Consider the following 57,671-nt stretch of genomic DNA (forward strand, 5'->3'; position numbering starts at 1 on the left):
TGCGTGGCAACGTCCTATCCTTGCAGGGGGCGATCCCCCAACTACTTTTGGCGCTCAAAAGCTTAACTTCTGTGTTCGACATGGGAACAGGTGTATCCTTCTGGCCATCATCACCACACTATTTATCTGTGAGAACTTCGTTCTCTCAAAACTAGATAATATTTTATTCTTCCATGAGAACAACCTTACTTGGTTAAGTCCTCGACCAATTAGTACTGGTCCGCTCCATGCATCACTGCACTTCCACTTCCAGCCTATCTACCTGATCATCTTTCAGGGGTCTTACTTCCATAAAGGAATGGGAAATCTCATCTCGAGGTGGGTTTCACACTTAGATGCTTTCAGCGTTTATCTCATCCATACATAGCTACCCAGCGATGCGCCTGGCGGCACAACTGGTACACCAGCGGTATGTCCACTCCGGTCCTCTCGTACTAAGAGCAGCTCCTCTCAAATTTCCTACGCCCGCGACGGATAGGGACCGAACTGTCTCACGACGTTCTGAACCCAGCTCGCGTACCGCTTTAATGGGCGAACAGCCCAACCCTTGGGACCAACTACAGCCCCAGGATGCGATGAGCCGACATCGAGGTGCCAAACCTCCCCGTCGATGTGAACTCTTGGGGGAGATAAGCCTGTTATCCCCAGGGTAGCTTTTATCCGTTGAGCGATGGCCCTTCCATACGGTACCACCGGATCACTAAGCCCGACTTTCGTCCCTGCTCGACCTGTATGTCTCGCAGTCAAGCTCCCTTCTGCCTTTACACTCGTCGAATGATTTCCAACCATTCTGAGGGAACCTTTGGGCGCCTCCGTTACTGTTTAGGAGGCGACCGCCCCAGTCAAACTGCCAACCAGACACTGTCTCCCACCACGATCAGTGGTGCGGGTTAGAGTGTTCATACAGCGAGGGTAGTATCCCACCAATGCCTCCATCGAGACTAGCGTCCCGACTTCTATGGCTCCTACCTATCCTGTACAAGCTATACAAACACCCAATTAGTTACAGTAAAGCTCCATGGGGTCTTTCCGTCCTGTCGCGGGTAACCTGCTTCTTCACAGGTATCTCAATTTCACCGAGTCTCTCGTTGAGACAGTGCTCAGATCGTTACGCCTTTCGTGCGGGTCGGAACTTACCCGACAAGGAATTTCGCTACCTTAGGACCGTTATAGTTACGGCCGCCGTTTACTGGGGCTTCGTTTCTGGGCTTCGCCGAAGCTAACTCATCCACTTAACCTTCCAGCACCGGGCAGGCGTCAGCCCCTATACTTCATCTTACGATTTTGCAGAAACCTGTGTTTTTGATAAACAGTCGCCTGAGCTTTTTCACTGCGGCTGCACATAGTGCAGCACCCCTTCTCCCGAAGTTACGGGGTCATTTTGCCGAGTTCCTTAACGAGAGTTCACTCGCTCACCTTAGGATTCTCTCCTCGACTACCTGTGTCGGTTTGCGGTACGGGTAGTTAACTACTAACTAGAAACTTTTCTCGGTAGTGTGACATCAACGACTTCCCTACTAAATTTCGGTCCTCATCACACCTTGTCAACACGGTATTAAGCATTTGACTCAACACCTGACTTAGTGCTTGAACATCCATATCCAACAGGATGCTACGTTTAGCCTCCTACGTCCTTCCATCGGTCAAACATAGTTAACTAGTACAGGAATCTCAACCTGTTATCCATCGCCTACGCCTCTCGGCCTCGGCTTAGGTCCCGACTAACCCTGGGAGGACGAGCCTTCCCCAGGAAACCTTAGTCATTCGGTGGATCAGATTCTCACTGATCTTTCGCTACTCATACCGGCATTCTCACTTCTAAGCGCTCCACCAGTCCTTACGGTCTGGCTTCATTGCCCTTAGAACGCTCTCCTATCACGCAACATAAGTTGCGTCCACAATCTCGGTAATATGCTTAGCCCCGGTAAATTTTCGGCGCAGGATCACTCGACTAGTGAGCTATTACGCACTCTTTAAATGGTGGCTGCTTCTGAGCCAACATCCTAGTTGTCTATGCAACTCCACATCCTTTTCCACTCAGCATATATTTAGGGACCTTAATTGGTGGTCTGGGCTGTTCCCCTTTCGACGGTGGATCTTATCACTCATCGTCTGACTCCTGGATATAAATCAATGGCATTCGGAGTTTATCTGAATTTAGTAACCCAAGACGGGCCCCTCACCCAAACAGTGCTCTACCTCCATGATTCTCGACTCCAAGGCTAACCCTAAAGCTATTTCGGAGAGAACCAGCTATCTCCAAGTTCGTTTGGAATTTCACCGCTACCCACACCTCATCCCAGCACTTTTCAACGTACACGGGTTCGGCCCTCCGGTGTGTTTTACCACACTTTCAGCCTGGACATGGGTAGATCACCTGGTTTCGGGTCTATCACAACATACTATGGCGCCCTATTCAGACTCGCTTTCGCTACGGCTCCGACTTTTCATCTTAACCTTGCATGTTATCATAACTCGCCGGTTCATTCTGCAAGAGGCACGCTATCACCCATTAACGGGCTCTAACTGCTTGTAGGCACATGGTTTCAGGAACTATTTCACTCCCCTTCCGGGGTGCTTTTCACCTTTCCCTCACGGTACTGGTTCACTATCGGTCACTAGGGAGTATTTAGCCTTGGGAGATGGTCCTCCCGGATTCCGGCAATGTTTCACGTGTATTGCCGTACTCAGGATCCTGAACTGAGGGAATTAGATTTCGTCTACAGGGCTATCACCTTGTGTCGCAGAACTTCCCAGATCTTTCGACTATCTAATTCTTTGGTAACTCAAATGTTCAGTCCTACAACCCCACCGAGTAAACTCGATGGTTTGGGCTGTTCCCCGTTCGCTCGCCGCTACTGAGGGAATCGAATTTTCTTTCTCTTCCTGTGGGTACTTAGATGTTTCAGTTCCCCACGTCTGCCTTTCAATGAGTATGAATTCGTCATTGAATAATAAACGATTAAATTTATTGGGTTTCCCCATTCGGAAATCTCCGGATCAAAGCTTACGTACAGCTCCCCGAAGCATATCGGCGTTAGTCCCGTCCTTCATCGGCTCCTAGTACCAAGGCATCCACCATGCGCCCTTAATAACTTAACCTATTACCACGGAGTGGTATTTGGTTAATTGAGTAAATACGAATAAAACTAATTTAAAAAACTCAAAATAACGCGGTGTTCTCGGTTGAAATTGTATTTAATACAATTCAATAATTTGGAAAAATTAAAATATTATCTAGTTTTCAAAGAACCAAGTTTGAGAGTAGACCTCTCAAAACTAAACAAAACTATGACTGTGTAAGGTTCCGAATTATTCCTTAGAAAGGAGGTGATCCAGCCGCAGGTTCTCCTACGGCTACCTTGTTACGACTTCACCCTAATCATCAGTCCTACCTTAGGCGGCTAGCTCCTCAAAAGAGGTTACTGCACCGACTTTGGGTATTACTAACTCTCATGGTGTGACGGGCGGTGTGTACAAGACCCGGGAACGTATTCATGCCGTGGCATGCTGATCCACGATTACTAGTGATTCCAACTTCATGCAGGCGAGTTGCAGCCTGCAATCCGAACTGAGAACGGCTTTAAGAGATTAGCTTGACCTCGCGGTTTCGCAACTCGTTGTACCGTCCATTGTAGCACGTGTGTAGCCCAGGCCATAAGGGGCATGATGATTTGACGTCGTCCCCACCTTCCTCCGGTTTGTCACCGGCAGTCTCACTAGAGTGCCCAACTTAATGCTGGCAACTAATAATAGGGGTTGCGCTCGTTGCGGGACTTAACCCAACATCTCACGACACGAGCTGACGACAACCATGCACCACCTGTCATCCTGTCCCCGAAGGGAACGGCTAATCTCTTAGCTTTGCAGGAGATGTCAAGGCCTGGTAAGGTTCTTCGCGTAGCATCGAATTAAACCACATGCTCCACCACTTGTGCGGGTCCCCGTCAATTCCTTTGAGTTTCAACCTTGCGGTCGTACTCCCCAGGCGGAATGCTTAATGCGTTAGCTGCGGCACTAAAGGGCGGAAACCCTCTAACACCTAGCATTCATCGTTTACGGCATGGACTACCAGGGTATCTAATCCTGTTTGCTACCCATGCTTTCGAGCCTCAGCGTCAGTTACAGACCAGACAGCCGCCTTCGCCACTGGTGTTCTTCCATATATCTACGCATTTCACCGCTACACATGGAGTTCCACTGTCCTCTTCTGCACTCAAGTTTCTCAGTTTCCGATGCACTTCTCCGGTTAAGCCGAAGGCTTTCACATCAGACTTAAAAAACCGCCTGCGCTCGCTTTACGCCCAATAAATCCGGACAACGTTTGCCACCTACGTATTACCGCGGCTGCTGGCACGTAGTTAGCCGTGACTTCCTGGTTAAATACCGTCAAAGCTTGATCATTTCCTATCAAACTTGTTCTTCTTTAACAACAGAGTTTTACGAGCCGAAACCCTTCTTCACTCACGCGGCGTTGCTCCATCAGACTTGCGTCCATTGTGGAAGATTCCCTACTGCTGCCTCCCGTAGGAGTATGGGCCGTGTCTCAGTCCCATTGTGGCCGATTACCCTCTCAGGTCGGCTACGTATCATTGCCTTGGTAGGCCATTACCCCACCAACAAGCTAATACGCCGCAGGTCCATCCTAAAGTGATGCAAACGCATCTTTCAAACAAAAACCATGCGGTTTTTGTTGTTATGCGGTATTAGCACTTGTTTCCAAATGTTATCCCCCGCTTTAGGGCAAGTTACCTACGTGTTACTCACCAGTTCGCCACTCACTTCGATGTTAAGTCAAGTTAATGCAAGCATCAACTATCATTAACGGAAGTTCGTTCGACTTGCATGTATTAGGCACGCCGCCAACGTTCGTCCTGAGCCAGGATCAAACTCTCATCTTATGATGAAAAGCTTAACGTTAGCTCTTCTTAATATTTGTTACTTTAAAGCGAATTGACTTCGCATAAGTTTTTTGTACTTCATTTAAAATGAAGTTCCTTACACATTTTTTGTCATAATTTTGTTCAGTTTTCAAAGATCTACTTTTGCGCGTCGCTCTTAACGACAACTATTTAATAATATCAAATTGCTAACTGGATGTCAACGATTTTTTAAAATTAAATTTGGCTGAATTAATAACAAATCTTTATAAGGTCGTCATTAATTTATCAGCATTAACTACTATACAGACATTTAAATTAAAAGTCAACAGATTGAATAAAAAAAGATGAGATTTTTTCAATCCCATCTTTTAAAGTTTTAAAACTATTCTTCTGGTTGTGAATTATCTTCTGGACGCATCGTAGGGAAGAGAATAACATCACGAATGGATTCAGCATCCGTCAGTAACATTACTAACCGATCAATTCCAATTCCCAATCCACCAGTAGGTGGCATTCCGTATGACAAGGCTTCGATAAAGTCTTCATCAATTCCTTGCGCTTCATCGTTACCAGCATCTTTTTCAGCAGCTTGAGCTTCGAACCGTTCTCTTTGATCAATTGGATCATTAAGTTCAGTAAATGCATTTCCGTATTCAGTTCCAGAAATGTAGAGCTCGAAACGATCAGTAAAACGTGGATCATCAGCATTTTTCTTAGCTAATGGTGAAATTTCAACTGGATGGCCGTAAATAAAAGTTGGTTGTTTAATCGTATCTTCAACAAACTCTTCAAAGAATTCATTAATGATATGACCAACTTTCCAGTATGATTCGTATTTAACGTTATGTTCATCAGCAATTTTACGGGCTTCTTCATCAGTCATTGGTTTCCAGAAATCGACCCCTGTAACTTCTTTAATTGCATCTACCATGTGCTTGCGAGCAAATGGTTTACTAAAGTCAATTTCTTCTCCATCGTAAGTTACTTTTCCGTCATCGGTAACGGCATTGGCAGCAGCTTTAAAAATCCCTTCAGTTTCATCCATTACATCCTTAAAATCAAAATATGCAATGTATGATTCTAATTCAGTGAATTCTGGGTTATGATCTTGGTCCATCCCTTCATTTCTGAATACGCGTCCAATTTCATAAACCCGTTCCATTCCACCAACAATCAACCGTTTCAATGGTAATTCTAGTGCGATTCGAAGGTATAGATCGATATTCAAAGCATTGTGGTGGGTAATAAATGGACGTGCACTTGCTCCACCAGCTTGGTTGTGAAGTACTGGCGTTTCAACTTCAGTACAGTCCATTTCGTTATTAAGGTAACTTCTAATTGCAGAAATAATTTTAGTCCGTTTTTGGAAACGATCAAAACTTTCTGGATTTGAAATTAAATCAAGGTATCTTTGACGATACTTTTGTTCCTTATTTTGTAAACCATGGAATTTATCGGGTAATGGCCGTAGTGCCTTTGATAAGAAAGTAATATGAGTAGCACGAATCGTTAACTCACCCATATCAGTCTTAATGATGTCACCTTCTACACCAAGGTGATCACCAATATCAGAACGCTTGAAGATGTGGTAGTTTTCTTCCCCTACAACGTCTTTTCTAACGTAAATTTGCATCCGACCAGTTCGATCCATGATGTCCGCAAATCCAACTTTACCCTTACCACGTTTAGCAACCATCCGACCGGCAATAACTGCTTTTTTACCTAATTCTTCAATTGATTCCTTACTTAAATCATTGAATTCAGAATGGAGTTGCTTTGCTAAATAAGTTCTTTTGAACGCATGACCAAAAGGATCAATTCCTTCTTGGCGCAGTTCGTTCATTTTATCTAAACGAACCCGCATTTGATCATTCATTTCTTTTGCCACAATAAAACCTCCGTTTTTTGTTATGATGCATTGTTTTCCCATAACTTATTATCAAAGACATTATATCATTTTTTAAAACTACTGGCGATTAACGATTGGAATTAAGCCATTCTAGTAGTCCGCTTTGCTCTTTTTGCTTGTTTATCAACAAATTGATCAAAAATTTCATTCATTTCAGCTTCAGTATTTGCATCATTCAAAGCTGCTCTTGCCCGTGCTGAATGTGAAATTCCCTTCAAGTAGTAAGCAGCTTGGCCTCTAAACTCACGGGGAGCAACAAAATCACCCTTCAGACCAACTAAACGGTGGAGGTGTTCCTTTGCAGTTTGAATTTTTTCTTCCACGCTTGGTTCTGGTAGTAATTCACCTGTGTCTAAATAATGAGTAGTTTGTTTTAAAATCCATGGATTCCCTTCAACTGCTCTACCCATCATTACTGCATCCGCTCCAACTTCTTCAAGCATTTGCTTAGCTTCTTGAGGGGTTCTAACATCCCCGTTTCCCATAAATGGAATGGAAATATTATTAGCCACTTCATGTAGGATCTCCCAGTTAGAGTGTCCCCGATACATTTGAGCCTTAGTCCGACCATGCATTGCTAAAGCAGAAATTCCAGCTTCTTGCGCAGCTAGGGCGTTTTCAACCGCATAGAGATGATCATCGTCCCAACCAGTACGCATCTTAAGCGTAACAGGTTTTTCAACGGCACTGGTAACTGCCTTGGCCATTTCATAGATCTTATTTGGATCTAACAGCCACTTGGATCCAGCATCAGTTCTCACTACCTTATTAACTGGACAACCCATGTTGATATCAATAATATCAGCATCAGTTTGTTGATCGATAAATTGAGCAGCTTCAACTAAGGTCTCCTTACTCCCTCCAAAAATTTGGATACTCATTGGATGTTCTTCAGGATTAACCCCAATCATAGTCATGGTTTTCTTATTGCGATACATTAGGCCCCGATCAGAAATCATTTCACAGACTACTAAACCAGCTCCAAATTTTTTACAAATAATTCTAAATGCAGAGTTAGTGACCCCAGCCATTGGGGCAACCACTACTCGATTAGGAATTTCAATGTTCCCAATTTTCCAACTATCATTTTTCATAAATTTTCTCCTTAATCCTTTGATTCATCATCTTCAGCATCCATTTCAGCACGTTTTTCACTAATTGCTAATATGGATTTTAATTCTTGTTCATCATAATTATAACGAGCTCCACAAAAATGGCAAACTAATTCTGCCCCGTGATCCTCATCAATGATTCTTTTAATTTCATCAGGACTAACCCTTGATAATGCCTTTGCAAAACCTTTTTTAGAACAACTACATGTGAATTCAACTGGTGTATCAGTTAAAAAGTCTAAATTTTCTTCACCAAAAATCAAATTTAAAATATCCTTTGGCGTTTGACCTGAGAGCAATAGTTCAGATACCATTGGAATTTCTTTTAATCGTTTTTCCAATCTGCTGATTGCCTGGTCATCAGCATCAGGAAGGGTTTGAATTAAATACCCTCCCGCAACCTTAATTGAATTATCTTCGTTAACGAAGACTGACACTCCAACGGCTGAAGGAATTTGTTCAGACTGAGCTAGGTAATAGGTAAAATCATCACCGATTTCACCAGATGCCAATGGAACACTACTAGAGTAAGGTTCGTCGCCTCCCATACTCTTCATCACCTGCATAAAGCCATTTATTCCCACGGCCTTCCCAACATCAATTTTGTGAAATTTATTAAGTGGTAAGTGAACATGTGGATCTTGAACGTATCCCTTAACATGTCCATTCGCATCGGCATCGACCATAATCGTTCCGACTGGCCCACCACCATTAATCTGCACCGTCATTGTCTCTTGCCCCTTTAACACAGAAGCAGAAAGTAAAAGACTTCCTACTAATGTCCGTCCAAGAGCAGCAGAAGACGCGCTCCAAGTATCTTGGCGCTTTTGAGCTTCAGCAACGACACCAGTTGCATCAATTGCATATGCTCTAAACATTCCATCCTTAGTAATACTTTTAATCAAATGATCTTTTGGCACCATTTTAATCCATCCTTTCATTTCATTAATCAATGGTATTGATATACAAAAAACGTGAGTGCAATGTTTAACCCACGTTTTTTAACTAGATATTCATCTTTTTAATAATAATTATCGTCATCATCATGTTTTTTTTCATCGTGCTTAGCTTGTCGATCAGCTTCTGATTCAAATTCTTTATCCTTATCAGCCTCTTGCTTAGCTAACTCCTCTTTAGTTTGTTCAAAAGTAGCAGCTTCGCTTGGATATTCACTATCCTCGGTAGGCATCTTACCAGTATTGTATAAACTAAGGATTTGCTTTTCATCAAGTGTTTCATACTTAAGCAATGCTTCAGCAATAACCCGATGTTGTTCACGATGCGATTCAATGATTTTCTTAGCAGTTTCATGCCCTTCACTAGTAATCCGACGAACTTCAGAGTCAATCAATGCAGCAGTTTCATCAGAATAGCGAGGTTGAGCATATGCTTCTTGGTTTGGATTTTCTAATTGGACCATTCCAAGCTTTTCACTCATTCCATATTGAGTAACCATTGCTCTTGCAATATTGGTTGCTTGTTCAAAATCATTAGAAGCTCCAGATGATTGAGAGTTAAAAATAATTTCTTCAGCAGTCCGTCCACCCATTAAACCAGCAATTTGTTCCATTGCATTTTTCTTAGAAAGCAATTGTTGGTCTTCTTTAGGAAGCATAATCGCATATCCACCGGCACGACCACGTGGGACAATGGTAACCTTATGAACAACCCTTGCGTCGTTCAGAACTAATCCAACGATCGTATGACCAGCTTCATGATAAGCGACCGTCTTTTGCTCTTGTTGATTAATGACCCGATTCTTCTTGGCAGGACCAGCAATGACCCGATCTTCAGCTTCGTCTATTTCAGCGGGTCCGATTAACTTCTTATCCCGACGAGCAGCTAATAATGCTGCTTCATTCAACAGGTTAGCAAGGTCAGCCCCAACGAACCCAGGCGTCTGCTTAGCAATCTCATGTAGATCCACATTATCAGCAAGGGGCTTACCCTTAGCATGCACATCCAAGATTGCTTCACGTCCCTTAACATCAGGACGACCAACAAGCACCTTTCGATCAAAACGACCAGGACGAGTCAAAGCATTATCTAAAACATCAGCACGGTTAGTAGCTGCAATAACAATGACCCCTTCATTCCCGCTAAAACCGTCCATTTCAACCAGGAGTTGGTTAAGGGTTTGTTCACGTTCATCGTGACCGCCACCGGTTCCGGAACCACGTTTTCTACCAACGGCATCAATTTCATCAATAAAGATAATTGCTGGTGCGGATTTTTTAGCCTGTTCAAATAAATCACGAACTCGACTAGCTCCAACCCCAACAAACATTTCAACGAAATCAGAACCAGAAATGGAATAAAACGGTACGTTCGCTTCACCAGCAACTGCCTTAGCAAGAAGTGTTTTACCAGTTCCAGGAGGTCCCTCTAAAAGAACCCCATGTGGAATCGTTGCTCCCAATGATGAATACTTTTTAGGATTCTTCAAAAATTCCACTACTTCAACTAGTTCTTGTTTTTCTTCCTCTTCACCAGCAACGTCAGAAAAACGAACCTTGTTTTCCTTACTATCTGTTGGTTTAGCCTTACTCTTGCTAAACTTCATGATTCCATTTCCGCCACCACGGCCGGCTTGGTTCATCATCATATAGAAGAAAAAGACTAATAAAATCATTGGTAAGATATAAACAATTAAATTAATCCAAATACTATTAGATTCAGCTGGTTTAACATTCACCTTAGTATCTGATTGTCTTGCTGCCTTATTAACTTCAGCAACTGAAGAATTGTTCTTTAAAATCGTAGTTGAAAAGTTAGTAACCTTATTGCTCTTAGCTGCCCCAAGTGTGAAGGTGCTTTGGTTAGAATTACTTGCAGATTGTGCACTACGATATTGACCAGTAATCCTATAAACACCGCCAGAAGGCTGGATTGAGAAGTTTTTAACTTTATCTGTTTTTAATGAACTTATGAATTGGCTTGATTGAATTTGTTGAGTCTGGCCGCTATTGCCATTGCCACTAACGAAGTATAAAACCCCAATCAACAACATGGCAATAACAATATAGAACAGACTACTTCGGAATAGTCCATTTTTATTGTTTTTCATTAAGTGCCTCCTAATTAACCGATTACGATTAAGCGGTATTTCGCAACAATCGTAAACTTATTTTACAAAAAATAATGATACCATGATTTTCATAAATGAACTAATTATTTGTTTTGATAAATATCAGGCTTTAACACCCCAATATAAGGTAAGTTACGATACTTTCCCTGATAATCAAGTCCATATCCCACTAAAAATTCATTAGGAACGTCAATTCCAACGTAATCAACTGGTAATTCAACCACGCGTGCCTTAGGCTTATCAACCAATGTACACATTTTAATCGACTTAGCTCCGCGATCCTTAAGTAGTTCTTGAACGTACTTTAAAGTCCGTCCAGTTTCGATAATGTCTTCAACAATGATTACATCACGGCCCTTAACATCACTATCTAAGTCCTTGATTAAATTGACCTTCCCAGAAGATTGAGTGCCACCATTATAACTAGACACATCGATAAAATCGATTGATAAGTACAAGTCCATATAACGAACGACATCGGTCATAAAGAAAATCGCACCATTCAACACCCCTACTACCAGCGGTTCTTTACCTTGATAATCTTTTGTAATTTGTTCCCCAAGTCGCTTACAAACTTGCTGAATGTGCTTTTGATCACAGACAGTCTTCAATATGTCGTTATTCATGGAATTCTCCTCTCAAAGTTAAGTCCGAATTAATAATTGATACGAGCCGACTGCTCCATCATTTTCAATAAAAATAGAATCCTTATATCCTAACAGCGAAATGACCCGCTCATTGTTATCAACCAGTACCATTGCTTGTTCACGCTGTGCATTGGGAACTTTTTGATTAATCAAGACTCTTTTTACCCTCTGATGGCCACCCGATTTCAAAGTCACTTTATCCTGTGGTTGCCAAGGTCTAATCGTTAATGGTAAACAAGAGACGTTCAACTGAAAATTTAGGATGTGGGCATTCGTTAATTTAACGGGGCTCTGAGGTGTAAAAACCCCAACAGTCATTCGATCATTAATTCGATACCAATGATTTAATCTTACCATAATTTTATTAATTTTGATTGCATTTTTCTTAATAATTTTACTAACATCTAATTTAAATCCAACGTAAGTTTTCCGAAGAATTATGCTTGCATTAATTTTAAAAATCCCCTGTGGTTTTTGGTGATTATTCAAAATTCGTAAAATATTTTGCACTTGTTTTGCGTTTAGCGGCCGTCCAGCTCCTAGATCTCGATCAATTCTAAATAACAATTGTTTCTGTACATCTAACGGGAACTTCAAAAAAGAAGCTAAATGATAATAATCCGCTACTTTGATTTGATTAATTAGTTGTTCGAGCATAAATTGATTGGTAGATAAAACTTCAGAAATTTGACTGGCAAATTGGCTCAATGCACTCACTATTCGTGGATTTTCACGTTCCATCATCGGTAGTAAATTATGACGGACTCGATTGCGCATTACATCATCATCTTGATTAGTTTGATCTTCGAACCACTTGATCGAAGCTTCATTTGCATACTCAATTAGTGTTTTTTTAGAAAATGCTAGTAACGGCCGCACTAATCCCCCGTTAGCAAAGCGACGCTCGGGTTGAATTCCCCTGACTTGCCCAATACTATCACCACGGATCAGCTTCATTAAAACCGTTTCAGCTTGATCGTTTTGGTGGTGAGCGGTAACTAACACTTGAGCATGATTTACATTCATTACCTCCTTAAAAAAGGCGTACCGAAAATCACGTGCTGCTGCTTCAACCCCATTTTTCGGATGATCAGCACGGGGCCAAATCGTTTCTGCTAATTCTATTCCATGCGCTTTGCAGTAGTCTTCAATATAAAGTTGTTCCTCATCACTGGCTGTTCTCAGCTTATGGTTAACATGTGCCACGATAATTTTTGGAATGCGATTCCTTAAATGCAACAATAGATCCAGTAGTACCATTGAGTCTACTCCAGTTGAAACCGCTACCACAATCGGTTGATCTGATTGCCAATATTTATTTCGTCTAACAATACTAGCGAACTGTTTTCGAAGCGCTAATTTCATTGCACCCCTCCTAAATAAAAAAGACTAAGGTTTCATCCTTAATCTTTTATAATTATTAAATAATTTAACGGTTAACTCCGTCGGCCACCACGACCGCCACGTTTACCTTCAGTATTCTTTTTAAGTGTTGCTAATCGACTATCACTTTGCTTGAGAAATTTTGACATCATATCATCAAAATTTTCCGTCTGGGTATTTTTATGGTTTACGGCACCTTCATTATGGTGATTATTAAAGTGGTTCTTATTGCCACCATTTCCATGAAAATTCTTGTGACCGTTGTGTTCGTGATGTTCACCGTGGTTTTGATTATGTCCACCATGTTTTTCACTAACATGACTATGTTCATCATTTGCTTGCTTCATAGAAAGAGCAATTTTTCCATCGTCACCAACTTTTAGGACCTTAACATTTACTTGGTCGCCAACCTTAAGTACATCATGAATATCCTTAATAAAGCCATCTGAGACTTCACTAATGTGTACTAAACCAGTTTTGTGATCTCCTAGGTCTACGAAAGCCCCAAAATTAGTAATTCCAGAAACTTTGCCAGGAACTTTTGTTCCAACTTCAATTGCCATAAAAAAGTGTTTCCTCCTAATAATTAAGTGCTTTTAGTATAGCACCAAAAGCATCAATATTACATATAAAAAACGTAAAAACATTTAATTTTGTGTAACATCCTTAGCCGTGTCATTAGGCAAACTATAAACGGTTTCACCAGACTTAGTATAGTAATATTTGTCACGAATCAATTGTTGGACGTATTCAGAATTATTCAATTGTTTTACATTCAACTTTAACTCTTGGTTTTTTGCCTTTGCATCAACTAAATTTTGTTTGCTAACGTTTGTTTGTTGCTGAATTGCGGATGTTTGTGAAGACGACTTAATAATCCCAAATAACATCGGAATTGAAAACAATAAAAAAATAATCGAAGCTAGACAAATGCGCCTAAATTTTGGTTTATTAATGAATGCCCACTTAATTTTACGATAATAACTCTTGGTATAATCGTTATTCAGCGCCTTGACATTGCTATTTTTCATAAATAATTCCCCCAAAAATTATTCAATTGCCTTAAGTATAGCAATAAGTCACGCCATTGTCTATCGTACTAGGGATGAAAGCGTTTAAAATTGTTCATTTTGATAATCATGTTCATAATCTTCGCTTAAAATTTTATACATTTTATCTGCATCGGCCTTTTTAGTGGTATCAACTAATTGAACCACCTCGATTGTTAAAGTTTTATTACCAAACTTAATTGTTAATTGATCGCGGGGACTAACGTTGGTCGATGACTTTGCAACCCGACCGTTAATTTCAATTCGTCCTTGATCAGAAATACTTTTAGCAACGGTTCTTCTCTTAATAATTCTGGAAATCTTTAAAAATTTATCTAATCTCATAAAATTCACTCTCCGAATTTAATTATTTTTTCATCCAATGATTAATAACTGGTAAATCGCTTAGTTCATCGGGTTCAAATATTTTCAGTTTTAGCACCGCAAGCAAGGCTGTGCAACCACCGAATAATGTTTCAATAATTAACATCCCTAACGTCACCATTCTTCCAGGTGTCGGCGGCATTAATTGGTTTAGCCCAAATTGAATAATAATAACGACGACGGCCATTATAAAAGTAGCCATTAGTAATTTTAAAATCATCTGCCACGAATATGCCTGGATTGAAAGCAGCTGCTTAACCCCGATTTCATTTACCGTTAATCCAACTAGCAGTGCAACGACGGTCGAAATACTACCACCCAATATCCCAATTCTAGCAACTAATGCCTCTGTAATGAATGCTTTTATTACCATACTTGTAATAACCGCATAAAAACCAATTCGAAAATTACCAATTCCCTGCAAGATACTATTATCGGTAGTAATTAAAGTTACAATAATGATACTTAAACAATAAAATGCTAGCGTCATGCTTCCTGAAGTCGTTCCAAACAACACCCGATTGATTGAAGGCATTAAAATAATCATTCCCGTCGTTATCAAAACGGTTATTACCAAGCTGCTCTTTACCATCAACCGTGCAGTGGATTCAAACGTTCTTTGATGGTGTTCTTGGATTGACTTTGCTAGGGATGGTAATGCGGCAGAAGCAAACGAGGTCCCAATTACTAACCCGACTTGCACTAATGGTTGCGCCCGATCATAAACCCCCTTGATATCTTGCGAAAGCAATCCATCTACGCCTGATAGAATTAATCCCTTTCTAATCGTAAATGAATCGACCAATTGCATCATTATCATGATTGAAGATAATAAACAAATCGTGCCACCTTCGATGAATAATTTTCTTGTAATTTGCCAATTACTGATTTGAGGGCGCTTACCATGTTTTTTGAAAGTTGGCCAAATGAACATTAGTAAAACTAAGCTAGAAAAAATTGCCCCAATCGGTGATGACAACATTGCATTCCGCCCCATTAAATAAAGGTCCCAGTGATTACGGTGGGCTAAAATTGCAACTATGATAATAATTGAAATTCTAATGATCTGCTCAACTACCTGCGAAATTGCAGTTGGCAACATGTTCAAGGTGCCTTGAAAAAAACCACGACTAGTTGATAAGAACGGCATTAATAAAAACATCCAGCTAACCGCACGAATGACAATCGATAATCGGACATCCCCCATCTGAATTGCAATCAATGGCGCCCCTAATTGTAGTCCTGAAAAAATGAATATTGCTGCAACCACCAAAATCAAGTGGATCCTTTTGATCAAACCAATTCGCTGTTCTAAGTTGGATTCTTCAGCCACTAGTTTAGAAATTAAAACTGGCAGTCCGGAAAGCGCAAACGTCATCCCAATTCCATAAATTGGGTAAACTTGTTGATAAATATAAAAGCCAACGTTCCCGACTAGGTTTTGTAATGGGATTCGATAAGCTGCACTTAAAATTTTAGCAATCAAAGCGGAAATGGTTAATATTCCAGCGCCACTCATTACGGTTTTAATTTGAGAATTACCGCTCATCATCAATCTCCATTCTGCGTTGGAACAATGACTCAATCAACTTCATTAGCTCGTTTAGCCATTCAGATTGTTTCATATTGGGCTGAATGATCAGCTTAATTTGAATTCGTTCATTCACAACCTCAATCGTAGAACGAAACTTGGTTTCAGCAATGGCCCTTAAAATATCCTTGGAATCGAATTTATCGGTCCCCAATTTAGAAAGCGTAATTAAGATGGCCTGATCATTGTTACTAATTTTTTTAATCAAAGCTTGATCCGATAACATCTTCATTCGGCCGATCAATAACAGGTTGGCAACCGCTTGTGGATAATCACCGAATCGATCGATCAAATCACCCTGAATCTCAGTGTATTGATCTTCATTCTCCAATTGGCGAATCCGTTTGTAGAGCTCGATTTTTTGTTGATGATCGCTAATGTAATCATCTGGCAAGTATGCTTCAACATCCAATTCGATCGTGGAGTCAACCTTCTGGGTGCGACTCGTCCCACGTTTTTGAGCCACTGCATCTGATAACATTTCGGTATACAGATCATAACCAACCGAATCAACGAACCCGTGTTGCTGCTTCCCCAGTAAGTTACCAGCACCACGTAACGATAAATCGCGCATGGCGATTTTAAATCCAGATCCCAGTGCCGTAAAGTCACGAATGGCATCCAAGCGGTTCTCACTAACCTCGGTCAATACCTTATTGGGTTTGTACATGAAATAAGCATAAGCGATTCGATTACTCCGCCCAATCCGACCGCGCAACTGGTACAGCTGTGACAAGCCCATGTGATCAGAATTTTCCACGAAAAGCGTATTGGCGTTTGGGATATCGACACCCGTTTCAATAATCGTCGTGGTGACTAATACGTCGTATTCACCATTCACAAAGTCATAGAGAACGCTTTCCAATTGATTTTCGTTCATCTTGCCGTGAATGTAACCAACCCGAGCATCTGGCACCAATTGTTCTAGTAGCCCGACCGTTTTTTCAATATCTTCGACACGGTTGTGAAGATAAAAGACCTGCCCGCCGCGGTCCATCTCACGGTGAATCCCATCTTTGATCGTCCCAGCATTTTCTTCTAACACATATGTTTGAATCGGATATCGATTGGTCGGGGGCGTTTCAATTACTGACAGATCACGGACCCCCATCATTGACATGTTTAAAGTTCTGGGAATCGGCGTTGCCGTCAAAGTCAAAACATCGACGGCAGAACGCATCGTTTTGATCCGTTCCTTATGCTTGACCCCAAACCGTTGTTCCTCATCGACGATCAATAGGCCGAGGTCCTTAAAACGAACGTCCTTAGACAACAATCGGTGGGTGCCGACCACGATATCGATCGAACCATCAGCAAGTCCGCTAATCGTCTCTTTAATCTCTTTTGGGGTTCTAAAACGTGATAATACGGCCGCTTGAACTGGAAATCCATCGAAACGCTTTAGAATCGTTTCATAGTGTTGGTGAGCCAATACGGTCGTCGGGACTAAAAAGGCAACTTGTTTGCCCGCTTCAATGGCCTTAAACGCTGCACGTAATGCGACCTCGGTTTTACCATACCCAACGTCACCGACTAATAGGCGATCCATTGGATGGGGCTTTTCCATATCGGTTTTAATTTCATCAATGCTCTTGAGTTGGTCAGGCGTTTCTGGATATGGGAACGCATCATCGAATTGTTCTTGATAAACATCATCAGGTGGGAATGCAAAGCCAGTTTCGGATGATCTTTTAGCGTATAGTTCAATCAAGTCATCAGCGATATCTTCAATCTTGCTGGCAACCTTACTTTTGGTCTTGGCCCATTCGGTCCCACCAAGTTTATTGATCCGCGGACGTTTATCTTCCGATGAAACGTATTTTTGAATCAAATTTAACTGTGTCACAGGAATGAAGAGCTGGGCATTATCACGATAGGTAATCGTCATGTAGTCTTGATGTTTACCATCGACTTCCATCGTCTTCATACCTTCATAACGGCCAATCCCGTGGTTGACGTGCACAACGTAATCACCAGGTTTTAGATCAACGTAACTCTTGATTCGCTCCGCATTCGAAAAGGTCTGGCGTTTGGCGCGGCGCTTCGTAACGTGGTTGAACATCTCCGCTTCGGTAATCAACGCCAAGTTCGCAAATGGCAACTCGAAGCCGTTGTTCAACCGCTCTGGAATCAATTGGACTTGATTTGAAATGATGTTATCCCAATCGGTTTGGGTCGCATGAATTGCAAAGTCTTCCATCGTGTTCGATAGTTTAGCCATTTGGGCCTTATCACGGACCATAATGATAACGGTTTCTTTTTGCTTCAACCAGCGATTCATCTCGGTCTTAAGTAGTGGAATTTGCCCATAGAATTTCTGCATTGGTTGAACTGTAATTTCAATCAACTGGGTTAATTTCAAACCATTCAATCCCCGTTGGAACCGCGAAAACATTAGTTCTGCTTGCTTAGCAGCTTTGAAAGTCTTTTTAAAGTCGTGGCCGAACTTTTGGTCGCTAAAGATTTCACCATTCAATAACTTATCGGCCGCCCACTGCTGTTCATCGCCCAGTAGTTCCTGTTCTGACTCTAATAACCGATTATAGTCATCACAAACGATGACCCCATCAGCTGGAACGTAGTCGAAAATCGACGTAGATGTCTTGAACAGGTAGTTAGCAAACAAGATTAATTGATCATCAATGATCCCCTCTTTAAATTCATCAATGATCGGTTGCAAATAATCGGTCATCGCTTCAGCGACGCGTCGATCCTTCATCTGCCCAGTCGAACGGTTTAAGTGGCTTTGCAAAAGATCGGGACCATTTTTTAATTGATAGTCATTCAGGATAAAATCGGTTGCAGGAAGCACCTTAAATTGTTCAAGGTTTTGAATACTACTCTGTGTGGAGACATCAAAATAGCGAAGTGAATCCACTTCGGTATCAAAAAAATCAATTCGAATTGGGTATTCAGAATTGAGTGGATAAATATCAACAATCGAACCACGAACCGCAAACTCACCAGGAGCAGCGACCATCCGCGTTTTGCGGTATCCTAGCCGAAATAATTTTGCCTGCATCTCGGCTAATTCAATTTCTGCCCCGACTTCAATTGCAAACTGGTTTGCTGAGAAGTCCTTCGGAGTCGGCAACATTCTGCGGATTCCTGACATAGATGTCACAACTACGCACGATTGGTCGGTCTGAAGGGCATGCAGCGCCCGCACCCGTTGCGAACGATACTGCGGGGAACTAGTCGCTGCTTCAGCTGCGATCAATTCCTCTGCTGGAAATTCAAACACCTGATTTTCAGATAGCAAGTTAGTGAAATCATCCGCAACTTGGGTCATATGATGTAGATTATCCACTACTAACAAGATCGGGTGGTTAATCCGCTGCATTAAAATCGATAGTAACAATGTTTTGGCTGAGCCTGACATCCCCGTAATTAGTTGACGGGTGGCAGGCTTTAAGTTGTCAGTAATTGTTTTAAATTGGGGAATCGAAGTAAAAAACTGACTTAGTTTCATTCAAAGGGTCCTTTCAACACTTTAATTATATTTATTTTCAAGTTTATCGAACGCTTCGCCACCTACCCAATCGTTCAAAGCGGCTACTGAATGGTCACAAGCGGTCTTAAAATCAGGGAGTTGTTCATCAGTAAACTTCCCCAATACATAGTCAACAACGCTTTGTAACTTGGGATGATCCGTACCGACTCTGATCCGATTAAATTGATTAGTTCCTAAATGGGCAATTAAGCTCTTAATCCCATTATGACCACCTGCAGCACCATGGGTCCTTAGTCTAATCTTACCAACTGGCAGGTCCATATCATCATATACAACGATTAAGTCTTCAATATCTAGTTTATAAAATTTCATCAATGGACCAACTGCACGGCCCGATTCGTTCATAAAGGTGGTTGGTTCCACTAATAAGACCTTTTCACCATCGATCATCGTAGAGCCTAACTTAGCATCCATCTTACGAATGGTAAATTCAATTCCGTGGTCAGCAGCAAATTGGTCTAAAACTGCAAAGCCAGTGTTATGACGAGTCCCATCGTATTGGGGGCCAATGTTTCCTAATCCAACGATCATTTTCATTTTTAATTGCACTCCTATTTTTATCTATTTCTATCTATTATAGCAAAATATCACTTTAATATAATTAAAGGTGTCCTCTTCGTTATCAACTTAAGGTTAATTATGCTATAATTACCTCTGGAAGCATTAAAATCAAAATTCTTTTGAAGGGATGATTATTTTGGCATTAAAACACCAAAAAGTTGCTTTAGTCGGTGACGGTGCGGTTGGTTCATCATACGCATTTGCTATGATGCAACAAGGAATCGCTGAAGAATTCGTCATTATTGATATTGTTAAAGATCGTACAGAAGGAGACGCTTTAGACCTTGAAGACGCTCAAGTTTTCACTGCTCCAAAGAAGATCTACTCTGGCGATTATGCTGATTGTAAGGATGCTGACCTAGTAGTTATTACTGCTGGTGCTCCTCAAAAGCCAGGCGAAACTCGTCTTGACTTAGTAAGCAAAAACATCAAGATCCTTTCATCAATTGTTAAACCAGTTGTTGATTCAGGATTTGATGGTATTTTCTTAGTAGCTGCTAACCCAGTTGATGTGTTAACTTACGCTACTCAAAAATTATCAGGTTTTCCAAAGGAAAAGGTTGTTGGTTCAGGTACTTCACTAGATACCACCCGTTTCCAAGTTGCTGTTGGTAAGAAGTTGGGTATCAACCCAGCTGATGTTCACGCATACATCATGGGTGAACATGGTGACTCCGAATTTGCTGCCATTGATGAAGCAGAAGTTGGTAGTCGTCCATTACTTGACGTGGCTAAGGAAAATGGCGTAAGCAAGGACGATCTTCTTAAATTAGAACAAGAAACTCGTGACAAGGCTTACACGATCATTAACAAGAAGGGTGCTACCTTCTACGGTGTTGCAACCGCATTAATGAGAATTTCTCGTGCCATCCTACGGGATGAAAACTCAGTATTACCAATTGGTGCTCCAATGAACGGTGAATACGGATTAAACGATATTTACATCGGAACTCCTGCCGTTATTAACGCATCTGGTGTTGCTAAGGTTCTCGAAGTCCCATTGAGTGCTGATGAAGCTAAAAAGATGTCAGCATCCGCTGAAACTTTGAAGGAAATGGCTAAAAAGGGTATGGATTCATTAAACTAATCCACCAATTTTAAACATTTAAAATAACCGCACTCCGTTGAGTGTGGTTATTTTTTATTAGAAAGAAGGTTTGCGGGAGTTCCCGAACAATTAACTATGAAACGGCAAATCAATCAAAAACTCGGTTGGCCTTTAATTATCCTAACCGCAATATTAAGTTTAATAATTACCGCATTTGTCACCACCACTTCCCCCCTATTTGCATTTAACAATTCATGGGACGGTAATACCATGTTTACAGTTGGTAAGGGGCTATGGCATGGTTTGATGCCGTATCGTGATCTGTTCGATCAAAGAGGGCCGTTAATATACTTAATGAATTCATTTGCAGCTTTAATTAGCTATCGGACATTTATTGGTGTATATCTATTTGAAGCAATCACGGTCCTATTTGATTTAATCTTAAGTTATAAAATCATCAACCTTAAATTTAGCAAGCCGATTGCATATGCCAGTAGTTTTACATTACTGCCGATCGTTTTTAACGACTACTTCTTTGAAAACGGTGAATTACCAGAAAGTTTGATCATGCCCCTGGTGCTTAGTTTAATCTACATCATTTTAAAGAATAACGGAAAATCAGAAAGTAACTGGCAATTGTTTGGCCAAGGAGTGGCATTATCATTAGTCTTTTGGACCAAGTTCAGCCTGGTATTACCATGGGTCGCATTTTTCGTTTGGATCGGTCTGAACGCCATTTTTAAAAGAGAATGGCATGAGCTGTTACGTAAAGTTACCTTTAGTATCGCTGGTTTTTTAACTGTTTCCATCCCAATTATTGTTTTTTATGGAATCATGGGGGCTTTAGGAGATTTATTTAAAATTTATTTCTTTGCTAACTTTAAGTATTACCCCCACAGTAAATTTTTATCAGTTCAAATAATATATACAATTACGGATTTCATCATCAAAAATTGGCGAACCATGACCATTACGACGCTATTTTGCTTAAGCATTGGTTACTTTATCTGTGCAACTAAGTTCAAATGGTTCCCCAAAGTAATTATATTAACTGGAATTATGTTTGAAGTGATCATGATCGTTGGTAATCAACACAGTTATCGTTATTACTTCGTTGGATTAGGCGTTTTCATGATCTTTTTGTCAATGGGAATTGCCAGTCTTCTAACTTTCTTTGCTGAACACAGCTTTGATAATCAAAAGCAGTTAAGCATTATCGTAATGGCAATTGCAATTGGATCAATCTTCATTACCAATCAAATTTATCGCAACACGATCTTATTTCCACACAACCAATCAATTAGTACCAACCAAAAATCAACCATCCCATTTCAAATTGAATTTGCTAAAATTATCGATCGCAGTAACGACCGCACTATTTTAAATTATAATAATCTAGACGTAGGGGTATATACAGCGTCTGGAACATTGCCCCCGACTAAATACTTTGCTAAACTGAATTTGAAGGGTTTTAAACCGTTGATGCGCACCCAAAATTATATTTTAAATAATCATAAAGCTCATTTTGTAATTTTCACACTTCTTGCTGGTGAAACAATTTGGGATTCACCAAACCATCCAGATGAATACTTTACCAAAGCATATCATCTAGTTGCAAAGCGCCGTGCAGTTTTCCAAAATCACAAAATGACATACTTACTATATGAATTAAGGAGCTGATTTTATGTTATTAAAATCTCTAGTTAAACCTAAAAATGGTTTAACAATGGTCACTGAAAACAATACGTTGGCAGAAGCGTTACAAATTTTAGAAGAAAAGGACTTTCGCTGTGTGCCAATTTTAGATGAAACAGGCACCCTTTTCCGTGGTAACATTTATAAGATGCATTTATATCGTCATAAGTCACGGGGCGGAGATATGAACCTTCCCGTTACCCATTTGATTAAAAATTCGACTAAGTTCATTAGCGTTAACGCCTCATTTTTCAACGTTTTCTTCTCAATTAAGGATCTACCATACATTGCAGTTCTGGATGAACAAAATTCATTTTACGGAATTTTAACCCATAATCGCTTAATGGACATGCTTTCTCAGTCCTGGAACGTTAACGTTGGTAGTTACGTAATTACGGTTGTATCAACTGGCGAACGTGGTGATTTAGAAAAAATGGCCAGAACCATTTCTAAGTTTACGAGCATTGCTAGTGTAATCTCCCTAGATGTCCAGGAAGGCGAATTAGTCCATCGGACCATGTTCACCCTACCATCAGATGTGGATAAGGAATTACTCAATAAGGTAATTACCACCCTTAACAAGCGTGGCTTCAAGGTCCCAGAAATTGAAAATCTAAATAGCATGCAATAACCAACTAAAAAGATTCGTAAATGATGAATTCATTTACGAATCTTTTTGGTTATGTATACTACTTTTTATCATTCACTTTTGAAGATAATCCAATGCTTAACTCTAAAGCAGTATCAACTTTTTTCATTAGATATTTATTTAAATGAGCAACTCGGTCGTTAAGCCGCTGCTTATCAATCGTTCGAATTTGTTCCAGTAATATTACCGAATCCTTCTCAATATCCGATTGACTTGCCTTTATCCCCACATGGGTGGGCATTTTAGGTTTAGAAATCCGTGCAGTGATTGCGGCTACAATGACAGTCGGACTGTAATGATTTCCAATATTGTTTTGGATTATCAATACAGGTCTGACCCCTCCTTGTTCGGAACCGACGACCGGAGATAAATCAGCATAAAAAATATCACCACGTTTAACATCTGTCTTGGCCATTTCTGATATACCCCTCCTTTATATTATTAACGAATTTGTGTTTCACTAAATATTCATTAATAGTTCTTGCCGCACAATCCTCAGAGGGCATAAACTCTTTAACGATATCCTTATTTAAATTCCCCATAAAGATATATCCATATATTAATTCCTGAAAATATGGGGAATAGTTATATTCAGGATTAACTAATACAGAAAACGTTCTATAATTAGTTTGGTTATTTCTAATTTCATTGATCAAAATTAGTTTAGACGTTCTAACTAAAAAACGTTCACACAAAATAAATGGCATAATAAATACCCCTTATTATAATATTAATTGAAACAATCACTAAATATATACTCTTGGTAGTCGCTCTTGGAATAAACAAACAACTTCATAATGAATTGTATCACAAAATTGAGCTATTGATTCCAATGAGATTATATTTTCTCCATCTTTTCCAACTAGGGTCACCTTAGTTCCCAACTTAACCCGTTCGGGCAACCTAATCATAAATTGATCCATGCAGATCCTACCAACGATTGGGCAAAACTGACCGTTAACCAATACGTGAAAATTCTGTAACGATCTTACATACCCATCAGCATACCCCACTGGGACCGTCCCAATCCATTGCTCTTCATCCGTTGTATATGTGGCTCCGTATCCGATTGAGCGACCAGCTGGAACTAATTTACAATGGACCACCTCAGAAAACAAACTTAAGGCTGGCAATAATTTATATGGCGGTTTGATTTCAGTCCCAGAAGGATTTAGACCATATCCAGCTACCCCAAAACGAATCATGTTCCCGTTACATTCTTGATGCCATAAACTAGTCGCAGAATTTGAAACATGAACATAACGTGGTCGCTTGGGAAGAGCTTTAAGGAAGCGTTTGAAACGATCTACTTGTAGTCTAAAGTATCTTTCATCATTAGAATCAGCAGTTGAAAAGTGGGTAAAAATCCCCTCAATATTAATCAATGATGCATTTGTGTTGACCACAGCGACTGCTGCATTCATTTCATCGATCGACTGAAAACCAATTCTACCCATTCCAGTATCTAAGGCGATGTGAACATTTAATCGGGGCGCACTAGGCTGCTGTGCTAAAACTTGAATTGCCTCGTTAAGCCATTCATTTGAAGGTAACGTAATCGCAATATTATAAGTAGCAGCCAATAAAACATCTTCGGGTCTTGTAACCCCAAGAACCAAAATTGGTTCCGTAAACCCAGCCGAACGTAAATCAATTGCTTCATCCAAGATCGCAACACAAAAGCCAGTTGCACCCGCAGATTTAGCAATTTTAGCAACTTCAACCGCCCCATGTCCATATCCATTGGCCTTAACAACCATAAACATTTCAGTCCCGTTAGCTAATCGCTTGACCTCACTGTGAATATTATGAAAAATTGCCTGCCTATCAATTACTAGGCTAGCGTTTCGATGAAATCCAACACTCATAATCTGCACCCTCAAATATAATTTATAGTCTATTTTAGCATTAAATCATATAATAAAAAATAGGAACGTAGATTTATAATCCATCATTCCTATTTCTTATTAATATCTTATTCTTTTAAAATCATTAAATTAATCGCGTTGTTTGATTGTAAATGACTTGCCATTTCCGTTTGAGCGATGGTTATCATTACCACGTCGATCATTGCTTCGACCATGATTACGATCATTACGACGGTTTCCACCACGACCATTAAAACGATGGCTACCGCCACCGTAATTACGATTTCCGCCGCGACCACCACCATGACCGCTATAACGACGACCATGACTAAAGCGCCGTTTCTTGTTTGGTAATGGCCGTTCTGGAGTAATTCGTACCTTTACCTGACTTCTAGTCATCTTACTGAGCAATACGGATACTAATTCCTTAGCAGAATATTTTTCTAGCAATTCATCTGCGGTTGCTGAAAATTTATCCATATCGGTCTTTTCAATCATGCTAGCCAATTCGCCCTTAACAGCACCTAATTGACCGTTTAATGCTTCGGTTTCCGAAGGAGGCTTAAGTGGTAACATTCTAACCTTGGTTAATTTTTCAACTTCACGAAGGTAGTCCTTTTCATTGGGTTCAACAAAAGTAAGTGATACCCCATGCTTACCGGCCCGACCAGTCCGACCGATTCGGTGAACGTAACTTTCTGGGTCTTGTGGAATATCGTAGTTATAAACATGCGTAACTCCACTAACATCGATCCCACGTGCAGCAACATCAGTTGCAACTAAGATTGAAATTTTGCCATCACGAAATTCACGCATGATTTGTGAACGCCGCTTTTGAGTTAAATCACCGTGTAATCCAGCAGCTGGATACCCACATGCAATTAAGCCACGGGAAACTTCGTCCACTCGACGCTTAGTCCGACAAAAGACGATCGTTACCTTTGGTGCTTGAACATCAAAGAAGCGTGTCATTAAGTCAAACTTCTCAGCTTCTTTAGAACGAACGTAGAATTGATCAACTAAGTCGGTAGTCAATTCCTTGGCTTTGATTTTAACTTGCTTAGGTTGATTCATAAATTGAACCCCAACCCGCTTAATTTTATCTGGCATCGTAGCTGAGAATAAGAGCGTTTGACGTTCAGTAGGAAGGGCTTTGATGATACTTTCAATATCATCTAAAAATCCCATATCTAACATATCATCAGCTTCATCAAGAACTAAGAATTTAACATTCCCTAGTTTTAAAGTCCGTCTATTAATATGGTCTAAAATCCGTCCAGGAGTTCCAACCACAACTTGTGGATGCTTTTTAAGATTTCTAATTTGTTGACGAATATCTGCACCACCATAAACTGCTTGAACCTTAGCGCCTTCTACCCTACCAAAACGATTCATTTCGCGTTGGGTTTGGATTGCTAATTCTCGCGTTGGTGATACGACTAATGCTTGGACATTTGAATCTTCTAAATCAATCTTGTCCAAAATTGGTAAGGAAAATGCAGCTGTTTTACCAGTCCCCGTTTGGGCTTGACCCAACACATCATGGCCTTCAAGAATCAAAGGAATCGTATCCGATTGGATAGGGGTAGCTTCGGTAAAACCTGCTTTTTCAACGGCTGTTAATAGGTCTTGTGATAAACCTAAATCTCTAAATTTCAAAAAATTTCCTCCTATGATTTCGAAAATTACTAGTGAGCTAAGAAAAATCCGTTTCCGTCAAACACCCAAAAGCTGATTCAAAATCAATAAATCTATTATTAAAGTTGTATATCTAAATAATAATAATCCTTTTTCTTTAATTAAGCAACAATATTAATGCTGATCAGTCAGAATATTTAAGATTATCTCCAAATGAATTCCATGACTAGCCTTAAGTAATAACACATCATCAGCAGTAATTATTTTTTCTAGTTCTAAAGCACCTTGCTTAATTTGATCGGCTTCATAATAATGAATTCGATCAGAAGCGTACTTGCCAATTAATTTATCGCGTAACGCTGCCATATCAGTTCCAATTAAAAATACTTCTGGAATTAAAGATGGATTTAAATAGTCAGCAAGTGACTCATGCATTGCTTTTGACTGCGCCCCTAATTCTAACATGTCGCCTAACACCGCAATCCGCCGCCCAGTAGTTTTAACTTCATCAAACGCTTTTAAAACCTCCTTAACGGCAGTAGGGTTAGAGTTATAGACATCACTTAAAATTAATTCACCACGTTTTCCCTTAATCCATTCGGTTCGATTAGCAGTTAGGTTAACGTTTTTTAAACCCTTCCGAATTGATTCAGGTCTAATTTGAAATAATGAACCAGTTAAGACAGCAGCTAGGGCATTATTAACATTGTATTCACCAATCATTGGGATTGTGAATGAAAAATCTTGCCATTTATTAGTAACGAAACTCGTTTGAGTAGTTTGGTCACTAATTTCAGTTGGATAAATATCGTTAACTCCGTTGCGTCCGAAAGTTAATTCATTAAAATTAAATTGGGCCGCACGCTGCTTTAAGAGCGGTTCATCACCATCATAAATAAACGTCCCATCTTCTTTTAGTCCGTGTAAAATTTCTATTTTGGCATCGGCAATCTTATCACGGGTCCCAAAAAACTCGATGTGGGCTTCACCAATCATCGTAATAATCGCAACATCAGGTTGGACCAACCGACTTAAGAAGTCTAATTGACCAGGGCGATCCATCCCCATTTCCACCACCAATACTTCTGTATTAGACTCCATTGAAAGCACGGTAATCGGAACTCCAATCTCATTATTAAAATTAGCATGCGTCTTGGTAACGTTAAAATTAGTCGCTAAAATTGAAGCAACCATATCCTTAGTCGTGGTCTTACCGTTGCTCCCTGTAACGGCAATCACCTTCGGATTAATTTTGTTTAAGTAGTACTGGCTTAAATCCTGGAGTGCCTTCAACGGATCGGGTACTACAATAATTGGAAAATCAATCGGCATACCATCGTGATCGCTCGCCCAAAATGTGGCACTCGCACCATTGATAATGGCACTGTTAACAAACCGATGGCCATCTTGATCACCAACAAGCGGCACAAATAATGCTCCCGATTTCAATTCTCGACTATCGAAAGATACACTCGTTAATTCAACGTTAGCAAATTTGGTAACGTCATTTTCTGCTGATACAGCCTTAGCAATTTCAGCTAAACTCATTTTCATATTTTTTAACCCCATTAAGCTATCAAATAAAAAACATTCTGGTGTTTCTAACAACCAGAATGCAATTAATCTTCAAAAATAAAATTATTTGGTAATTTATCTTCATCAATGTGAAGTTGCCATTTTTGTTCATAGATTAGATACTTTAGTGTCCCAATCGAAACAGCATTCTGATATATATCATGTTTAGTATACCATGTACTCTGTTTTTCTGGATACTTTTCCATCAATAATGGGATATTATATTGCCGTTGTTGCTCAAAAGATTGGTCAAAAGCAACTACTAATCCCTCACTACTTAATTTAATAATTTTAGTTAGGACCATTTCATCAATATCCTTAATTACCAATGGTCTTACAAACATTCTTCTTCCACTATGCATTTCCCTAAGGTGCCGCTTCAGACTAATTTCTAAAACATGGTTGAACTTAGAAAACTGCCGATAAAAAACCTTTACAAAATCAGATTTCAAAAGAATATAAATATAATTATTACGCAATTTAGAAGAAAACGGGCTATTCATTGGATATGTCATATGTCCCAGATAAAGTAAATTTGCAATCTCGCTATCCAGCAGAACATTTAAATCATCATTGGAATGAAAATCAATAATTTTTTTATCTGTAATCTGTTTATTAAGTAAGTAATCACGCACCGCTCCACTTCCAGTAATCGTGCTAAACTTAGCGTGTGCATTATAGCTATTTGCATTTTTACGATCATCATTCAATAAAATAATATTACTCGGAACGTTTGCTAGTCCATTTACAAAATCTGCGGAATCGATTCCCCTAGTAATCGTCATGTTTCTTACTAAATTAGCGTCGATGTAAATAAAGTTATCCCGCATTACAACCACACTTTCCCAAATATTTAACTATTCAATTGTACTACTTTTTAAATCAATTGAAACATGCTAATTACATTTTCTCCAATCTTTGAATACGCGATTCAATCGGTGGATGAGTATCAAAAAGGCGGGAAAAAGAAAATCGATGCTTTCCATGGTATGGATCTTCGATATATAATCCTGCACTATTTGAATTAATATCGTGCATTGGTTGCCCACCTGAAATTTTCTTCAAGGCGTTAATTAACCCCAACGGATTTCTGGTTAATTCGACCCCAGAAGCATCGGCTAAATATTCTCGATTCCGTGATAAAGCCATTTGAGCAATGCTAGCAGCGATTGGTCCTAAAATAATGATCACAACGGATGCAATGATTTCAATGATTCCATTATCCTTTTCATTATCATTCCGTCGGCCACCACCAAACCAAAGGGAACGCATTCCAAAATCAACAATAATTGAAATTGCAGCTGATAGTGCTAATCCAATCGTTGATACTCGAATGTCATAGTTCCGAATGTGAGAGACCTCGTGGCCAATCACACCCTCTAGTTCCTCACGATTTAAAATCGCTAATAGGCCAGTCGTAACCGCCACAGCAGCTTTTTTAGGATTATTTCCAGTTGCAAACGCATTCGGACTATCATCATTAATGATAAATAACCGTGGCATTGGAATTCTTGCAACTAATGCCATATCAGAAACAATATGCCATAATTCTGGGGATTGATGTTCATCTGTTATTTCTTGACCATGATTCATCATCATCACAATATCGATCGATTGGTTAATCATGATCAATGAGTAAATCAGGCCAACAACAAAAGCAATCACCATACCCACGATTGGATTTCTAAAGAATAAAATACCCACGGCTGCCCCAACGGCTAATAGTAATAAAATAAACCCAAATAAAACATAGATCGTTTTTCGTTTGTTATTCGCAATTTGTTCGTATAACATCTGGGCGCCTACTTATTAAAGCCCTTAAATTCATCAAAGTTAACTTTAGGAGCTTGTTTTTCTGATTCTGGCACTTCTAGATAATCACGCTTAGTAAAGTGGTGAATGCCTGCAATTAGATTAGTAGGAAAACTATTAATTTGCATATCATACTTAGCGACCGTTGAATTATATAACTGTCTAGAATAAGCAATTTTATTTTCAGTATTCGTTAATTCTTCCATCAATTCTTGAAAATGAGTGTCTGCTTTTAAGTCTGGATAATTTTCAGCAACTGCAAACATTGATTTCAAAGTTCCTGATAATTGATCGGATACCTGCATTAACTTATCACGATCAACATTCCCATCAATTGAAATCATTTGATTTCTTAATTCGGTTACCTTAGCCAAAGTTTCTTGTTCATAATTAGCATATCCCTTAGCAGTAGAGATTAAATTTGGAATCAAGTCGTTCCGCCGTTTCAATTGAACATCAATTTGACTCCACGATTCGTCTACGTAGGTTCTGGAACGTACGAGCCCGTTGTAGATTAAAATGTATGCAAATACTAAAATTGCAATCACGATAACTGTAATAATAATTCCCATCTTAAATATCTCCATTCTGTTAATTTCGTATTAATCATAACAAAAACAATCTAAATTAGCTATAATAATTATAATCAATTCAAATATAATTTAGGAGGATTCACAATGGTTAACGTTTTATTTGTCTGCTTAGGAAACGTTTGTCGTTCACCAATGGCAGAAGTTATCTTTAAAAAATTAGTTCAAAAACAAGGACTGACCAACCACATCCAGGTAAAATCAGCGGCAACTAGTGATGAGGAACAGGGTAACCACCCCCAACCAGGGACGATTCAAACTTTGACAAACCACGGCTTCGATTGGCACGATTTGTATTCGCATCAAATTACCACGGCTGATTTTGAGTGGGCTGACTACATTATTACCATGGATCATCAAAACGTGATTGATTTAAAATCCATGGCACCAGCTGATTGTCAGTCTAAGATTCATCTTTGCCTAGACATCTTCCCAGAAAAAAGGGGGACTGCGATTCCAGACCCCTGGTATACCCATAAGTTTGACTATACCTATGATGTTTTAGCTGAAGCGATGCCCGCTTGGTTAGATAAAATCAAAAAAGATAATGGAATTCAATAAAAAAAAGAGTTCGTCGAATGACGAACTCTTTTGCGTAATTATTAATATAATTACTTGTTTAAACCGTAACGCTTGTTGAAACGGTCCACAGCACCATCTGCTTGAGTGAACTTTTGACGTCCAGTGTAGAATGGGTGTGAATCTGATGAGATTTCCACAAGAATCAATGGGTAAGTGTTACCATCTTCCCATTCAACGGTTTGATCGGAAGTAGCAGTGGAACCAGTTAAGAAACTGAAACCAGTACTTGAATCCTTAAATACAACCTTGTGGTAATCTGGATGAATTCCTTTTTTCATTATATATATCGCTCCTTTGCCCTGAAATCTTTCTGAAAACAGAGATTATCGATTAGTCGATAGTTATTATATTACCACCAAATAATCTTTCAATCAATCTTTTTTTATTTTATTAAATTAGTATTATTGATTAATTCAACCTGTGCATGTAAATTGGTCAACTTATCAATTACGTTATCATAACCACGCAAAATATTATCAGCGTTAGTGATCTTTGTAATGCCATTTGCCATCAGCCCTGAAATCATCGCAGCCGCTCCAGCCCTAATTTCACCAGCATCAACGACCGCTCCCGTTAGCTCAGTGGTGGGGCTAACGATGATGATATGGTCATCTTCATTTACCTTAATGTGTGCACCCATTTTAACTAATTCAGCAACATGCCTTGTCCGTTCAGGATAAATGGTATCAACAATGATACTATCGCCATTCGCTTTTAATAACAACGGCGTAATTGGCTGTTGTAGATCAGTTGCAAAGCCTGGGAATGGCAACGTCTTGATCTTAATCGGTTCAAAATCATCACATCGATGAACATAGATACTATCTTCGTTAGTATCTAATTTGACGCCCATCTCAGTTAACTTAGCAATAAACGATTCCAAATGTTCTGGAATTACATTATTAACTAAAACGCCATCACCAATTACCGCGGCCATTGATAAATAAGTCCCCGCTTCAATCCGATCAGGAATAATCGTGTGGGTATTTTTAGCAACTAAATTATCGACCCCATCGATTCTAATCACATCGGTGCCTGCACCCCGAATTTTAGCCCCCATGTTATTTAAGAATGTAACAACATCGATAATTTCTGGTTCCTTAGCAGCATTCCAAATCGTAGTGGTCCCCTGTGCCCGTACAGAAGCTAAGATCGCATTAATTGTAGCCCCGACTGAGACGACATCCAAAAAAATGGGCGCCCCATGTAAGCCGTTCGGACCAGCTTCAATCTTAATTGTGCCATCTTCTTTTTCATCAACGATTGCACCTAGGGCCTTGAAAGCCTTAATATGTTGATCAATTGGCCGTGGTCCAATGTTATCACCACCGGGAAAAGTTAATTCCGCACGGTTAAAGCGACCTAACAACGCCCCCATAAAATAATAAGAAGCCCGCAAACTCTTGATTGCCCTACTTGGGAGCGGTGATTGTTTAATATCGGTCGGATCAATCGTTAATACCCCGTCAACAAATTCCGAATGGACATTCATTGACTCTAAAAGTAACATTAGATTCTTAACATCCAGGATATTAGGAACCATGTCCAATTGAACTGGTGAATCAGCTAAAATTGATGCCGGAATGATTGCAACTGTACTATTCTTCGCACCGCCAATAGTTACCTCTCCTGAGAGTCTATGCCCCCCATGAATAATCATTTCACTCATTATTGCATTTCCTCGCTTAATTTTAATCATTAACACTGGTTTTAAATGGTCACTATGCCATTCACCAAATGAAAAATCAGTCGTGATATAAAATTTAATCACTGACAATAAATTATATCATTTTTTATATCCATTTTGTGAATTTATTAGCAAATGTAAAATAAAAAAGACTAAGTTTTATGAAATAATCTCATAAAAAATGTCTTTTTTATTGAATCAATTTAGCTTATTAGTTTACGCATTGCCATGTTGTTTATTCGCAGCTGCAACAAAGGCTTTGAATAATCCTTCTGGCCGATTTGGTCTGGATAAAAACTCTGGATGGTATTGAGCAGCAACGAAGAACTTGTTTTCTGGAACTTCAATTACTTCGACCAAGTGGTTATCAGGAGATGTTCCTGAGAATACTAAGCCCTTTGCTTCTAAGTCTTTTCTAAACTTGTTATTAAATTCATAACGGTGTCTGTGCCGTTCTGAAATTTCTTCTTTATTATCATAAGCAGCAGCAGTAACCGTTCCTGGCTTAATCTTACATGGGTATGCCCCTAGTCTTTGGGTCCCACCCAATTCTTCGATATCAGATTGATCAGCCATAATATCAATTACGTTATGCTTAGTATCTGGATCGATTTCAGTGGTGTTAGCATCAGCAAAACCAGCCACATCACGAGCAAATTCGATACTTGCTACTTGCATTCCAAGACAAACCCCGAGGAATGGGATGTCATTTTCACGCACGTACTTAACGGCTCTGATCATTCCTTCAACTCCACGACGGCCGAAACCACCGGGTACGATTACACCATCAGCGCCTGCAAGCATTTCAGCAACGTTATCATCGGTAATATCAGCAGCAGCCACCATCTTCAAGTTGATTTTGGCATCCACTGGATATCCAGCATGATGTAAAGCTTCAGCAACTGAAATGTAAGCATCGTGTAGTGATACATACTTTCCAACTAATGTGATGTTCACTTCTTTCTTTAAGTTCAGCGCCTTGTGTTCTAGTTCGCGCCACTTCGTCATATCTGCTTCTGGAGCTTCGATTCCAAAGTGTTCAAGGATTTGATCATCCATGTGTTGAGCTTGCAAGCTCAATGGAACAGAATAGAGGGACTTAGCGTCAATTGATTCAACAACCGCTTCTGGTTTAACGTCACAGAACAATGAAATCTTCTTCTTCATTGAGTCGGTCACTGGATGTTCAGCTCGTACTACCAATAGGTTTGGTTGAATCCCTAATCCCCGTAATTCCTTAACACTGTGTTGAGTAGGCTTTGTCTTCATTTCACCAGCAGCATGTAGGTATGGAATCAAAGTCGTATGAATGTAAAAGACGTTATTGGCACCCATTTCAGTCTTCATTTCCCGAATGGCTTCCAAGAATGGTTGGGATTCGATATCACCAACAGTTCCACCAATTTCAGTAATCACAACGTCTGCATCTGAAATATCAGCAGCCCGCTTGATTTTTTCCTTAATCATGTTCGTAATGTGTGGAATTACTTGAACGGTTGCACCAAGGTAATCCCCACGCCGTTCTTTTTCCAGTACTTCTGAATAAATTTTTCCAGTCGTAACGTTTGAATATTTATTTAAGTTAATATCAATAAAACGTTCGTAATGACCTAAATCAAGGTCAGTTTCAGTACCATCATTGGTGACAAACACTTCACCATGTTGGTAAGGACTCATGGTTCCTGGATCCACATTAATGTATGGATCAAACTTTTGAATCGTCACCTTAAGGCCTCTATTCTTCAATAGTCGACCAATCGATGCTGAAACAATACCTTTACCAAGTGAGGAAACAACTCCACCAGTTACAAAAATATACTTAGTCAATTGAATTTCTCCTTTTTCTAATGATTTAGGGATACATTTAAAAACAACAATAAAAAATAAAAAGACTCCCCATTCCATGGAACAGGGAGCTTATTTACTACATAATATAATCGATCAATTCCTTACGAACTACTCGTAAGGAGCCCAAACAATATACTACCCATATTTAAGATTATAGTCAAGCAAAAAAATTATTTTTTACTTTCGTCTGAATCATCATCATCGTCAACATCGGTATCATGAAGGTCGATATCATCTGGAACATCATTACTATCTTCATCATCGATTGGGTTTTCTTCGTCAATATCATCTAAATCATGATCTTCATCGTCATTATCATCGTCACCATCAAAATCATCTTGATCTTCAGGATCGTCATCATCGTAATCGATAACATCGTCATCGTCATCTGCATCAGCTAAAAATGCATTTACCTTCCGACGCTTCTTCTTTGGGCGTTCTTCATCTTCGTCTTCTGGATGAACAGTTGCTTCATCAATTGATTCGTATGGATACCAAGTCCGAAGGCCCCAAAGGTTATCACCTAATGAGATGAAACTACCATCAACGTTTAAATCAGTGTAGAACTGAACTAAGCGGTTTCTGATTTCTTCATCTGAATCACCAAGGTATTTTTGAATCTCATTAGCTAAATCAGCAAATGACATAACATCACCGTGTTGAGCTAAAATTGCGTGTGCAACTTCAATCATTGAGAGTTCTTTTTTGTTTTTACCTTCTAAGGCTTTTAATTCCAAATTGGTGCACGTCCTTTCAAACACTTTCAAATCGTATTAATCGCTTTATACATATACTACCTTATGTTACTCGTCTAGGCGTTAAATTGCAACCTAATCTTATAGTCACCAAGTAAGTTTTCCCCTGAATATAGCCGATAATCAACTTGCAGGCTCCCGTGAGCGGGATTATCTAAATATTGATATGATAATTGCACTGTTTCAGCATCCATACTCATTAGTCCATAGGGGGTACTATAACGCGCCGTGTGTTTTTGTCCCTGTTCAAAACGAACCTGGAGGCGATTTTCAGCTGCACGTGTTAACCGCACTTCCCCGTTATCATCTAGTTTAAATGTTACTGGGACTTGCTTACCCGTTTTAGGATCATCTTCTTTATACCTTAAATAAAAGGACATCCCAACTCGTGCTAGTTGTCCTTGTACATCGTATACAAAATCTGAATGGTCACCAGCTTGACTTACGCTCGTCTCCAGATGAATCGTGACATCTTGTACGTCTGTATCTCTAATTTTTATCACCCCTAAATAAAGTTATCCTACTTTTAATTATACTTATGAAAAAGTAAATTGCACTCATTTAATAGTCACGAAACTGAATTTTAGTTATAATAATATTATAAACATTTGATTTAAAAACTTGGGGGAGTACAGCATGTCATACGCTAACAAATTACTGCCACGCGAAAAGGTTTTTCGCGATCCAGTTCATAACTATATCTATGTACGCCATCAAGTGATTTTGGACCTAATTAACACTCCGGAATTTCAAAGATTGCGCAGGATTAAACAACTAGGAACATCATCATTCACTTTTCACGGTGCTGAGCATTCCAGATTTACCCACTCGCTGGGCGTTTATGAAATTGCCAGACGGATTTGTGATAACTTTCAACGTAATTTCCCATCCCAAAATCCTAACGATGGATTATGGGATGATGATTCACAAAGGCTAGTCGCTCTTTGTGCAGCTTTACTGCATGATATTGGTCATGGTGCATATTCACACACGTTTGAACACATTTTCAAAACTGACCACGAAAAAATCACTCGTAATATCATTACCAATCCAAATACAGAAGTCAACAAAGTTTTGCACAAGGTCGACAAAGATTTTCCCAAAAAAGTGGCCAGCGTGATCGATAAATCATATCCTAATAAGCAGGTCGTCCAAATGATCTCCAGCCAATGCGATGCCGATCGAATGGACTATTTACTCCGTGATTCTTATAGCACTGGGACCAGTTATGGTAACTTTGATCTTACGCGCATTTTAAGAATCATGCGCCCGTATTCTGGGGGGATTTGCTTTGATATGAATGGGATGCATACGATCGAAGATTACATTATTGGTCGGATGCAGATGTATCTACAAGTTTATTTCCATCCGGTCTCACGTTCAATGGAGGTCATTTTAAACCATCTCCTCCAACGTGCTAAGGATCTATATGAAGATGGGAAAATGAAACCTGAAATGGTTCCATACCAGTTAATACCATTCTTTAATAAGGATAGCTTCAACCTATCGGACTACTTGGAATTGGACGACGGCGTTTTAAACACCTATTTCATCCATTGGCAACACGCTGATGATCCGATTTTAAAGGATTTAGCGGATCGCTTCATTAACCGCAAACCATTTAAATCGGTTAAATACCAAAAAAGCGACATCACAACCATCGATCAGCTGCGCTCGTTAGTAAGTGATTGTGGATACGACGTTAAATATTACACTGGCATCGATAATAGTTATAACTTGCCCTATGACTCCTATGATACGAAGCGCGGGATTAACGATAATCGGATTCAGTTAATTAATCGTGATGATAGCCTCGTTGATTTGTCAAATGTTAGTGAGCTCGTCAAAGTGATTACCAATAAAACGGTTGGTGAGGATCGTTTCTTCTTCCCCCGTGAATTTCTTAAAAATGATGGCGAACAAACTGATTTATTTTTACAGAAACAAGAACAATTTAGAAAATACATTAAAAACGACCACGTTATTTAAAGTGAGGAATAAAAAATTATGGATATTAAATTAATTGCAATTGACATTGACGGAACCCTTGTTGACGATGAAAAGGTCCTCCAAGAACCTACTAAACAGGCGATTGCTGCTGCTCGTGAAAAGGGAATCAAGGTCGTCCTTTGTACTGGCCGTCCCATTTCAGGGGTTGAAAAATACCTTGAGGAACTATCCATTTCTGGAGCAGATGAATATGCAATCACGTTCAATGGTTCCACAATTCAAGATGCTAATGGTAAGGTCATTACTAACCACACCATTACCTATGATGATTTCGTTGATACCGAAGCACTGGGCCGTAAGTTAGACGTTAATTACCAAATTGAAACGCCCGAAGCCATTTATGCTTTTAATCATGACCTAAGCCAATACACAGTTTACGAAAGTTCAATCGTTAGACTGCCAATTAAGGTTAGAAATCCTGAAGATATCAAACCAGAATTGACCATTACTAAGTCAATGTTCGTAAGTACTCCTGATAAAATTACGCATGCCAAAGCAAATATTCCAGCAGCCATTAGTGATAAACTATACGTTGTTCAAACCGAACCATTCTTTTTGGAATTTTTGAATAAACAAATCAGTAAGGGAAATGCACTGAAGGAACTAAGCAACAAACTCAACTTAAAGCCAGAAAATGTGATGGCAATTGGTGATCAGGGCAATGACCTTTCAATGATTAAATTCGCAGGGCTAGGCGTCGCCATGGGTAACGCGATTGAAGATAATAAACAAGCAGCTCAATTCGTTACTAAGACTAACGTTGATCATGGGGTTGCCTATGCAATCAATAAATTCGTTAACAATCCCGAATAAATCCACTAAATAAAAAAAGCTGACCAATCTGGTCAGCTTTTTTAAATTAGTGTAATTAAAATACTCATGATTATCATTGGCAGTGCAATTTGTAAGCAGTAACTAGCAGCACGACTAACCTTGATGGGGGCGTTTTTTAAACGGCCCACCTTTCTAGCAGGCACCTGTTCATCTGGTAACTCAGCATCATCACCACGACGCCGAACTCGATGCCAGCCGGTAAACAAATGTCCACCTAATAGCATAATAAACGCTGCAAACACTAAAAATAACAATCCCACCATAAAATAGAAGTTACTTATGGTAAAAATTACGGTCCTAGAATTAATCATTAACGAAATTAAAGCAATGAAAACCGTAATAATGATTACCAATAACGCCACTTTAAAGCGCAATATTAACTGCTTCATCATTTTAAGCCTTGAATAGTGGACTTAAGGCTTTATTTTGGTGAATTCTAGTAATTGCATTCGCCATTAATTTTGCAATTGTAATTTGGTTAATTTTGCTAATTTTTTGTTCAGGCTTTAATTGAATCGAATCAGTAACCACCAATTGCTTGATTGGTGATTTCTCAATTCTTTCAATTGCTGGGCCGGATAAGACTGGATGGGTACAACAAGCATATACTTCCTTAGCACCAGCATCAATTAGGGCCTGTGCACCAAGGGTAATCGTCCCTGCAGTATCAATCATGTCATCAACCATTAAACAGGTTTTTCCTTCAACATCACCAATAATGTTCATAATCTTAGCAACGTTGGCCTTGGGCCGCCGTTTATCAATAATAGCAATTGGTGCCTTTAGACATTCAGCTAACTTTCGTGCTCGGACTACTCCACCATGGTCTGGCGAAACAACAACCGTGTTTGAATCGAAACCTTCTTTTAAGAAGAAGTCAGCTAACAGCGGTGCTGCCATTAGGTGATCAACTGGAATGTTAAAGAAGCCTTGAATTTGAGCAGCGTGTAAATCAAGTGAAACCACCCGACTAACCCCTGCAGTTTGTAAGATATCAGCAACTAATTTAGCTGTAATTGGTTCTCTTGATTGTGCCTTGCGATCCTGACGCGCGTAACCATAGTAAGGAATTACGACGTTAATCGTTCTTGCACTGGCCCGCTTAAGCGCATCGGCCATAATCAAAAGCTCCATCAAATTATCATTTACCGGTTCTGAAGTAGATTGGATGATGTAGACATCATCCCCACGAATACTTTCTTCGATTTGAATTTGAATTTCACCGTCGCTAAAATGATTAACGTTTGCCTTCCCCAATTCAATTCCCATATCATCAGCAATCTTCTTTGCCAATGGGCGATTTGAACTTAAAGCAAAAAGTTTAAAATTAGGATCGATTTTTTGTTCAGCCATGAGTTCCTCCATCTAAAAATCCATTCATATTGATTATCATTTCAAATAAAACAGGCATGTTTTACTCTTGTTACTTACTATTTTACACTAAAATCCCACATTATCATACAATGTTACGTGAATTTATTCACTATCCATTGTAAGGTAACTTTTTATAATATCCGGGTTTATTAGTTTGTCTTGCCCGTGCAATTGCCATATCATATTCATTTACATCATCAGTGATGGTCGAACCAGCGGCAATAAAGGAGTGATCAGCAATGGTCACAGGGGCGATCAAATTGGAGTTACTACCGATAAACGATGCATCCCCAACGGTAACGTTGTGTTTATTTTTACCGTCATAGTTTGCAAAAATAACCCCACATCCAACATTGATGTTCTTCCCTAAATGAGCATTTCCAACGTAAGTTAGGTGCCCTACCTTCGTACCTTCATCAATTTGGGCTTTTTTAACCTCTACAAAGTTACCTAGGTGAACATGCTCACCAATTAGAGAGCCTGGTCTTAAATGGCTGTAAGGGCCGATATTAGAATTATCTAGCATTTCTGATTCCTGAAGATATGATGAGATCACATGAATATTATCGTGAAGAACGCAATCAGTGATTTCAGAATGGGCCCCAATTCGACAATTTGATCCAATCGTCGTCTTACCATGAATTTGAACCCCAGGTTCGATAACCGTATCTGAACCAATCTTAATATCAACATCAATGTAGGTATCATCAGGATTAATAATGGAAACCCCTTCAGTCATGTGGTAGCGATTAATTCTCTTCTGCATCACTTTCGTTGCTTTAGATAGTGCAATTCGATCGTTAACCCCCATCGATTCACTAAAGTCAGCCATTTGATAAGCGGCAATAATTTTGCCAGCGTTTTTCAAAATTTCAATTACATCAGTCAAGTAATACTCGCCCTGTGCATTATCGTTGTTAATCTTGTGGAGGGAGTCAAATAAAGCTTGATTATCAAAAACATATACCCCGGTGTTGATTTCGTTGATCGCCTGTTCTTCCTTCGAAGCATCCTTTTGTTCAACAATTTTTTCAACAATCCCCAAATCATTACGCACAATTCTACCATAACCAGTTGGGTCGGGAGCCTTGGAAGTCAAGATGGTAACGGCAGCCTGCTTTTCTTCATGATATTTAAAAAGCTTTTCAAAGGTTTCACTAGTGAATAGCGGGGTGTCACCACTTACCACCATCGTAGTCCCTTCAAGGTCTGCCAATAAGGGTTCGGCCTTAATCACGGCATCCCCAGTCCCTAGTTGCTTTTTTTGAACAACGTATTTGGTACGGTCGCCTAATTCCCGTTCAACATCTTCAGCACCATAACCAACCACGGTCACAACGTTGTCCATATTAGTCTTTTCAACTTGCGTCAAGACATGGTCAACCATTGTCCGACCACAAATGCGATGTAGGACCTTATATAATTTTGATTTCATTCTAGTTCCCTTACCAGCAGCTAGAATAATTGTGTTTCTTAATGCCATTAAATTGATCCTCCTATTATTGATTAAAGACGGTCGTTAAGAAGTTCCCGTCTGATACTGTAATATGTTTTGCAATATCAACTTTGACTAATGACACATATTGTTGATCAGCAAACTCATTCCGATCATAATTTTCCTCAGCTAGGACCGAAATCCCAGCTACTTCACAATTAAACTCACGAGCCAAAGTAGCTAGTCCATTGACAGTTCCACCACCCTTAAGGTAGTCATCAACGATCAATACTCTGGAATTAGCCTTTAGGCTCCGTTTAGATAATACCATTTTTTTGACATTATTATTAGAACCAGATACATAATTAACACTAATCGTCGAACCATCTGTGATTTTGGAGTCATGTTGCGCAACCACGAATGGAACGTTTAAATTACTAGCAATGCTTTGGGCGATTGGAATTCCCTTAGTTGCGACTGTCAATACCGCATCGATCTTTTGATCAGTATATTTAGTTGCCATTATTCGGCCGATCGTTCTAAGCGTATCAGGATAGCTCAATACATCAGACATATAAATATAGCCACCGGCTAAATACCTACTATCATCATTTAATGCATCCTTTAAGTCGTTAACGAACGATTGTGCCTCTGCTGCTGGAATCGATGGTAAAAACTTAGTTCCACCAGCTGCTCCAGGAACCGTATCAACAATTCCAATTCCACGCTCTTTAAAAGTTTGCTTTAATATTCCTAGGTCTTCACTAATGGAAGACTTTGCAGAACCATAACGGTCCACAAAAAAAGTCAGGGGAATAAGAGTATGTGGTCGATCTAAAAGATATTTAGTCATATCAATCAATCGATTACTTCGTCTGACCTTCAAATCTTTCACCTCTATAATAAATAACAAATTTTCCTATCAATCAAATTTTAGCATAAAAGTTCGTGTTTTACTCAACTTTTTCGTAAATTAATATATGAATGTAAGTAATATTATAAAGGTCTAACTAGGTATGCTTCGTTACAAAAACCGCGAATGCTGTTTAAAATCCGTTTCGCACGGCTATATTTATGGCACACTGCAAACACCGTCGGCCCAGTTCCACTCATTTGAGAACCGTCCGCACCGAAGCTCATTAAGCGATTCTTGATTTCTAAAATTTCTGGATAGTGCCCCGCTGAAATTGATTCTAAAACATTTCCCATGTTAGCGGTGATTCCGGTCAAGTCCCCCCGCTTTGCAAATAATATTAATTTATCGATATTCGGATGAATCAACCGATCATAATTAATCTCTTGCAAAATTTTAGGCGTTGAGACACTCACCCGCGGTTTGACTAAAATTACCCACATTGAAGGCAGCTTAGGCATTAGTTCGATGACTTCACCGCGACCAGTTACTTTAGCCGTTTGACTATAAATACAGTAAGGAACGTCAGAATCAACCCGCAGTCCAATCAATGCTAATTCTGAATTATTAAGCCCCAGTTGATAAAGTTTATTTAAGCCCCTTAAAACGGCAGCGGCATCAGATGATCCGCCTCCCAAACCTGCAGCGATCGGAATATGCTTAATAATTTTAATTTCAATTCCATCCTGAATATTAAACTGCTTTGTAATCAGCAACGCCGCCTGATAAGCAAGGTTACGTTGATCATTAGGAATAAAAACACTATCAGATTCCACAACGATCTTACCGCTTTTATTAGTGCTAATCTCTACGTAATCCGCTAAATCAATCGAAGTCATAACCATTTTCCACTCTGGTAACCCATCTTGATGGATGTAAGGTGTATCTAGCCCTAAATTGATTTTAGCAGGCGCTTTTTCTACGATTTTCAAGTCCACCCCTCCAATCATCTAATTTATTTATTTTTCATTATACTAAAAAATCAATGAAAAGTCAGTGGACTAAAAAAGCAACTATTTTAATTAATAGTTGCTAATTAGGTTATTTTAAAATGCCAATTTTATGGTAGGTATTAGCAAGTTTCACAAAGTCACTCACCGTTAATCTTTCGGGGCGAACGCCTGGATCAATGTCTAATTCTGCCAAACCTTTTTTGACCTGCTCCTTTATTTCTGGGCGCTTCCCAAAAACACTTTGTAAATTATTCCATAACGTCTTACGACGATGAGCAAAACACCCGCGAACAAAACCCATGAATGACTTATCATTGAATGCTTGATCATTTCGATGGTCATAACTAGTTAATGTTACAATTGCGGAATCCACGTTCGGTGATGGGATGAATGATTTTCTAGAAACCTGCATTGGAACTGTCACCCGATGCAGATATTGCACAATTACAGAAAGGGAGCTATATGCCTTCACACCTGTTTTGGCGCATAATCGATCGGCAACTTCCTTTTGCATCATCACCACAATTTTAGAAAAGTCAATCGGGCCCTTTAATAAACTTAAAATAATTGGAGTAGTAATGTAATATGGCAAATTGGCAACCACCTTGACATGTTCGTTGCTACCAAACTCTTGATCGATCATCTCTGGCAAGTTTGCCTTTAAAATATCTTGATTAATGATTTTAACATTATCATATTGATGTAAAGTATCATCTAGAACTGGTAATAAATTTTGGTCTAATTCGTATGCAACGACCTTATTCGCCCGCTTGGCCAATTGCTCAGTTAAAGACCCAATCCCAGGTCCAATTTCAATTACATTATCTTCCTTTGTGATTTCTGCAGCATCCACAATCCCGACTAAAATATTTAAATCGGTCAGAAAATTTTGTCCCAAACTTTTCTTTGCAGAAAGGTGGTAACGATTCAATATCGCCTGAGTTCTGGCTGGGCTCCCAATTGCTGGTGTTTCTGTCATTATTGCTCCTCCTTGATTTGCTTCATTGCGGCATCAAATTGTTGGGGGGTGATCGAAAACATTTGCAGTCGTTTTCCGAGTCGCTTCCCGTTTACATATCCGATGTTCAAAATATCACATAACTTTTGCCGTCGTTGCTTGGCTCCTGGTCCCCCTAATAGGTTATATTCCAATAACACACGTTCTGGAATCAGCGGCTCTGCGGTTGGATTTTCAGTATACAGATTCGCAAGCGCCTCTCTAATCGTATCCATAGAGGCATGTTCGACGCCCAACGAGCCATGGTGATGATTAGGGGTTGCTAAATTGCGCTTGATGAAGGCATGCTTAGCATCTGGAACCGCTTTGGCAACGATTTTTCGAATTCGTTCACCAGAAAAATCAGGATCAGTAAAGATGATGATTCCCCGTTGTTCAGCAATCTTTTTGATCAATGCAATCGTTGCATCATCAATGGCTGAGCCCCTAGTCTCTAAGGTATCAGCGTTCACAGCCATCTTAATGCGGGTAGTATCATCTTTACCTTCCACCACAATTACTTCTTTAATTTTTTTCATTATTCCTCGATTCCGAACAAGCGTAACGTATTACGGTAAGTTGCATCAGCAACTACGTCTGGAGTCGTATCGCGATACCTAGCAATTGCTTCGACTGTATAGAGTGTATAGCCAGGTTCATTTTGCTTTCCACGGTATGGCTCTGGTGCTAAATATGGAGCATCAGTTTCCACTAGGATTTTATCCAATGGGGCTTTAGCAGCGGCTTCATGGATTTCACGGGTCTTTTTAAAGCTGGCAACCCCACTAAATGATAGTAACATCCCCAAGTCGATAAACTTCTGTGCCCATTCAGGATCACCATTAAAGCTGTGCACGATTCCATGGGTCGCACTGACATCGGTTGATTTAATAATATCGTAGGTATCTTCGAACGCATCCCGATTATGAACGGAAATTGGCAGCCCTGCATCCTTTGCAATTTCAATTTGGCGTTTGAAAACACGGCGTTGGGTGCTTTGCTTCACTACGTTTTGGTGGTAATCAAGGCCGATTTCACCAACGGCAACGACCTTTGGATCCTTAATTTGTTCGATCAACTCCGCTTCAGCAGCTTCATCAAAGTCATTGGCCGATTCTGGATGGTAGCCAACGATTGCATATAAATTATCGTATTGGTGGGCTAATTCAATTGCTAAGCGATTTAAATGTTGATCAGAACCAACGATTGCCATCTTAACTACCCCTAACCTTTGGGCATGGTCGATGTATTGCTTAGCATCCGAATATAAAATATCATCATTCAAGTGGGTATGGGAATCAAAAATCTTCATAAAATCTCCTCCAAAACGAAATTAGCCATTAATCAAATTGATTGAATGGCTAATTTAGGGTTTTCATTATTCTAAAGTAGCCCCGTTTTCGAAGCTTTCAGGAAGGGTCGCTAATTCAATTGAACCATCCTTGTGTTCAACGGAAAGTAACATTCCCTGACTGACTTCACCACGCATTTTACGAGGCTTTAAGTTCGATACGGCAATTAGTTTCTTACCAACTAATTTTTCGTAATCTGGGTACCATTGTGCAATTCCCGAAAGGATTTGCCGATATCCTTGATCACCCGCATCTAATTTGAACTTCAATAGCTTATCCGAACCTTCAACGGGTTGGACTGCAACCACTTCAGCAACCTTTAATTCGACCTTATCAAAGGCTTCGTAACGAATTGCTTTTTTAGTTAACGTTAATTCAGTCGTATCTGGGTCGAAACTGCCTTCAGCAGCAGCCTTTTGGGCTGCCCGCCCCTTCGTTTTATCAGACTTGGTCATTTGCCCCTTGATAAATTCAACTTCAGCTTCCACATCAAGCCGTGGGAAGATTGGAACACCCTTCTTGATTACCTGGGTGTTTGCTGGTAAATCAGCGATATTCAAGTTCGTTAAGTCGAACGAATCACTTGGCAAGCCAAGTTGTTCAGCAATCTTTTTAGGAGCTTGTGTCATGATTGGACTAACCAAGAAGGCAATTACCCGTAAACTAGCGGCCAAGTGGGCCATCACGGAGTCTAATTGATCCTTATCAGCAGCAGCATCGCTTTTGGCTAACGACCATGGTTCAGTTTGGTCAATGTACTTATTGGTTGCAGCTACTAACTTCCAAACTGCAGCTAGTGCATCGGCAAAATGAACGGAATTCATTTTTTCCTTGAATTCGGTAATCGATTCGGTTGCGACTTGTTCCAAAGGTTGGTCAAATTCTGTCACTGCTGACTTAAATTCTGGGACGGTCCCGCTTTCGTACTTGTTGATCATCGCAACTGTCCGATTCAATAAGTTTCCTAGGTCATTGGCAAGGTCATAGTTGACCCGATCAACGAAGTCTTCTGGCGTAAAGACCCCATCGTTTCCATAAGGCATGGAACGAAGGAGGTAGTAACGCGTAGCGTCTAGCCCGTAACGTTCAACCAATGTTTCTGGATAAATAACGTTGCCCTTAGACTTGGACATTTTACCGTTCTTCATTAATAGCCAACCGTGGCCAATTACGTGCTTAGGTAGTTCTAATCCCAATGCATGTAAGATAATTGGCCAGTAAATCGTATGGAAACGAACGATTTCCTTCCCTACCATTTGAACGTCAGCTGGCCAGTACTTCTTAAATAATGAATCATCATCAGAACCGTAACCCAGGGCAGTGATATAGTTAGTCAAGGCATCGATCCAAACATAAACGACGTGCTTAGGATCACTCTTAACAGGAACCCCCCATTTAAATGAAGTCCGTGAAACGGCAAGGTCTTCAAGGCCTGGCTTGATGAAGTTATTGATCATTTCATTCATCCGCGCTGATGGTTCAATGAAATCTGGATGATCACGATAGTATTGAAGTAACCAATCAGCGTATTTACTCATCTTAAAGAAGTAACATGGTTCGTGAACCAATTGGACTTCGTGACCGCTTGGTGCCTTTCCACCAGTTACATTACCATCATCATCCTTGTAAACCTCGGATAATTGGGATTCAGTGAAGTATTCTTCATCAGATACGGAGTACCAACCAGTGTATTCACCAAGGTAAATATCCCCATTATCTTGTAATTTTTGGAAAATCTTTTGAACAGCTGCAACATGGTAATCATCAGTCGTTCTAATGAACTTGGTGTTTGAGATATCAAGGGTCTTCCAAAGCTGCTTAATGCCATCGGCCATTTTATCAACGTAAGCCTTGGGCTCCATCCCTAATTTTTCTGCTTTTTGTTCAATTTTGAGTCCGTGTTCATCAGTTCCAGTTAGGTAAAAAACGTCATACCCCGTGTAACGTTTGAAACGAGCTAATGCGTCACACGCAATCGTTGTGTATGAATTTCCGATGTGTAATTTACCAGATGGATAATATATTGGAGTGGTAATATAATAAGTTGGTTTTGCCATAGATGATGCTCCCTTTCTGAAGCGGCAGCCGCTAGTTAATTATTTTTCATTATAGCATAACTGCCGTGCTTTAAAATAAATCTAGTTGTTTTGGTGCTAATCCAGTAAAATGTAGCCCTAATAAGGATTGTAACTTTAAGGCATTGGGGGCCGCATCTTTGCCAGAATTGTTATTAAAAATAATACATACTTCTCTTACTTGGGAATCTAAATCACGAACGATATTTGCTAAACCAGCTAGTTCATGATCATTATAATGATACAAAGTCCTGCGCTTGCGCCAATCTCGGCCTTGATTGAACCAGCCTTCTGCATTGCGCCCATGAAGCCGAATAAATACTAAATTTGGGTTAGTAATTAGTGGAACGAATGGGACGCCATCATTTAGATTATGGGGCTCATCCACAATGGCCAATGTCAAATGCAATTGCTTTAAGCCGTGAAACAGCCGATTAATAAATGGATTTTGATACCAAGAAGGATGCCGAAACTCGACCGTAATCGGCAACCCAGGGAGGTGGTTAGGAATGCTTGCTAAGTAGGCAAGGTTTTCATCACTGACCTTAAAAAAGGGCGGAAATTGAAATAAAACCGTCTTTAGCTGGTGGGATTCAACCAATGGCTTAATCATTGCATTAAATTCAGTAAAAACCTGCCAACGAGTTGGTAAAGAAACCGCATCTGGACTTTTTAAGTCATGTTGAGTCATCAAACGATTCGCCTTCACCACAAATTGAAACTGACTAGGGACTTGTTTAATCCAATTATCAACTGTGGTAATTTGGGGAATCGCATAAAATGGAGTATCAACTTCAACGGTCGGTAAAAAACTCGCATACTCATTTAACTTCGGTGGTTGATTAGTATTAGAAAACAAGGGATGATCAGACCACGTTGTTAAACCAATTGTAATCATTAAACCCGCAGCTCCTTAAAGAATTTAACTGCATCCCCTTGAATCATCTTCAAGGGAATCCCTAAGTCTAGTTTTTCTTGATTGATTGCGATAACCGGTGCACTGGGGTTGCGATACTGAAGTAGCCCTGCAAATGGGTAGACACGCATTGAAGTCCCTACAATTACGATCAAGTCGCTTTTAGACATTAAATCAACACTGTTTTGAACCCTATCTGGATCCAATCCTTCATCATACAAAACAATTCCAGGACGTAATACACCGCCACAATCCTTATGAATCGGACTATTCAAATATTCATGCCAATCAACTGATTGATGACACTTTTGGCAAGTAACATCATATAAATTACCATGAAATTCAATTAGGTGGGTGGCATGTGCAACGTTATACAAATTATCGACGTTTTGTGTAATGATGCTAGCACGATCCTGATTAGTTAACGCAGCCTGCTTTTCATGAATTGCATTGGGTTTTGCATCTGGGTAGTACATATTATTTTTCACAAACGAATAAAATTTATCAGGCTCATTTTGCAAACAAGCATGACTTAAATAGTATTCAGCGGGTCGTCCATCGTTATCCTGTTCATATAACCCATTTTTAGAACGATAATCTGGAATCCCAGAAGGAGTTGATACCCCCGCCCCAGTTAAAAAAACAATTCGCTGCGATTGATCAAATACCCTTTGAACATCTGCATCCATATTTGACGCCCCCCAAATTAATTAACGAATAATAAATGGCATTTTAAGTTCCTTGAACAAGTCTTTGACGCTTAAATTGTAAAGTCGTTTAAAATAAGCTGGACTATCATCCATCCCTGTTGGTGATGGAACAACAAATGAATTTTGATCATCGACCTTACTAAAGCCAACGTAGGCTCTTCGATTGGTGACCTTTTCGTGCAGTTCAGAATGAAAAATTTCAAACATTTGATTTACTTTAAGGTTTAATTGGCGTTCTGAAAGCACACTGGTAATCGTTGTAAAGTCCTTATTATTTAATGGTGGTAAACCCCATGCCTTTAATTGATCATCAAACAATCTGAATAATTTAACAACGTTTCTACGCAAGCCAAATGGTGAATCAGTTGGCTTAACAGTAATCTGTTTATAAATTTTTTGAGCAGCAGCTAGTGAAACTGGATAATCATGCTTCAATTCGTCAACAACTGTATCGAAATGATCTCCGTAAAAGACCATTGCATCCAAAAGGGTTAGTAATCTTAATGACATTTCATCATCCAGTTCCTTAGGTTCTGGTTTGATGGTTTCCTTAATTCCCTTTAGATACATAGCTTCAATATCAGCATTGATCAATTCATGTTTGCGTTGTTCTGAAACAACAACAAAGTGAGAAACAATATCAAATAATTCAGTTCCCATTGCTTGCAATTGATCATCTAATTCTGGATTACCAGTAGTTAATGAGAAGAAAATCTGGGGAAAGCCCCGTAAAGTCATTAACAAGTGCAACAATTCATGTGAAGCCGTGTAGTTAGGAGCAGATAAATCTGAAATTTGTACATAAATATTTTTACCTTCCTGAACTACTTGTGCTTGATCATGTCTTACATATCCTGATTGTAGGCGACCAATAAATTGAACCTCAATCTTACCAGGAAAAAATTGATTCACAACGTTGATCAAACTTTGGGTCTGTTCATTTAAATTAATATCTTCTGGTTCCAAGTAATTTCAACCTCACTTATTAGATTTTCTGATTTGTTGGATGATTGAACGAGCATCTTCAATTCCAACGTTCTTAATGGTTCTTAATTTTTTTACAACTGGCGCAACTTCCGATGGAGTAGCCCCAGCGCTAATTGCTAATGAATTTAATTGCAGTGCCATATGCCCCTTTTGGATTCCATCCGTCACGATTGCCTTCAGGGCAGCTAAATTCTGTGCCAAACCAGTTGCTGCAATTAACTGCATTAACTCACGTGCATTTTTAACCTTAGCAATGGACTTATTAATCTGAACAAGTGGAAAGACCTTAGTCGCCCCACCAACGAAACCAACAGGCATTGGAACAACCATCTCGCCAACTAGTTGGTTATTAATAATCTTCCAGTGACTTAATCCGCGGTACTGTCCATCTTTTGCTGCATAGGCATGAATCCCACTTTCAATTGCACGCCAATCATTACCCATTGCAATCGTTACTGCGTCGATTCCGTTCATAATGCCCTTGTTATGGGTCGTTGCGCGATATGGGTCAATTTGGGCAATATGGCTAGCTAAACCAATTCTAACAGCAACTTCTTGTCCCGTCATCCCAGGGGCACCTAATTGATCAAAGTCAATTCGGCCAGTTACTTTGACCAAACTTTTTGTCGCATAATTGGATAAAATTTGCATTAAAACAACTCCGGGTTGTTGTTCATTGATGGTTGCACCCAGTTGTTCTAACATCGAATTAATAATGTTTGCACCCATCGCTTCAGATACATTAACGCTCAGATCAATCGAATAATCATCCTTATCCAATGCTCGCACGGTAACTTCAGTAGCCCCACCACCATAATTACTAATGCTCGGGTGGGCTGAATCAGCTAGGGCAATCAAATTCCCCTTATGATTTTCAATCCATTCCAAAAGCGCTGAGCTAGGTTTATGCAAAATTACCTGACCAATCAATTCCCGATTAATTACTGTTGCCGAGATCCCATTCTTTCTGAGCATCCGTGCCCCGTTACTGACGGCCGCGACTACAGATGGTTCTTCAGTCACCATGGGAATGGCATGCTCAACGCCATTGACCATTAAGTTAACCCCTACGCCTTCAGGCAACGAATAATCAGTAAGATAGTTTTCGATTAGGTGGGCATCAGTATCGTTTACATGATCCTTAATCAATGACCGTGCGTTTTCATCTAAAGATGCGTACTCCCCAACAACTGATAACCTATCAGCATATGATTTACGATAAAAATGTTTAAATATATTATCCATAAATAAAGCTTCCACCTTTGCAATTGCTCCCCACAATTAGGAGCATTTAAAACAACTAATGTTTTTGGTTTGATTTCATGTGGCGTAAATATTCATTAATTAATCCCTCACGGACCCCGCTATCAGCGAAGATGACCTGCTTAGAATTAATTCTGTTAATAATCGAGACCAATGGTAATAATCCACCAACGATAATATCGGCACGATCAGACTCTAACCCTGAAATCTGTTTGCGTTGTGCATTATCCTTTGCGATCAATAGCTCGAATGTTTTTAAAACCTGTGATTGCCTTAATTGATAGCGATTTAAGCGGTGCGAACGATTTAGGTGCTGGTGGTGCTGATTGATTCTTGCCAACGCCCTAGTTGCGCCACCAAGTAAGACTAATGGATAGTGATAAGCCCATTTCAGCCAGAAAACCCGATGTAGTTCTTGTTGGATATAACACTCTGCTTTGAACAAATCAGATGATTTAATATAACTATTTAAATGGTAATGTTCTGAAATACTTACCGCTCCCATTGGAAGGCTAATTAAATTCTTTTTTTTATGGTTTTGAACTAGTACTAACTCCATACTGGCCCCACCAATATCAACTAAAATATAATTAGACTCCTTGATGTTGTTTACAACCCCTAAATAGTCATAATAAGCTTCCTGATTTCCAGATAAAATTTTAACCCGCAAACCAAGGGTATCACGAACCTGTTTTAAAAATGTATCTTGATTATTAGCTTGGCGGACCGCAGCAGTAGCAATGACTTTCACATGCGCATTTGGGTATCCCTTATAAACATTTTGGAAATTTTGTAACGCATTAATTGTCCGCTTAATCGCTGCTGGTCTCAACATTTTTTCTCGACCCATCCCTTCGGATAGTCGACTATCATTTTTTAATCTTTTAATTTCATGATATGATCCATCATTTTCAATTTGATTAATGGCCATTCTCACTGAATTGGAACCAATATCTAGAATTACAAAATTTTCCAATTTAAACACCCTTCTTTAAATAATGTTTTAGTTCAGTGATTATTTAAAGTAATTAATCCCAATTGCATCCCGAACTTCTTGAAGGGTTTGATTAGTAACCGCTTGGGCCCGTTCACTCCCTGCCTTTAAAATATCATAAACCGCAGCGGGATCCTTTGCGAATTCTTCTCTACGTGTCCGAATTGGTTCTAGTTCTGCTTGAAGGACCTCGTTCAAGTAACGCTTAATCTTTACATCACCAAGTCCACCATGTCTATATTGTTCCTTTAATTCACTAACATGGTCTTGATCCTTTGCAAAAATATCTAAGTAGGTGAAGACGGTATTGCCTTCAACTTTTCCAGGGTCTTCCACGTGAATATGGTTCGGGTCAGTGTACATGGACATGACCTTCTTTTGAATCGTGTCTGGGTCATCTGCCAGGTAAATGGCGTTACCAAGTGATTTACTCATCTTAGCATTACCATCCAGTCCAGGAATCCGTCCCATTTCTTTTGGTGGGAAGTAGCCTTCTGGTTCAACTAAAATATCCTGTTTATAAATTGAATTAAATGAACGCACGATTTCACGAGTTTGTTCAAGCATTGGTTCTTGATCAGCCCCAACTGGAACTGTATTGGCCTTAAAGGCAGTGATATCAGCAGCTTGGCTTACTGGATAGATGAAGAAACCAGCTGGCACACTTTGGCCGAAGTTTTTTTGTTTAATTTCGGTTTTAACAGTTGGGTTACGGTTTAACCGTGAAACTGTAACTAGATTTAAGTAGTGCATCGTCAATTCATCTAACGCTGGTAATTGTGACTGAACACAAATGGTGGATTTCTTAGGGTCAATGCCAACTGCTAAGTAGTCCAGTGCCACTTGAAGTAAACTGTGTTGAATTTTTTCTGGATCACGAGCGTTATCGGTTAACGCTTGCATATCTGCAATTAATAGATAGGTGTCATATTCACCTGAGTTTTGTAAAGCAACCCGATTTCTAAGAGAACCAACATAGTGTCCAATGTGTAACTTGCCGGTTGGGCGATCACCAGTTAAAATTACCTTTTTTTCTGTCATCATAAATCATCCTTTCTAAAAAAAGGCGTGCTACTGGATGAATATCCAATAGGACGCCTTTAACGTGGTACCACCTATGTTGCGAGAGTTAAAACCCGCCACTCTTTCCGATAAGGAGGAACCCATTCAACCATTTCATTTCCCCTAATCATTCTCAGCATCTATGATCTCTCTGAAGGTGGGGCAACTACTTTTTTAACATTTATAATCATCTAATATTTTAATTGATTACTAATTTAATGTCAAAGTGAGTTTAATTGACATTTAAGCATTTTAAACCTAAAATTATTGCACGTTGAAAAGAATTTGAAGAAATGGAGGAATGATCTTGGAACCCGGTGAATATGAAAAAGAGGAAGCCCGTGTTGAATCAATTGTTAAAAAAATTACGAAACGAATTCAAAAGACTAAAGTTGATTTAAATAGAGCTCACCAAGAAACTGAAAATGTTCAGCAAAATTATAGTGCCAATACGTCTGTTAACTACTTTGAAGTTGACGATCGAATTGAAACGAGTGCTGAACTACAACAACAAAGAGGATTAGTTAACCGAGATATTGAAAATGAAGCAATCATCAAACGACACTTAAACACGTTAAAGGATTTAGAAAATTCTCCCTATTTTGGGCGCATTGATATTCTTGATGATGGTGATACAAAACCAGAAAAACTTTACATTGGGACAGCATCATTTGTTGATGATAATCAAAATTTTTTAATCTATGATTGGCGGGCTCCTATTTCTAGCATCTATTATAATGGAACCCTGGGCAAGGTTAGCTACACTACTCCTGCGGGGCGTTTCTCAACCGAATTAATAAAAAAGCGTCAATTTCAAATTAAAAATGGCAAAATTGATAATCTGTTTGATACTAATGAAACCGTTGGCGATGAAATGCTTCAACATGCATTAGGTGAACAAAATGATGAGACGATGCAAAATATCGTTGCTACGATTCAAAGTGAACAAAACGATATTATTAGGGATACGACTAGTGACCTATTAGTTGTCCAAGGGGTCGCTGGATCAGGAAAAACATCAGCAATCCTCCAAAGAATTGCATTCCTACTTTACCACAGCAGAAGTTCGCTAGTGGCAGATCAAATCGTGTTACTTTCACCCAATAAACTGTTTAGTCACTACATTTCAGATGTGCTACCTAGTTTAGGGGAACGCAACATGCGACAAGTTACGCTTGCTGAATTTTTTAACCATCGATTTGAGGGATTAAAAGTTCAATCAATTTTTGATCGTTACGAAAATCAACAATCATTAAGTAATTCCCAACAACAGATTCATCAGTATAAAGATAGTGATAAATTCATGAATGCGTTATCAGATTATGTTTCTGATATTTCAGCCGATCAAATTCAATTTAGTTCAATTTTATTTAGGGGCAATCCATTCTTTACTGCTGAAGATATTCGCGCAATTTATGAACAATACCCAAAGAGTATGCACACATCACAAAGAATCTTAAAAACTAAAAACCAACTTATCAGAACTTTAAAAAGAAGAATTAAAACTTCAATCCACGATCCATGGGTAAATGATGAACTAGAAGTTTTAAGTGAAGAACAGATTCGAACCATGATGAAGGGAAAGCAGCTTCGTGAATTCCAAAGCCAAGATGACGAACGGGATTTTCTAGCACAGAAAATCGTTAAACGTGAATACCGAATTATTTATGATGCAATTTTTAATAATAATTTTTTTGATCCATATATTCAATATGTCGATTTTCTAAATAACTTAGCGCTTCCTGCAAATATCGATAATAAAGAATGGCAAGCCTCTATTAAGAAGTTTTCAGAAGACTTAGAAAATCATAAATTAGGTTTGGAAAATGCTGCACCGCTCCTATATCTACGTGATTTAATTACAGGTGAAGGTAGAAATCGTGCAATTAAATATTTGTTTATCGATGAAATGCAGGACTACTCAATTGCTCAATTAATTTACTTGCGATTTATATTTTCAAATGCCAAATTTAACCTAATTGGTGACAGTGAACAAGCTTTATTTAAAGAAGTTGAATCCCCTAAAGAACTGCTAAATAAACTTAACGATGCGTTTGGCACTAATCATTCTAGGCTCATAACGTTACGTAAATCCTATCGATCGACTTATCAAATCACAACATTTGCTAAGTCATTATTACCAGATGGAAATGAAATTGAAGCATTTAATCGTCAAGGACCACTTCCTGAAATCATTGTTAGATACAATGATCAAGAAGCATTAGCAAGTTTAAAATCATCCGTTAAAAAACAATTAGCTGATAATGGAACTGTTGCTATTATCACTAAAAATATGAATGATGCTAAGTTTATCAACCACAATCTATACCATAGTTTTAAAACTAATATTCTAGATGATGCTGATCGCACCTTACCGAAGGGAGTAATTATTTTGCCCGTCTATTTGGCAAAGGGATTAGAATTTGATTCAGTAATCGGTTGGAATATTTCTAATGATAACTTTAATAGCACTGATTTAATTGGAACGCTTTACACGATTTCAACAAGAGCAATGCATAACTTAATCTTAATCAGTGTTGGTGCAGTTAGCTCGCTAATTACAAAATCCAAAGTCCCGAAAGAAGTATTTAAAATTGACCATCAATTAAGCTCACATAGCTAATATTAAAAAACTGCCGTCCCCACTAAGAATTAGTAAGGACGGCAGTTTTTAATTAAAGCCGTTTCCGGGATTTGAACCCGGGACCTCTTCCTTACCATGGAAACGCTCTACCTCCTGAGCTAAAACGGCATTTAAATATTAAAATAAAAAAGACCTTCGTAAAAAACGGAGATCTTTTTTGTTTGCGTGGCAACGTCCTATCCTTGCAGGGGGCGATCCCCCAACTACTTTTGGCGCTCAAAAGCTTAACTTCTGTGTTCGACATGGGAACAGGTGTATCCTTCTGGCCATCATCACCACACTATTTATCTGTGAGAACTTCGTTCTCTCAAAACTAGATAATATTTTATTCTTCCATGAGAACAACCTTACTTGGTTAAGTCCTCGACCAATTAGTACTGGTCCGCTCCATGCATCACTGCACTTCCACTTCCAGCCTATCTACCTGATCATCTTTCAGGGGTCTTACTTCCATAAAGGAATGGGAAATCTCATCTCGAGGTGGGTTTCACACTTAGATGCTTTCAGCGTTTATCTCATCCATACATAGCTACCCAGCGATGCGCCTGGCGGCACAACTGGTACACCAGCGGTATGTCCACTCCGGTCCTCTCGTACTAAGAGCAGCTCCTCTCAAATTTCCTACGCCCGCGACGGATAGGGACCGAACTGTCTCACGACGTTCTGAACCCAGCTCGCGTACCGCTTTAATGGGCGAACAGCCCAACCCTTGGGACCAACTACAGCCCCAGGATGCGATGAGCCGACATCGAGGTGCCAAACCTCCCCGTCGATGTGAACTCTTGGGGGAGATAAGCCTGTTATCCCCAGGGTAGCTTTTATCCGTTGAGCGATGGCCCTTCCATACGGTACCACCGGATCACTAAGCCCGACTTTCGTCCCTGCTCGACCTGTATGTCTCGCAGTCAAGCTCCCTTCTGCCTTTACACTCGTCGAATGATTTCCAACCATTCTGAGGGAACCTTTGGGCGCCTCCGTTACTGTTTAGGAGGCGACCGCCCCAGTCAAACTGCCAACCAGACACTGTCTCCCACCACGATCAGTGGTGCGGGTTAGAGTGTTCATACAGCGAGGGTAGTATCCCACCAATGCCTCCATCGAGACTAGCGTCCCGACTTCTATGGCTCCTACCTATCCTGTACAAGCTATACAAACACCCAATATCAAGTTACAGTAAAGCTCCATGGGGTCTTTCCGTCCTGTCGCGGGTAACCTGCTTCTTCACAGGTATCTCAATTTCACCGAGTCTCTCGTTGAGACAGTGCTCAGATCGTTACGCCTTTC

Annotated in this window: 47 protein-coding genes, 1 tRNA gene and 5 rRNA genes (1 of these 53 running past the window's edge); 7 read left to right on the top strand and 46 right to left on the bottom strand. The window is 39.6% G+C overall.

Annotated features, from left to right (window positions below; genetic code table 11):
• Position 1 precedes the first annotated feature (1 nt).
• From rrf (ACSVI6_RS00005) to pth, 15 genes are all read right to left on the bottom strand, one after another.
• Positions 2–118 (bottom strand): 5S ribosomal RNA (rrf, locus tag ACSVI6_RS00005).
• A 71-nt stretch (positions 119–189) separates the two neighbouring features.
• A 23S ribosomal RNA gene (locus tag ACSVI6_RS00010) occupies positions 190–3,102 on the bottom strand.
• Positions 3,103–3,323: 221 nt separating this feature from the next.
• A 16S ribosomal RNA gene (locus ACSVI6_RS00015) occupies positions 3,324–4,901 on the bottom strand.
• The 16S, 23S and 5S rRNA genes sit together here, the layout of an rRNA operon.
• Before the next feature lie 364 nt (positions 4,902–5,265).
• Positions 5,266–6,759 carry a lysine--tRNA ligase gene (lysS, locus tag ACSVI6_RS00020; protein ID WP_491717262.1) on the bottom strand — a complete coding sequence of 498 codons (1,494 nt, stop codon included), beginning with the start codon at positions 6,757–6,759 and terminating at the stop codon, positions 5,266–5,268.
• Between the two features lie 113 nt (positions 6,760–6,872).
• Positions 6,873–7,886 (bottom strand): tRNA dihydrouridine synthase DusB, encoded by a 1,014-nt coding sequence (gene dusB, locus ACSVI6_RS00025; RefSeq protein ID WP_491716688.1) that lies wholly within the window; start codon positions 7,884–7,886, stop codon positions 6,873–6,875.
• Between the two features lie 11 nt (positions 7,887–7,897).
• Positions 7,898–8,827, bottom strand: a complete 930-nt coding sequence (hslO, locus tag ACSVI6_RS00030; protein ID WP_491719743.1) for an Hsp33 family molecular chaperone HslO — start codon at positions 8,825–8,827, stop codon at positions 7,898–7,900.
• Between the two features lie 98 nt (positions 8,828–8,925).
• Complete coding sequence (gene ftsH, locus ACSVI6_RS00035) at positions 8,926–10,971, bottom strand: ATP-dependent zinc metalloprotease FtsH (protein ID WP_491719744.1); 2,046 nt, start codon at positions 10,969–10,971, stop codon at positions 8,926–8,928.
• A 104-nt stretch (positions 10,972–11,075) separates the two neighbouring features.
• Positions 11,076–11,618: a hypoxanthine phosphoribosyltransferase gene (gene hpt / locus ACSVI6_RS00040; RefSeq protein WP_491720686.1), complete on the bottom strand. Its 543-nt coding sequence runs from the start codon at positions 11,616–11,618 to the stop codon at positions 11,076–11,078.
• Positions 11,619–11,636: 18 nt separating this feature from the next.
• Positions 11,637–13,004, bottom strand: a complete 1,368-nt coding sequence (gene tilS, locus ACSVI6_RS00045; protein ID WP_491719746.1) for a tRNA lysidine(34) synthetase TilS — start codon at positions 13,002–13,004, stop codon at positions 11,637–11,639.
• Positions 13,005–13,075: 71 nt separating this feature from the next.
• Entirely contained in the window at positions 13,076–13,585 is a 510-nt protein-coding gene (locus ACSVI6_RS00050) for a S1 domain-containing RNA-binding protein (RefSeq protein ID WP_491716693.1), read from the bottom strand.
• An 84-nt stretch (positions 13,586–13,669) separates the two neighbouring features.
• Entirely contained in the window at positions 13,670–14,053 is a 384-nt protein-coding gene (locus ACSVI6_RS00055; RefSeq protein WP_491716694.1) for an FtsB family cell division protein, read from the bottom strand.
• An 84-nt stretch (positions 14,054–14,137) separates the two neighbouring features.
• The gene (locus ACSVI6_RS00060; protein ID WP_491716695.1) at positions 14,138–14,416 is read right to left on the bottom strand and encodes an RNA-binding S4 domain-containing protein; all 279 of its coding nucleotides are present in this window, start codon (positions 14,414–14,416) and stop codon (positions 14,138–14,140) included.
• A 22-nt stretch (positions 14,417–14,438) separates the two neighbouring features.
• Positions 14,439–16,004 carry a putative polysaccharide biosynthesis protein gene (locus ACSVI6_RS00065; RefSeq protein ID WP_491719747.1) on the bottom strand — a complete coding sequence of 522 codons (1,566 nt, stop codon included), beginning with the start codon at positions 16,002–16,004 and terminating at the stop codon, positions 14,439–14,441.
• On the bottom strand, positions 15,994–19,518 hold the full coding sequence (gene mfd / locus ACSVI6_RS00070; protein ID WP_491720687.1) for a transcription-repair coupling factor: 3,525 nt from the start codon (positions 19,516–19,518) through the stop codon (positions 15,994–15,996). The genes ACSVI6_RS00065 and mfd overlap by 11 nt, the downstream gene beginning before the upstream one ends.
• 21 nt (positions 19,519–19,539) lie before the next feature.
• Complete coding sequence (gene pth, locus ACSVI6_RS00075; RefSeq protein WP_491720688.1) at positions 19,540–20,097, bottom strand: aminoacyl-tRNA hydrolase; 558 nt, start codon at positions 20,095–20,097, stop codon at positions 19,540–19,542.
• 160 nt (positions 20,098–20,257) lie between these two features.
• Between pth and ACSVI6_RS00080 the strand changes: the two genes are divergently transcribed.
• The 3 genes from ACSVI6_RS00080 to cbpA all read left to right on the top strand — a co-directional run bounded on the left by ACSVI6_RS00080 (position 20,258) and on the right by cbpA (position 23,495).
• Positions 20,258–21,208, top strand: coding sequence for an L-lactate dehydrogenase (locus ACSVI6_RS00080; RefSeq protein ID WP_491716699.1), 951 nt, complete (start codon positions 20,258–20,260; stop codon positions 21,206–21,208).
• A gap of 231 nt (positions 21,209–21,439) precedes the next feature.
• Positions 21,440–22,849 (top strand): hypothetical protein, encoded by a 1,410-nt coding sequence (locus ACSVI6_RS00085; RefSeq protein WP_491720689.1) that lies wholly within the window; start codon positions 21,440–21,442, stop codon positions 22,847–22,849.
• A gap of 4 nt (positions 22,850–22,853) precedes the next feature.
• On the top strand, positions 22,854–23,495 hold the full coding sequence (cbpA, locus tag ACSVI6_RS00090) for a cyclic di-AMP binding protein CbpA (RefSeq protein WP_491716701.1): 642 nt from the start codon (positions 22,854–22,856) through the stop codon (positions 23,493–23,495).
• 58 nt (positions 23,496–23,553) lie between these two features.
• Here the strand turns inward: cbpA and ACSVI6_RS00095 are convergent, their stop codons facing one another.
• The 8 genes from ACSVI6_RS00095 to ACSVI6_RS00130 form a co-directional block, all read right to left on the bottom strand.
• A complete protein-coding gene (locus ACSVI6_RS00095; RefSeq protein WP_491716702.1) occupies positions 23,554–23,928 on the bottom strand; it encodes a type II toxin-antitoxin system PemK/MazF family toxin in 375 nt (124 codons plus the stop codon).
• Positions 23,909–24,220 (bottom strand): hypothetical protein, encoded by a 312-nt coding sequence (locus ACSVI6_RS00100; RefSeq protein WP_491716703.1) that lies wholly within the window; start codon positions 24,218–24,220, stop codon positions 23,909–23,911. Before ACSVI6_RS00100 ends, ACSVI6_RS00095 begins: the two co-directional genes overlap by 20 nt.
• A 39-nt stretch (positions 24,221–24,259) precedes the next feature.
• Complete coding sequence (alr, locus tag ACSVI6_RS00105) at positions 24,260–25,381, bottom strand: alanine racemase (RefSeq protein ID WP_491720690.1); 1,122 nt, start codon at positions 25,379–25,381, stop codon at positions 24,260–24,262.
• Positions 25,382–25,510: 129 nt separating this feature from the next.
• Positions 25,511–27,040 carry a degradosome RNA helicase CshA gene (gene cshA / locus ACSVI6_RS00110; RefSeq protein ID WP_491720691.1) on the bottom strand — a complete coding sequence of 510 codons (1,530 nt, stop codon included), beginning with the start codon at positions 27,038–27,040 and terminating at the stop codon, positions 25,511–25,513.
• Between the two features lie 153 nt (positions 27,041–27,193).
• Positions 27,194–28,573 carry a UDP-N-acetylmuramoyl-tripeptide--D-alanyl-D-alanine ligase gene (locus ACSVI6_RS00115; RefSeq protein ID WP_491720692.1) on the bottom strand — a complete coding sequence of 460 codons (1,380 nt, stop codon included), beginning with the start codon at positions 28,571–28,573 and terminating at the stop codon, positions 27,194–27,196.
• A 65-nt stretch (positions 28,574–28,638) separates the two neighbouring features.
• Positions 28,639–29,424: a hypothetical protein gene (locus tag ACSVI6_RS00120; RefSeq protein ID WP_491716707.1), complete on the bottom strand. Its 786-nt coding sequence runs from the start codon at positions 29,422–29,424 to the stop codon at positions 28,639–28,641.
• 70 nt (positions 29,425–29,494) lie between these two features.
• Positions 29,495–30,388 (bottom strand): zinc metalloprotease HtpX, encoded by an 894-nt coding sequence (htpX, locus tag ACSVI6_RS00125; protein ID WP_491716708.1) that lies wholly within the window; start codon positions 30,386–30,388, stop codon positions 29,495–29,497.
• 8 nt (positions 30,389–30,396) lie between these two features.
• Positions 30,397–30,978 (bottom strand): LemA family protein, encoded by a 582-nt coding sequence (locus ACSVI6_RS00130; protein ID WP_491716709.1) that lies wholly within the window; start codon positions 30,976–30,978, stop codon positions 30,397–30,399.
• 105 nt (positions 30,979–31,083) lie between these two features.
• Between ACSVI6_RS00130 and ACSVI6_RS00135 the strand changes: the two genes are divergently transcribed.
• Complete coding sequence (locus tag ACSVI6_RS00135; protein WP_491716710.1) at positions 31,084–31,557, top strand: low molecular weight protein-tyrosine-phosphatase; 474 nt, start codon at positions 31,084–31,086, stop codon at positions 31,555–31,557.
• Between the two features lie 50 nt (positions 31,558–31,607).
• On the opposite strand, the gene ACSVI6_RS00140 is transcribed toward ACSVI6_RS00135, so the two are convergent.
• The 5 genes from ACSVI6_RS00140 to ACSVI6_RS00160 all read right to left on the bottom strand — a co-directional run bounded on the left by ACSVI6_RS00140 (position 31,608) and on the right by ACSVI6_RS00160 (position 36,371).
• Entirely contained in the window at positions 31,608–31,856 is a 249-nt protein-coding gene (locus ACSVI6_RS00140) for a type B 50S ribosomal protein L31 (RefSeq protein ID WP_491716711.1), read from the bottom strand.
• Positions 31,857–31,960: 104 nt separating this feature from the next.
• Positions 31,961–33,247 (bottom strand): UDP-N-acetylglucosamine 1-carboxyvinyltransferase, encoded by a 1,287-nt coding sequence (gene murA / locus ACSVI6_RS00145; RefSeq protein ID WP_491716712.1) that lies wholly within the window; start codon positions 33,245–33,247, stop codon positions 31,961–31,963.
• A 234-nt stretch (positions 33,248–33,481) separates the two neighbouring features.
• Complete coding sequence (gene pyrG / locus ACSVI6_RS00150; protein WP_491720693.1) at positions 33,482–35,092, bottom strand: CTP synthase; 1,611 nt, start codon at positions 35,090–35,092, stop codon at positions 33,482–33,484.
• 191 nt (positions 35,093–35,283) lie between these two features.
• Positions 35,284–35,850, bottom strand: a complete 567-nt coding sequence (rpoE, locus tag ACSVI6_RS00155) for a DNA-directed RNA polymerase subunit delta (protein WP_491716714.1) — start codon at positions 35,848–35,850, stop codon at positions 35,284–35,286.
• 74 nt (positions 35,851–35,924) lie between these two features.
• On the bottom strand, positions 35,925–36,371 hold the full coding sequence (locus tag ACSVI6_RS00160; protein WP_491716715.1) for a YwiB family protein: 447 nt from the start codon (positions 36,369–36,371) through the stop codon (positions 35,925–35,927).
• A 133-nt stretch (positions 36,372–36,504) separates the two neighbouring features.
• On the opposite strand from ACSVI6_RS00160, the gene ACSVI6_RS00165 reads away from it, so the two are divergent.
• Positions 36,505–37,857, top strand: coding sequence for an HD domain-containing protein (locus ACSVI6_RS00165; protein WP_491720694.1), 1,353 nt, complete (start codon positions 36,505–36,507; stop codon positions 37,855–37,857).
• An 18-nt stretch (positions 37,858–37,875) separates the two neighbouring features.
• The gene (gene yidA, locus ACSVI6_RS00170; RefSeq protein ID WP_491716717.1) at positions 37,876–38,691 is read left to right on the top strand and encodes a sugar-phosphatase; all 816 of its coding nucleotides are present in this window, start codon (positions 37,876–37,878) and stop codon (positions 38,689–38,691) included.
• A 41-nt stretch (positions 38,692–38,732) separates the two neighbouring features.
• On the opposite strand, the gene ACSVI6_RS00175 is transcribed toward yidA, so the two are convergent.
• The 15 genes from ACSVI6_RS00175 to trpS form a co-directional block, all read right to left on the bottom strand.
• Entirely contained in the window at positions 38,733–39,074 is a 342-nt protein-coding gene (locus tag ACSVI6_RS00175; RefSeq protein WP_491720695.1) for a DUF3899 domain-containing protein, read from the bottom strand.
• A 31-nt stretch (positions 39,075–39,105) separates the two neighbouring features.
• A complete protein-coding gene (locus ACSVI6_RS00180; protein WP_491716719.1) occupies positions 39,106–40,065 on the bottom strand; it encodes a ribose-phosphate diphosphokinase in 960 nt (319 codons plus the stop codon).
• A 130-nt stretch (positions 40,066–40,195) separates the two neighbouring features.
• Entirely contained in the window at positions 40,196–41,569 is a 1,374-nt protein-coding gene (glmU, locus tag ACSVI6_RS00185; RefSeq protein WP_491716720.1) for a bifunctional UDP-N-acetylglucosamine diphosphorylase/glucosamine-1-phosphate N-acetyltransferase GlmU, read from the bottom strand.
• Positions 41,570–41,585: 16 nt separating this feature from the next.
• Positions 41,586–42,407 carry a pur operon repressor gene (gene purR, locus ACSVI6_RS00190; RefSeq protein WP_491716721.1) on the bottom strand — a complete coding sequence of 274 codons (822 nt, stop codon included), beginning with the start codon at positions 42,405–42,407 and terminating at the stop codon, positions 41,586–41,588.
• Between the two features lie 110 nt (positions 42,408–42,517).
• On the bottom strand, positions 42,518–43,366 hold the full coding sequence (ispE, locus tag ACSVI6_RS00195) for a 4-(cytidine 5'-diphospho)-2-C-methyl-D-erythritol kinase (protein ID WP_491716722.1): 849 nt from the start codon (positions 43,364–43,366) through the stop codon (positions 42,518–42,520).
• Positions 43,367–43,475: 109 nt separating this feature from the next.
• Positions 43,476–44,366 (bottom strand): 16S rRNA (adenine(1518)-N(6)/adenine(1519)-N(6))-dimethyltransferase RsmA, encoded by an 891-nt coding sequence (rsmA, locus tag ACSVI6_RS00200; protein ID WP_491719757.1) that lies wholly within the window; start codon positions 44,364–44,366, stop codon positions 43,476–43,478.
• Positions 44,366–44,923, bottom strand: coding sequence for a ribonuclease M5 (gene rnmV, locus ACSVI6_RS00205; RefSeq protein ID WP_491720696.1), 558 nt, complete (start codon positions 44,921–44,923; stop codon positions 44,366–44,368). The genes rsmA and rnmV overlap by 1 nt, the downstream gene beginning before the upstream one ends.
• Positions 44,923–45,696, bottom strand: a complete 774-nt coding sequence (locus ACSVI6_RS00210; protein ID WP_491720697.1) for a TatD family hydrolase — start codon at positions 45,694–45,696, stop codon at positions 44,923–44,925. Before ACSVI6_RS00210 ends, rnmV begins: the two co-directional genes overlap by 1 nt.
• Before the next feature lie 66 nt (positions 45,697–45,762).
• Complete coding sequence (gene metG, locus ACSVI6_RS00215) at positions 45,763–47,793, bottom strand: methionine--tRNA ligase (protein WP_491720698.1); 2,031 nt, start codon at positions 47,791–47,793, stop codon at positions 45,763–45,765.
• Between the two features lie 70 nt (positions 47,794–47,863).
• Positions 47,864–48,709: a DUF72 domain-containing protein gene (locus ACSVI6_RS00220; RefSeq protein WP_491716727.1), complete on the bottom strand. Its 846-nt coding sequence runs from the start codon at positions 48,707–48,709 to the stop codon at positions 47,864–47,866.
• Complete coding sequence (locus tag ACSVI6_RS00225; protein WP_491716728.1) at positions 48,709–49,416, bottom strand: NAD-dependent protein deacylase; 708 nt, start codon at positions 49,414–49,416, stop codon at positions 48,709–48,711. The genes ACSVI6_RS00220 and ACSVI6_RS00225 overlap by 1 nt, the downstream gene beginning before the upstream one ends.
• A 21-nt stretch (positions 49,417–49,437) precedes the next feature.
• Positions 49,438–50,403, bottom strand: a complete 966-nt coding sequence (locus ACSVI6_RS00230; protein ID WP_491716729.1) for an IpaB/EvcA family protein — start codon at positions 50,401–50,403, stop codon at positions 49,438–49,440.
• Positions 50,404–50,415: 12 nt separating this feature from the next.
• Positions 50,416–51,669: a hydroxymethylglutaryl-CoA reductase, degradative gene (locus ACSVI6_RS00235; protein ID WP_491716730.1), complete on the bottom strand. Its 1,254-nt coding sequence runs from the start codon at positions 51,667–51,669 to the stop codon at positions 50,416–50,418.
• A gap of 55 nt (positions 51,670–51,724) precedes the next feature.
• Complete coding sequence (locus tag ACSVI6_RS00240) at positions 51,725–52,663, bottom strand: Ppx/GppA phosphatase family protein (protein WP_491716731.1); 939 nt, start codon at positions 52,661–52,663, stop codon at positions 51,725–51,727.
• Positions 52,664–52,702: 39 nt separating this feature from the next.
• The gene (gene trpS, locus ACSVI6_RS00245; RefSeq protein ID WP_491716732.1) at positions 52,703–53,722 is read right to left on the bottom strand and encodes a tryptophan--tRNA ligase; all 1,020 of its coding nucleotides are present in this window, start codon (positions 53,720–53,722) and stop codon (positions 52,703–52,705) included.
• A 322-nt stretch (positions 53,723–54,044) separates the two neighbouring features.
• On the opposite strand from trpS, the gene helD reads away from it, so the two are divergent.
• Positions 54,045–56,366 (top strand): RNA polymerase recycling motor HelD, encoded by a 2,322-nt coding sequence (gene helD, locus ACSVI6_RS00250; protein WP_491719763.1) that lies wholly within the window; start codon positions 54,045–54,047, stop codon positions 56,364–56,366.
• A 56-nt stretch (positions 56,367–56,422) separates the two neighbouring features.
• Here helD and ACSVI6_RS00255 read toward each other — a convergent pair.
• The 3 genes from ACSVI6_RS00255 to ACSVI6_RS00265 all read right to left on the bottom strand — a co-directional run.
• Positions 56,423–56,495 (bottom strand) — tRNA-Thr (locus ACSVI6_RS00255).
• A 55-nt stretch (positions 56,496–56,550) separates the two neighbouring features.
• Positions 56,551–56,667 (bottom strand): 5S ribosomal RNA (gene rrf, locus ACSVI6_RS00260).
• A gap of 71 nt (positions 56,668–56,738) precedes the next feature.
• Positions 56,739–57,671, bottom strand: a 23S ribosomal RNA gene (locus ACSVI6_RS00265); it runs 1,982 nt beyond the window's last position.

This window comes from Nicoliella sp. ESL1106 (genome assembly GCF_058509965.1).

Excerpts from the sequence above, each read along its gene's own strand:
- metG (WP_491720698.1), bottom strand. The coding sequence starts at position 47,793 with ATGGCAAAACCAACTTATTATATTACCACTCCAATATATTATCCATCT.
- tilS (WP_491719746.1), bottom strand. The coding sequence starts at position 13,004 with ATGAAATTAGCGCTTCGAAAACAGTTCGCTAGTATTGTTAGACGAAAT.
- ACSVI6_RS00225 (WP_491716728.1), bottom strand. The coding sequence starts at position 49,416 with ATGGATGCAGATGTTCAAAGGGTATTTGATCAATCGCAGCGAATTGTT.
- murA (WP_491716712.1), bottom strand. The coding sequence starts at position 33,247 with ATGAGTGAAATGATTATTCATGGGGGGCATAGACTCTCAGGAGAGGTA.
- lysS (WP_491717262.1), bottom strand. The coding sequence starts at position 6,759 with ATGAATGATCAAATGCGGGTTCGTTTAGATAAAATGAACGAACTGCGC.
- alr (WP_491720690.1), bottom strand. The coding sequence starts at position 25,381 with ATGAGTGTTGGATTTCATCGAAACGCTAGCCTAGTAATTGATAGGCAG.
- ACSVI6_RS00130 (WP_491716709.1), bottom strand. The coding sequence starts at position 30,978 with ATGGGAATTATTATTACAGTTATCGTGATTGCAATTTTAGTATTTGCA.
- dusB (WP_491716688.1), bottom strand. The coding sequence starts at position 7,886 with ATGAAAAATGATAGTTGGAAAATTGGGAACATTGAAATTCCTAATCGA.
- ACSVI6_RS00140 (WP_491716711.1), bottom strand. The coding sequence starts at position 31,856 with ATGAAAAAAGGAATTCATCCAGATTACCACAAGGTTGTATTTAAGGAT.
- rnmV (WP_491720696.1), bottom strand. The coding sequence starts at position 44,923 with ATGAAAAAAATTAAAGAAGTAATTGTGGTGGAAGGTAAAGATGATACT.
- ftsH (WP_491719744.1), bottom strand. The coding sequence starts at position 10,971 with ATGAAAAACAATAAAAATGGACTATTCCGAAGTAGTCTGTTCTATATT.
- hslO (WP_491719743.1), bottom strand. The coding sequence starts at position 8,827 with ATGGTGCCAAAAGATCATTTGATTAAAAGTATTACTAAGGATGGAATG.
- htpX (WP_491716708.1), bottom strand. The coding sequence starts at position 30,388 with ATGTTATACGAACAAATTGCGAATAACAAACGAAAAACGATCTATGTT.
- trpS (WP_491716732.1), bottom strand. The coding sequence starts at position 53,722 with ATGACAGAAAAAAAGGTAATTTTAACTGGTGATCGCCCAACCGGCAAG.
- pth (WP_491720688.1), bottom strand. The coding sequence starts at position 20,097 with ATGAAAATGATCGTTGGATTAGGAAACATTGGCCCCCAATACGATGGG.
- cbpA (WP_491716701.1), top strand. The coding sequence starts at position 22,854 with ATGTTATTAAAATCTCTAGTTAAACCTAAAAATGGTTTAACAATGGTC.
- ACSVI6_RS00235 (WP_491716730.1), bottom strand. The coding sequence starts at position 51,669 with ATGGATAATATATTTAAACATTTTTATCGTAAATCATATGCTGATAGG.
- ACSVI6_RS00065 (WP_491719747.1), bottom strand. The coding sequence starts at position 16,004 with ATGAGCGGTAATTCTCAAATTAAAACCGTAATGAGTGGCGCTGGAATA.
- ACSVI6_RS00055 (WP_491716694.1), bottom strand. The coding sequence starts at position 14,053 with ATGAAAAATAGCAATGTCAAGGCGCTGAATAACGATTATACCAAGAGT.
- ACSVI6_RS00050 (WP_491716693.1), bottom strand. The coding sequence starts at position 13,585 with ATGGCAATTGAAGTTGGAACAAAAGTTCCTGGCAAAGTTTCTGGAATT.
- ACSVI6_RS00120 (WP_491716707.1), bottom strand. The coding sequence starts at position 29,424 with ATGCGGGATAACTTTATTTACATCGACGCTAATTTAGTAAGAAACATG.
- ACSVI6_RS00095 (WP_491716702.1), bottom strand. The coding sequence starts at position 23,928 with ATGGCCAAGACAGATGTTAAACGTGGTGATATTTTTTATGCTGATTTA.
- rsmA (WP_491719757.1), bottom strand. The coding sequence starts at position 44,366 with ATGACAGAAACACCAGCAATTGGGAGCCCAGCCAGAACTCAGGCGATA.
- mfd (WP_491720687.1), bottom strand. The coding sequence starts at position 19,518 with ATGAAACTAAGTCAGTTTTTTACTTCGATTCCCCAATTTAAAACAATT.
- helD (WP_491719763.1), top strand. The coding sequence starts at position 54,045 with ATGATCTTGGAACCCGGTGAATATGAAAAAGAGGAAGCCCGTGTTGAA.
- ACSVI6_RS00085 (WP_491720689.1), top strand. The coding sequence starts at position 21,440 with ATGTTTACAGTTGGTAAGGGGCTATGGCATGGTTTGATGCCGTATCGT.
- ACSVI6_RS00115 (WP_491720692.1), bottom strand. The coding sequence starts at position 28,573 with ATGAAAATGAGTTTAGCTGAAATTGCTAAGGCTGTATCAGCAGAAAAT.
- ACSVI6_RS00180 (WP_491716719.1), bottom strand. The coding sequence starts at position 40,065 with ATGGCTGAACAAAAAATCGATCCTAATTTTAAACTTTTTGCTTTAAGT.
- ACSVI6_RS00220 (WP_491716727.1), bottom strand. The coding sequence starts at position 48,709 with ATGATTACAATTGGTTTAACAACGTGGTCTGATCATCCCTTGTTTTCT.
- yidA (WP_491716717.1), top strand. The coding sequence starts at position 37,876 with ATGGATATTAAATTAATTGCAATTGACATTGACGGAACCCTTGTTGAC.
- ACSVI6_RS00060 (WP_491716695.1), bottom strand. The coding sequence starts at position 14,416 with ATGAGATTAGATAAATTTTTAAAGATTTCCAGAATTATTAAGAGAAGA.
- hpt (WP_491720686.1), bottom strand. The coding sequence starts at position 11,618 with ATGAATAACGACATATTGAAGACTGTCTGTGATCAAAAGCACATTCAG.
- ACSVI6_RS00165 (WP_491720694.1), top strand. The coding sequence starts at position 36,505 with ATGTCATACGCTAACAAATTACTGCCACGCGAAAAGGTTTTTCGCGAT.
- ACSVI6_RS00210 (WP_491720697.1), bottom strand. The coding sequence starts at position 45,696 with ATGAAGATTTTTGATTCCCATACCCACTTGAATGATGATATTTTATAT.
- glmU (WP_491716720.1), bottom strand. The coding sequence starts at position 41,569 with ATGGCATTAAGAAACACAATTATTCTAGCTGCTGGTAAGGGAACTAGA.
- ACSVI6_RS00135 (WP_491716710.1), top strand. The coding sequence starts at position 31,084 with ATGGTTAACGTTTTATTTGTCTGCTTAGGAAACGTTTGTCGTTCACCA.
- ACSVI6_RS00100 (WP_491716703.1), bottom strand. The coding sequence starts at position 24,220 with ATGCCATTTATTTTGTGTGAACGTTTTTTAGTTAGAACGTCTAAACTA.